Source organism: Hylemonella gracilis str. Niagara R, from assembly GCF_000600295.1.
Taxonomy (GTDB): domain Bacteria; phylum Pseudomonadota; class Gammaproteobacteria; order Burkholderiales; family Burkholderiaceae_C; genus Hylemonella; species Hylemonella gracilis_A.
Genome location: NZ_JEMG01000001.1, coordinates 2,735,278 through 2,792,948, shown reverse-complemented (window position 1 = coordinate 2,792,948; position 57,671 = coordinate 2,735,278). Strand labels below are relative to the sequence as shown.

Here is a 57,671-nt window from a genome sequence, read left to right as displayed (position 1 = left end):
ATTCGCGCAGCGCGGAGGGCGCGGCCCGCGAGGTACTGCGCGACAGCCGCAGCCGGGTCGGCGTGATCGCCATGACCCACCAGCTGCTGTACGAGGGCAGCAATTTTTCCGGGCTCGAATTCGGCCCGTACCTGGGCAAGCTGGTGCAACTGCTCAAGCAGACCTATGTGCGCGAGGCTACGTCGGTGGAGCTGCAACTGGACGTGCCCGCGCAGGGCATGCGCGTCGAAACGCACAAGACCGTGCCCAGCGGGCTGATCGTCAACGAGTTGGTGGTGAATTCGTACAAGCATGCCTTTGCGGGGCGGAATTCCGGGTGCATCCGCGTTTCCGCCCGGCGCGAGGGTTCGCAGGCGGTGCTGGAGGTCGGTGACGATGGGGTGGGGCTGCCGGTCGGTTTCGTGCCTATGAACTCACGGTCGATGGGTTACCAGCTGGTCTTCATGCTGGCGCAGCAGATCGGCGCCGAGGTGGAAGTTTTGCCAGGCCCAGGCACTGGACTGCGTTTCACCTTCCCGATCGACGATTGAGTCAGGACCCAAGGAGGAGCATGCATGATGAACACCGAAACGCTGCAGGAAACACCGCGACGCATCCGGGTCCAGATCGTCGAGGACGAACTGATCTTCGCCTACGACTTGCGGCAGAACCTGGAGGCCCTGGGCTACAGCGTCACAGGCATCGCGTCCAGTGAGCAGCAGGCGGTTGATCTGGCCACGCGCGAGCGCCCGGACCTGGTCCTGATGGACATCAACCTGGGGCGAGGCGGCGACGGCACGCGCGCGGCCAAGGAGGTGTCGCACAAGCTCCACCTGCCGGTGATCTACCTCACGGCCTATGCAGGCGAAGACATCCTGCAGCGCGCGATCGAGGCCGCGCCCTATGGCTACGTGCTCAAGCCCATCCAGATCGTCGAGCTCAACGCCACCATACGCGCGGCCCTGGCGCGGGTGGATGAGGAACGCAAGACCCGCCGCGCCGAGCGGCGCTTTCGGCTGGCGATGGAGGCGGGCCGTTTCGGGGTGATGGAGTTCGACGCGACGCGACAGCAGGTCGAACTCGATGGCTTCCTGGAAACCATCCTCGCTCAGTCCTCGCAGAGTTTCACCGTGAGCCGTGACGCCTTTCTGCGCCACATCGAGGAACTGGAGGTGCGCCAGGACCTGGACGGCCTCTTGCGGGCCGGGCGCATGGTCCAGGTCTGCGCGGCCTGGCGACGCGACGACGGTGCACGCATCTGGCTGGAAATCCACGCCAGCTACTTCGCCGAGGAAGACCGCGTGGTCGGCATCTTGCGTGACGTGAGCGAGCGCGTGCAAGCCGAGGAGCATCTGCGCCAGGCCGCCGTGGTCTTTGAAACCACGGGCGACGGCATCCTGATCCTGGACCGCGAGCAGCGCGTGTGCATGGCCAACCGAGCCTTCGAGCGCATCACCGGCTACCGGGTGCAAGAGGTTCTGGGCCAGCGGCCCGACGACTTCCTGCATGCCGCGCGCAGCGGTGACCGGCGCCGCATCGCGGGTGCGGACGACCAGGACTCGGTCCAAGTCGAGACCACCTGCCGCCGGCGCGACCAGTCCCTGTTCCCGGCCTGGGAAAGTCTGTCGCCCGTGATCGACCGGGTGGGCAAGCTCACGCACTACGTGCTGACTTTCTGTGACGTCTCCGCCCTGCGCAGCGTCGAGAGTCGCCTGACCCATATCGCCTTGCACGACGCGCTGACGGGCCTGGGCAATCGCCATCAGCTCGACATCTGCTTGCGCCACAACATTGCACGCGCGGCCAGCCGGACCGAGGAAGGGGGGTTCGGCCTGCTTTTCATCGACATTGACGGTTTCAAGAACGTCAACGACTCCCTGGGCCACACGGTGGGCGACGAGATGTTGGTGGAGATCGCCCGCCGCTTTCGCACCACGCTGCGCCAGAACGATGTGGCCATCCGCATGGGCGGCGACGAGTTCTTGATCCTGCTGGACAAGCTGCGCAGCACCGAGGACGCGATGGCGCTGAGCCGCAAACTGCTGGCGCTGATCAGCGAACCCATACGCACCAGCGTGGGCCAGACGGTCAGCACGACGGCCAGCATCGGCATCGCCCTGTTTCCCGAGCATGCCGACAGCGCGGACGAGCTGGTCAAGGCCGCCGACACCGCCATGTACGCGGCCAAGGCGGCCGGTCGCAACCGCAGCGCGGTCTTTTCGCAAGGGTTGGCCCGTCGCGCCTTGGAGCGCCTGCAGCTGGAGCAGGGCCTGCGCCAGGCCATTGTGCGCGGCGAGCTGGAGCTTCAGTGGCAGCCCGTGATCGACCTGCGCGACGGCCGCATCACCGGCGCCGAGGCACTGCTGCGCTGGAACCACGGGACGTCGGGCCGCATCAGCCCCGAGCGCTTCATCCCCTTGGCCGAGGAGACCGGCCTCATCCTGCCGATCGGCGATTGGGTGCTGGAACAAGCCTGCCGCAACGCAGCCGACTGGAAGGCACGGGGTCTGGACGCAGGCCGGCTGGCCATCAATGTATCGGCCCTGCAACTGCAGCAGGACGGTTATGCCGAGCGCGTGGGTGAGACCTTGGCGCGCCACGGCTTGTCGCCCACGATGCTGGAAGTCGAGCTCACCGAATCGTCGCTGCAGCACGGCGAGGCGGTGCAACAGGCCTTGCACAAGTTGCGCGCCCAGGGTGTGCACCTGGCGCTGGACGACTTTGGCACCGGTTTCTCGTCCCTGTCCATGCTCAAGTTCCTGCCGCTGACGCGGCTGAAGATCGACCGCAGCTTCATCCGTGACCTCGCCACCGATCCGAATGACATGGCGATCGCGCGCACCATCGCGGTGATGGCGATGACGATGGGGCTGGAGGTCACGGCCGAAGGCGTGGAGACCGAGATCCAGCGCACCATCCTGCTCGGCCTCAACGTGCGCGAGGTTCAGGGCTGGCTCTACCACCCGGCCTTGCCGGTGGCGAAGTTCACCGAGTTGTTGCAGGGCCGGGGTGGCGGCACCCATACCCAGGAAGGCTGAGCCGCCGCTCAAGGGCAAGCGGGTTGCGTCGCTTCAGGTCAGTGCCATCCGGGGTGCACGCCCAGCGTCGTAACCGAGGGCCTGGGGTGTACCGACCGCCTCGTCCGCCGCGAGCTTGAAGCGTTGCACCACCTGAGCCAGTGTGCTGGCCTGGTCTGCCAGCAAGGCGGCAGTGGCCGTGCATTGCTCGACCAGGGCGGCGTTCTGCTGTGACATGCCGTCCAGGCGCGTCACGGCCTGGTTGACCTGGCCGATGCCTTCGTTCTGCTGCAGGGCGGAGGCGCTGATCTCGCTGATCATCCGCGTGACCCGCTGCACCGAGTCCACGATGTCGCCCATGGTCGAGCCGGCCTCGCGCACCAGTTGCGCACCGGTGCTCACCTTTTGGTTGGATGCGCCGATCAGGCCCTTGATTTCCTTCGCAGCCTCGGCGCTGCGCTGCGCGAGGTTGCGCACCTCGCTTGCCACCACGGCGAAGCCGCGCCCTTGCTCTCCGGCGCGCGCGGCTTCCACGGCGGCGTTCAAGGCCAGGATGTTGGTCTGGAAGGCGATGGCATCGATCATGCCCACGATGTCCGCGATGCGTCCGGCATCGCCCGCAATGCTTTCCATGGTCGAGACCACCTGGGCCATGACGGCGCCGCCTCGGCCGGCCACGTCGGAGGCCGACACGGCGAGCTGGCTGGCCTGCTGCGCCACGTCCGCGGCATCGCGCACGCGCCCGGTCAGCTCGCCCATGAAATGCGCGGTCTGCTCCAGGCTGCTGGTGGTTTCCTCGGTGCGGTGCGACAGGTCCATGCTACCGCGAGCGATTTCCGAAGCCGCGATGCCGATGCCGTCCGTGGTGGCCTTGACCTCGGAGGCCAGCATGTGCAGCTGGCCGCGCATCGATTCCAGCGCCATCAGCAACTGACCGATTTCGTCGCGTCGTTGGGTGTGCTGCGGCAGGGAGAGGTCACCCTGGGCGATGCGGTCCGCCAGCACCACCGAAGAGGCCAGGGGGCGCGTGATGGACCGCGCGATCAGCAGCGAGGCCACGATGCCGGCCAGCAGCGCCGCGCCTGCCACCGCCAGCACGATGGCCTGGATGTGGCCGGAAGTGCTCTGCAGCTCAGAGGAGTAATGCTGGCCGAGCTCAGTCTCCAGACGGGCCAGGTTCTCGATGTCCCGGCTCCAGGCGCCTTGCAACGTGTCCCATTTCTCCATGTTGCGTCGCAAGTCGAAGCGCAGCAGAAAAGCGTTCTTCTCCGGGTCGTCGCTGCCGGCCTGCTGGCGCGCATCGAGCAGGATTTGCCGCGCCGCTTGCTCGGAGGTTTCAAGCTGCTTGAACAGCGCTTTTTCTTCCTCGCCCTCGAGCGCGGTGGCGAGTCGCGCCTTCACCGCGTCATAGCGCTGCAGCGCCTCTCGCAACTGCGCCATCTGCCGCAGCTCGTTCTCCGGCGTTTCCCCCAGCGCCAGGTTGCGCATGGCGATCAGGGCGTGGTTGAGGGCCTGGTCCATCTGCCGAGACTGGTCGGCCTTGTCGGCGTAGACCTCGGCGATGAAGCGCAGACCGCCATTGATGCGCGTCAGCCCCCAGTAGGAGGTGGCGGTGATCACGGCCAGCAGCGTCAGGACGACTCCGAAGCCGAGCGCCAGGCGGTGGGAAAGGAGCAGCTTGTTCATGGGGCACTTGGTGCTCTACATATGGCCTGGCAGCCAGGTCGCGATGGCCGGGAAGAGCCAGAGCAGCAACACAGCCACCACCATCAGGGCGAACATGGGCAGGGTCACGCGGGCGATCCAGCCCAGGGACTTGCCCGTCATGCCTTGCAGCACGAAAAGGTTGAAGCCCACGGGTGGCGTGATCTGCGCCATCTCGACCACCAGCACCACGAAGATGCCGAACCAGATCGGGTCGATGCCGGCTTTCTGCACCGTAGGCATGAGCACGCCCATGGTCAGCACCACCATCGAGATGCCATCCAGGAAGCAGCCCAGCAGGATGAAGAAGAAGGTGAGGGCGACCAACAACTGGAATTCGCTCAGGCCCAAGGTGCCGATCCATTCGGCCAGGTGGCGCGGCAGACCGATGTAGCCCATGGACAGGGTCAGGAAAGCCGCGCCCGCGAGGATCAGTGCAATCATGCAGTACAGCCGGGTTGCGCCCATCAAGGCGTCGCGGAAGGTGGTCCAGTTCAGTGAGCCCTGGGCTGCCGACAGCAGCAGCGCGCCCACCACACCCACGGCGGCGGCCTCGGTCGCGGTGGCGATGCCGCTGTAGATGGAGCCCAGCACGGCCGTGATGAGTAATGCCACGGGAATCAGACTGCGCGAGGCAGCCAGCTTCTGCACGAAGCCCAACCGGGTGTCGGCGGGCGGCACGCGGTCTGGATGGCGCCAGGCCCACACCGCGATGTAGCCCGAGAACAGCACGCCCAGCAATATGCCGGGCAGCACGCCCGCGACGAAGAGCTTGGCGATCGAGACCTCGGCCATCACGCCATAGACGATCATGATGATGGAGGGAGGGATCAGCAGGCCCAGCGTGCCCGCGCCCGCGAGCGTGCCGATCACGATGTCGTCGGGGTAGCCGCGTTGCTTCAGCTCCGGCAAGGTCATCTTGCCCACGGTGGCGCAGGTGGCCGCGCTGGAGCCCGAGACGGCGGCGAACAGGGTGCAACCCGCGACATTGGTGTGCAGCAGGCGGCCGGGCAGTGCCTGCATCCAAGGCGCCAGGCCCTTGAACATGTCCTGCGACAGCCGGGTGCGGAACAGGATTTCACCCATCCAGACGAACAAGGGCAGGGCGGTCAAGGTCCAACTGGTGGCGGAGCCCCAGATGGTGACGGCCATGGCGTCCCCGGCCGGGCGGGACGAAAAGAGCTGCATGCCGATCCAGGCCACGCCCGAAAGCGTGAGCCCGACCCAGACGCCGCTGCCCAGGATCAGGAACAGCGTGAGCACCAGCAAGGCAGTGATGGCGAGGTCGTTCATGCGGACTTACTCATTGCGCAGGGCCTCGCCGTCGGTGACGACGCGGCGGCCCAGGATTTCAAGAACCAGCTCGTCGAGCATGGCGATGGCGAGGATCAACGCGCCCGCGGCCATGCCGATCTGCGGAATCCACAAGGGCGTGGCGTCGTTGGAGGTGGAGATGTCGTGGTAGACGTGAGACAGCCAGGCCAGGCGCACGCAGTACCAGGCGTACAGCCCAGCCAGCAAGGTGCCCAGGCTCAGGGCCCAGAGTTCGAGGGCGCGTTTCCAGCGACCCTTCAAGGCGTTCAGGAACAGCGTGACGCGGATGTGTTCGCCGCGCTTGAGCGTGTGTGCCAGTGCCAACGAGGCCACGCCAGCCATCAGGTAGCCGGCGTAGGCGTCGATGCCGGAGATATGGAAGTGGAACTGCCGCCCGAGTATGGACAGCAGTACCGCGATCAGCAGGCCGACCATGAAAAGCGCCGCCACGGCGGCGGCGCTGTCATAGAGGGCGTTGAGTGTACGGCGCATCATGGTTCAGCCCTCTTGCTCGCGAGATCGGCTTACTTCTTGTAGGCCGACACCAGCGCCTGGCCGTCGGCGCCGGATTTCTCCAGCCATTCCTTCAGCATGGTTTCGCCGATCTTTTGCAGGTCAGCCTTGAGCGCGGGCGATGGCTGCAGCACCTGCATGCCCTCGGCCTTGAGCTTGGCCAGGGTCTCGGTGTTCACCTTGCGGCTGGCGTCCCAGCCGCGTTTCTCGGCGGTGGCGGCGGCCTTGAGCAGGGCGTCTTGCGTGGGCTTGTCCAGGGCGGTGAAGGCAGCCTTGTTCACGATGACCGCGTTCTTGGGCAGCCAGGCCTGGGTGTCGTAGTAGTACTTCAGGTGCTCGTAGAGTTTGCTGTCCACGCCGGTCGCGCCGGAGGTCATGGTGCTCTCGACCACGCCGGTGGCCAGGGCCTGGGCGAACTCGGCGGCCTGCACGGTCACCGGTTGCGCGCCCACCAGCTCGGCGATCCGCGCGGTGGCCGGGCTGTAAGCACGCCACTTCACGCCCTTGAGGTCGGCCGCGCTGTTGATGGGCTTCTTGGCATAGATGCCTTGCGGCGGCCAGGCCACGGTGTAGAGCAGCACCATGCCTTGCTCGTCCAGCTTCTTCTGCAGCAAGGGCTTCTGGGCCTGGTAGAGCTTGAAGGCGCTGTCATAACCATCGGCCAGGAAGGGAAGGCCATCGGCGCCGAAGAGCGCCCATTCATTGGTGAAGTTCACCAGCAGGATTTCGCCGATCTGGGCCTGTCCGCCTTGCACGGCGCGCTTGATCTCGGGTGCCTTGAAGAGCGAGGCATTGGCATGCACGGTGATCTTGAGCTTGCCGCCCGTGGCCTTGTCCACGTCGGCCGCGAGTTGCGTCAGGTTCTCGGTGTGAAAGTTGGTGGCCGGGTAGGCCGCCGGCAGGTCCCACTTGGTCTGAGCCAGGGCGCTGCCGCCCGTGATGGCGAGGGCTGCGGCGAGGGTGAACAGGCGACGTTTCATGTGATCTCCAGTGAAATGGGTTGAAAACGGTTTGCAAACTGTAGTGAAGGCGGCACGGATACTGCTTGGTGTTTTCCCGCAATGTCGACATTTTGTTGGTAAATTGTTTTTTATCTCCCTACAATTCGTCGCATGCAATATCGATGCCAGACAGGAGCCCCCTGATGCCGCGCAAAGCCGCCGTTTCATCCGCCACCGCCAAGAAGTCCGCCGGTTCCCCCATCGTGTCCTCGGCGCATCTGGTCTCTCCGCGCAGCGCCGAGATGAGCGAATTCGAGTTCGGACTCATCGTCGCGGGCAATGCCTTCCATCGCTGGATCGCGCATTGCATGAGCGCGGCCGGGCTGAAGGACCTCACACCGCTGGACGTTCTGGTGCTGCACCATGTCACGCACCGTGCTCGTGACAAGCGCTTGGCCGACATCTGCTTCATCATGAATGTGGAGGACACCCACCTCATCAACTATTCGCTCAAGAAGCTGCAAGGCTTGGGCGTGGTGGCTTCCAGCAAGAACGGCAAGGAGGTGACCTATGCCTCCACCGAGCAGGGCCAGGCCTATGTGCAGCGCTACCGCGAGATCCGCGAAACCTGCTTGATTGACGCGCTCAAGGCCGACGATGCCTTGAATCGCGACATCGGCGAACTCGCGCGGCTGCTGCGTGTCCTCTCGGGCGTGTACGACCAGGCGGCACGCGCTGCAGCCTCGTTGTGAACGCTGTGATGCCAGCCCTGACGCGCTTTGCAGCGCATGCCATGTGCAGATCCAGGTCCATGACCACGCCCGTGCCCACACTTGGCATGCACGCCTTGGTGCTTGGATGCACCAATCTGGCCTTCTTTGTCCGGCCGCCGCGGCTTCCCATGCTGCGGCTCATCTTCTCTTGAACTTTCACAGGCGCGAGCCTCTAGACCATGTCCCACCACCCACTTCCTTCCCGCTGGCAGTTCTGGATCGATCGCGGCGGCACCTTCACCGACATCGTGGCCAAGCGCCCGGACGGTTCCCTCACCACGCACAAGCTGCTGTCCGAGAACCCGGAGCAATACAAGGACGCGGCGGTGGCCGGCATCCGCCATCTGCTGGGCTTGAAGCCAGGTGAACCTGTCACGCCCGCGCTGGTGGAATGCGTGAAGATGGGCACCACGGTGGCGACCAATGCCTTGCTGGAGCGCAAGGGCGAGCCGACGCTGCTGGTCACGACCCGGGGCTTTCGCGACGCGCTGCGCATCGCCTACCAGAATCGGCCGCGCCTCTTTGATCGGCGCATCCTGCTGCCGGAACTGCTCTACACCGCCGTGGTCGAGGCCGAGGAGCGCATGGGCGCGCACGGCGAGGTGGTGGCGCCGCTGGACGAAGTGGCTGCATTGAAATTGAAGCGGGACTTGCAGACCCAGTTCGACGCCGGCTTGCGCAGCGTGGCCATCGTGTTCATGCATGGTTACCGCTACAGCGCACACGAGGCGCGTGCGGCCGCGATCGCGCGCGAGGTCGGCTACACCCAGATCAGCACCTCGCACGGGACCAGTCCGCTGATGAAGTTCGTGAGCCGCGGCGACACCACGGTGGTGGATGCCTATCTCTCGCCCATCCTGCGCCGTTACGTCGAGCAGGTGGCCGGTGAGATGCCGGGTGTGCCCCTGTACTTCATGCAGTCGTCGGGTGGGCTGACGGACGCCCATGCCTTCCAGGGCAAGGACGCCATCCTCTCCGGTCCGGCCGGCGGCATCGTGGGCATGGCACGCACGGCCGAACTGGCCTTTACCGACGCGGCTTCCGCGCCCGCGGAGGGCGGCGTCAAGGTCATCGGCTTCGACATGGGGGGCACCAGCACCGACGTGAGCCACTACGCGGGCGCCTTCGAGCGCGAGTTCGAGACCCAGGTGGCCGGTGTGCGCATGCGCGCGCCCATGATGAGCATCCACACGGTGGCGGCGGGAGGTGGTTCCATCCTCAGCTTCGACGGCGCGCGCTTCCGCGTCGGGCCCGAGAGCGCGGGCGCCAACCCGGGGCCGGCCAGTTACCGTCGTGGCGGCCCGCTGGCCGTGACGGACGCCAACGTCCTGCTCGGGAAAATTCAGCCGACCTGGTTCCCCAAGGTGTTCGGTCCGAAGGCCAACGAAACGCTGGATGCCGAGGCCGTGCGCGCGAAGTTCGGTGAACTCGCGGCCCGCACCGGGCGCAGCGCCGAGGAGGTGGCCGAGGGATTCATCAACATCGCCGTGCAGCAGATGGCCAATGCCATCAAGAAGATCTCGGTGGCGCGCGGGTATGACGTGACGCGCTACACCTTGCAATGTTTTGGCGGCGCGGGCGGACAGCACGCTTGCCTGGTGGCCGATGCCCTGGGCATGACGCGCGTGCTGGTGCACCCGCTCGCGGGCGTGCTGTCGGCCTATGGCATGGGCCTGGCCGACCAGAGCCTGATCCGCGAGCAGGCGGTGGAAAAAACGCTCAGCGCGGCCGCCTTGCCGGAACTCGCGGCCCGGCTCGATGCGCTGGCGCGCAGTGCGACCCAGGCCTTGGCGGGGCAGCAGGTCAGTCAGGGCGCGATCACCGTGCAGCGGCGTGTGCATGTGCGGTACGAGGGCAGCGACGCGGCCCTGGTGGTGTCCTACCCGGAAGCGCCCAGTCCTGAAGCCACCCACGCCGGCATCGTCTCCGGTTTCGAATCCGCCTACCGCCAGCGCTACGCCTTCCTGATGCCGGGCAAGGGCCTGATCGTCGAGGCGGTCTCGGTCGAGGCTGTCATCGCGGGCGACGCGCCGACCGAGCGGCGGCATGCGCTCAGCCTGCCGCGCGAGACACCACGTCGTGACACGGTGCGGCTCTATTCCGGGGGTGCCTGGCACTCCGCCGCCCTGGTCGTGCGCGAGGACTTGCGCCCCGGTGACCTGATCACCGGCCCGGCCATCATCGCCGAGAAGAACGCGACCACCGTGGTCGAGCCGGGTTGGGAAGCCAAGCTGACCGCCCTGGACCACCTGGTGCTGGAGCGCCGTGTCGCGCGCGAGCAGCGTTACGCGGTCGGCACCCAGGCCGACCCGGTGCTGCTGGAGGTGTTCAACAACCTGTTCATGAACATCGCCGAGCAGATGGGACTGCAACTGCAGAACACCGCGCACTCGGTCAACATCAAGGAGCGGCTGGATTTCTCCTGCGCGCTGTTCGACGCCGAGGGCAATCTGATCGCCAACGCGCCGCACATGCCGGTCCATCTGGGCTCCATGGGCGAGAGCATCAAGACCGTGATCCGAGAGAACAAGGGCCGCATGCAGCCTGGCGACGTGTACATGCTCAACGACCCTTACCACGGTGGCACCCACCTGCCTGACGTGACAGTGATCACGCCGGTCTACATCCAGGGCAGCGGGGAGCCGACTTTCTACGTCGGTTCGCGCGGGCACCACGCGGACATAGGCGGCACGACCCCAGGCTCCATGCCGCCGTTCTCGACGCGCATCGAGGAAGAGGGTGTGCAGATCAACAATGTGAAACTGGTGGACCGCGGCGCGCTGCGCGAAGCCGAGGTGCTGGCTCTGCTGGCGAGCGGCGAGTATCCCTCGCGCAACCCGCAGCAGAACCTCGCCGACCTGAAGGCGCAGATCGCCGCCAATGAAAAAGGCGTGCAGGAGTTGCGCAAGATGGTCGCGCAGTTCGGCCTGGACGTGGTGCAGGCCTATATGCGCCATGTGCAGGACAACGCCGAGGAATCGGTGCGCCGCGTGATCACCCGGCTCAAGGACGGCAGCTACACCCTGCCACTGGACAACGGCGCACAGATCAGCGTCGCGGTGCGCGTGGACACCGCCAACCGAGGCGCCGAGATCGACTTCACCGGAACCAGTCCGCAGCAGATCAACAACTTCAACGCGCCCACGGCCGTGTGCATGGCAGCGGTGCTCTACGTCTTCCGCACCCTGGTCGACGACGACATCCCGCTCAACGCGGGCTGCCTCAAGCCGCTCAAGGTCATCATCCCGCCGGGCTCGATGCTGAACCCGAATCCACCGGCCTCGGTGGTCGCGGGCAATGTCGAAACCTCGTCGTGCATCACCAACGCGCTTTACGGCGCGCTGGGCATGATGGCGGCCAGCCAGTGCACGATGAACAACTTCACCTTCGGCAACGCGCAGTACCAGTACTACGAGACCATCTCCGGGGGCTCAGGCGCGGGAGCGCTCATCGATGAAACCGGGCGTGTGGTCAGTGGCTTCGACGGCACGAGCGTGGTGCAGACCCACATGACCAATTCACGCCTCACCGACCCCGAGGTGCTGGAGTTCCGCTTCCCGGTGCGCCTGCTGGCCTACGAGATCCGCCGCGGTTCGGGCGGCCCGGGTCGCTGGCGCGGCGGCGACGGTGGTGTGCGGCGCGTGCAGTTCCTGGAAGCCATGACCGCCGGCATCCTGTCCAACGGTCGCGTGCATGGCGCGTTCGGCATGGCCGGTGGTGCGCCGGGCCAGCCGGGCATCAACCGGGTCGTGCGCGCGCGCAAGGGCGCCGGGCCCGCTGCGGTGGAGGTGCTGGGGCACATCGGAACGGCGGACATGGCGCCCGGTGACGTGTTCGAAATCCACACGCCGGGTGGTGGAGGTTATGGCGAGCCCGCCTGAGCCTTGGCTACACTGATGGGCTCGCACCACAACGACCCCACAGAATCCACATTCGCATGGAGTTATTTCTCGCCTTTTTGCTTGCCCCCGCCCTGGGTTTTCAGTTCCTCAAGATGCAGGATCAGCGTCGCCGCATCCTGCTGCTGGCCCAGCATCTGAACCAGCACCAGATCGAGAAGCTCATGCAGACCGTGACGGAAGGTTATCTGCGCGCGCTGGATGCCAAGGAGCAGGTCCGGCGCGAGCAGATCTGGGCCAGCCTGCAAGGCGCAGAGCAGGACCTGAGCCGGCAGTTCAGCCGCTTTGCCGAGGACTTCGCCAAAGTCTGGAACGATCAGACCCAGGTCAGCACCCTGGGCTGGGCCTTGCCCTACGCCGACAAGCTTTTTCCCAGGCAAACCTTCGACATGCGCTCGTTGCTGGCGGTCCATGCCGAAGGCATCGTCACGGTGGTGGAAAACCGCGACCAGCGCTCGCCCCGTGACAAGGCTTACACCTTGATGGCGGAACTGCTGCTGATGCAGCACAGCTGCCACTGGTTCTGCCGCTCGCGTGCGGTGGCCGATGCACGCATGGTCACCCGCCACCAGACCCGGCATGCCCAGTTGCTGGACGCCGTGTCGCCTGTCACACGCACCGGTTACCTGCAGGTGACCGGCGTCAAGCCATCGCAAGGAGCTAAGCCATGAAACACCTGTTCATCCCCGAGTCAGGACGCGGCATGCGCCTGCGGGTTCCGGCTGGCGTGCAAATTGGCGCGCTGATCCTGCTGGCCTGGGGTGTGTCGGCCTGCAGCGCCCTGAATCCGCGTGAGCACCAGGACATCCGGCTGGCCAAGGATGTTGAGGTCTTCAGTTGCCAGCACCTGGGCAGCACGTCCGTGACGGTATGGGCCGGCGTCGGCCCGGTGACCCGGACGTCCGATGCGGTGGAAGAGAACCTGTTGATCGAAGCCCGCCGCCAAGCCTTCCGCATGGGCGGCAACGCGCTGGTCAGGGGCGCCTCGGCCGAACTTGGCCAGCGCGCCTTCGAGGTCTACCGCTGCCCCTGAGCGCGACCGCGCCAGGCTACGCGGACCCTCGCCTCGGGCTGCGGGGCGCTGGTTCCCGCTCGCGCTTCAGGCCGCCGTGAGGCGCGTGCCCCCATGCAATCAGGTGCCGAAAAGTTCAGCGTGGCTCACGGTGGCGGTGCCGAATTTGCCGACCACGATGCCACCAGCCTGGTTTGCCAGCGGCATGGCGGCGCGCAGGGACAGGCCCGCGCCGACCAGGGCGGCCAGCGTGGCGATCACGGTGTCGCCCGCGCCCGTCACGTCGAACACCTCGCGCGCCTGGGTCGCCACGTGGGTCTCGCCCTTGGCGTCATACAGCGTCATGCCTTCCTCGCTGCGTGTGAGCAGCAGGGTGTTGAAGTGCAGGCGCTCGCGCAGCGCCTGGGCCTTGGCGCGTAATTCGTCGTCGTCGCGCCAAGTTCCGATGACCTGCCTCAATTCGTCCCGATTGGGAGTGATGGCGGTGGCGCCGGCATAGTACGCATAGTCCAGGCCCTTGGGGTCGACCAACACTGGCTTGCCCGCCGCACGCGCCTGCGTGATCATGCGTCGCACATGGTCCAGCCCGCCTTTTCCGTAGTCGGAGATCAGCACCACGTCATGCTCCGCCAGCAGATGCGTGTAGCGTTCCATCCGCGAGGCGAGCACTTCACTCTGCGGCTGGTTCTCGAAATCCAGTCGGATCAACTGTTGTTGGCGGCCGATGACCCGCAGCTTGACCGTGGTCTGCAGCAGGGGGTCGCGCCCCAGTTGGGCCTGGATACCGCTGTGCGCAAGCAGCTTTTCCAGGGCCTGTCCAGCTTCATCTAGGCCCACCACGGTGAGCAGCGTGGCCTGTGCGCCCAGCGCGACCACATTGGCCGCCACGTTGGCGGCGCCGCCCAGACGCAGTTCCTCGCGTGTCACGCGCACCACCGGCACGGGGGCTTCGGGGCTGATGCGGTCCACCGCGCCATGCCAGTAACGGTCCACCATCGCATCGCCGACCACGAGGATGCGGGCGCGAGCGAGCTGTTCCTGCGTGACGAGCATGGGGCTGTTCCGTGGTCTCGTGGCTGACCAGGGTCAGGGCGTGGGCCACTGCGCAACTGGCGGGTGTTTCACAACTCTTCGACGCGCCGCGCCGGGTAGCTGTCCCAAGACTGGCAGCCCGGGCATTGCCAGAAATGCTGCTTGGCTTCGAAGCCGCAGGCGGCACAACGGTAGCGCAGCAGGGGCTGGGTGGCGCGATCCAGCGCGCGCTGGACCAGGGGATGGTGTTCCTCGTGTTCCAGCTTCTCGCCGGCCAGCCATTTGCTCGCGGCGGCCAGCGAGGACTCGTGTCCCAGGTGGTGCAGGTACCAGCCACGCAGGTCCTCGGCGGAGGACTCACCCGCCGGGGGCGGCAGGGGCGCGCGCAGCGCGATGAGGGCTTCCAGCAGGTCGAGCGAGGGAGCTTGTGCGTACAGCGCTTGCAGACGCGTCCTGACGGGTGCTTCCTGTCCGCAGGCTTGGGCGGCCTTGACCAGGGGCGCGGCGATCAAGGGGGCGGCGGCGGGGCTGGCGTCCAGCGCGGCGATCAAGGTGTCGCAGGCCAAGCGCGCGGCCTCGGCGCGCGCGCTGTCCTGCTCCGCGGCCTGACCCCGCTGCATCTGCAGCCGGGCCAGTTCGATGCGCGGTCGCGGTGCCTGAGGGGCGGTTTCGATGGCACGGCGCAGGAGTTCCTGCGCGCCGTCCGCATCCCTGGAGGCCAGGCGCTCCGCAGCCTGCTCACACAGGTAATGCGCCAACCGGGGTGCGAAGCTGCCCGCGAGCTGTGCGCCCGAGCCGGCACCCACGCCCAAGTCCTGGGCACCATCCAGGGTGCGCGCGATGGCGGCGGCCTGCGACCAGTCGCGCGCGCGTTCGTGGTTGGCGAGCCGCGCGAGACGGGCTTGGGTCTGGAAAGGCGTGCCCTCGAGCTTGAGCAGCGCGGCCTCGGCATGGTCGAGCAGGCCGGCCTTGAGGTAGTCGAGCGCCAGTGCGTGCTGGGCACGCTGGTGTTCCGCCTGGCTCAGGTCGCCGCGCGACAGCAGGTGCTGGTGCACGCGCACCGCGCGTTCATAGTCGCCCCGACGCCGGAACAGGTTGCCGAGCGCGAAATGCAACTCGGAGGTGTCGGGATCGTTCTGCACGGCCTCGATGAAAGCGTCGATCGCCTGGTCCTGCTGTTCGTTGAGCAGGAAGTTCAGTCCTCGGAAATAGGCACGTGGGTTGCGGCGGTCTTCCAGGCGCAACTGGCGCCAATCCAGTCGGGAGGCCAGCCAGCCCAGGGCGAAGGCTACCGGCAGGGCCAGCAGGACAAAGGGCAACCAGCCGGGCAGCCAGCTCAGTTCAGGATTCATGGGGCAGGGGTTTGCGACGAAGTGTGGACGTGCGTCATCCGACGGAATGATCGTGCGGGAACGACCTGGATGGCGTGAATTGCGTGCTCATGCCGAGCTTGGTGTCGTTGTCGGCTTCGAGCTGGCGGCGCGCCTTGCGAGCCGCATGACGTTGGCCCAGCCAGCGCGGCAGCATGACCAGGATGCCCAGCGCCAAGCCCAAGGCGAAGGCGGCCAGTACCACGAACACCAGGGGGGCGTTCCATTGATGGTCCAGGAAGAAATTCAGCGTGACCCGCGTCTGGTTGTTGAGCGCGAACACCAGCAGGGCGAAAAAAATGGCTGCCCTAAGCATCCACTTGAGCAGCCAGACCAGTTTGTTCATCGTGCGACCTCTGTTGTCCACCCTCGTTTGTGCTGGTGGGAGGCCCCGATTTTAAGCGCGTGGTGTTCAGTCCGGACGATCGTCCTCGCTGTGTCCCTCGTTTTCGCGCGCCGCGCTGGCGTCCACCGCCTCGCGCAGGGCCTTGCCCGGCTTGAAGTGCGGTACCCGCTTTTCGGGGATGGCGACGCTTTCGCCACTGCGCGGGTTGCGACCCATGCGGGGCGGCCGGCGGTTGATGGAGAAACTGCCGAAACCGCGGATCTCGATGCGGCGCCCGCGCACCAGCGCGTCATTCATCGCGTCCAGGATGGCCTTGACGGCGAACTCGGCGTCGCGGTGCGTGAGCTGCCCAAAACGGGCAGCCAAGGCTTCAACCAGATCGGAGCGGGTCATGACGTGAGGTGCGCGTGGCAGGCGCCGCGTAACCCTGCCACCACGACCTCGCCGACGTGGCGGACCGCGTGGGTCCGGCGTCAGCGGGGCCGCGTGGGCGGCAAGGTCAATGCGCCATCATCAGCCGTTGTTGCCGTCGAGCTTGGCCTTCAGCAGCGCGCCCAGATTGGTCGTGCCAGCGGTGCCCGAGTTCTGGTTCAGGTTGGCCATGGCGCCTTGTTCGTCGGCCAGGTCCTTGGCGCGGATCGACAGCTGGATGTTGCGGGTCTTGCGGTCCACGTTGGTGACCACGGCCGTGACTTCGTCGCCTTCCTTCAGCACGTTGCGCGCGTCTTCCACGCGGTCGCGGCTGATTTCGGAGGCACGCAGGTAACCGATCACGTCTTCGCCCAGGTCGATCTCGGCGCCGCGAGCATCCACCGTCTTGACCTTGCCGGTCACGGTTGCGCCCTTGTCGTTGATCGAGGTGAAGGTGGCGAACGGGTCACCGTCCAGCTGCTTGATGCCCAGGCTGATGCGCTCGCGGTCCACGTCGATGGCCAGCACGATGGCTTCCACGTCCTGACCCTTCTTGTAGTTGCGCACGGCGGCTTCGCCGGGCTCGTTCCAGGACAGATCGGACAGGTGCACCAGGCCGTCGATGCCAGCGGCCAGGCCAACGAACACGCCGAAGTCGGTGATGGACTTGACGGGGCCCTTGACGCGGTCGCCGCGCTTGGTGTTTTGCGCGAACTCTTGCCAGGGATTCGCCTTGCACTGCTTCATACCCAGGGAGATGCGGCGCTTGTCTTCGTCGATCTCCAGCACCATGACTTCCACTTCGTCACCCAGGGAGACGAGCTTGGACGGGGCCACGTTCTTGTTGGTCCAATCCATTTCGGACACGTGCACCAGGCCTTCGATGCCCGGCTCCAGTTCCACGAACGCGCCGTAGTCGGCGATGTTCGTGACCTTGCCGAACAGGCGCGTGCTTTGCGGGTAACGGCGCGAGACGCCCAGCCAGGGATCGTCGCCCATCTGCTTCAGACCCAGGGAGACGCGGTTTTTCTCGGTGTCGAACTTGAGGATCTTGGCCGTGATTTCCTGGCCAGCCTGCACCACCTCGCTGGGGTGGCGCACGCGGCGCCAGGCCATGTCGGTGATGTGCAGCAGGCCGTCGATGCCACCGAGGTCCACGAAGGCACCGTACTCGGTGATGTTCTTGACCACGCCCTGCACGATGGCGCCTTCCTTGAGGTTCTGCATCAGCTTGGCGCGCTCTTCGCCCATGGAGGCTTCCACCACGGCGCGGCGGCTCAGCACCACGTTGTTGCGCTTGCGATCCAGCTTGATGACCTTGAATTCCAGGGTCTTGTTCTCGTAGGGCGTCAGGTCCTTGGTCGGACGGGTGTCCACCAGGGAGCCGGGCAGGAAGGCGCGGATGCCGTTGACCAGCACGGTCAGGCCACCCTTGACCTTGCCGCTGGTGGTGCCGGTGACGAATTCGCCGGACTCCAGGGCCTTTTCCAGGCTCATCCACGAGGCGAGGCGCTTGGCCTTGTCGCGCGACAGGATGGTGTCGCCGTAGCCGTTTTCGATGGCGTCGACGGCGACGGACACGAAGTCACCCACTTGGACTTCGAGCTCACCCTGGTCGTTCTTGAATTCCTCGACGGGCACGAAGGCCTCGGACTTGAGGCCGGCATTCACCACGACATGGTTGTGGTCGATGCGCACGACCTCGGCCGTGATGACCTCGCCCGCCTTCATTTCGGAGCGCTTGAGGGATTCTTCGAACAGGGCGGCAAAAGATTCAGACATTGAAGTTCCTTGTCCGTCTGGGCGTCCACGGCATGCTTGCGTCATGACCCGTGGCGTTACATCGGCACCAGTGCCGATGGGGGCTAGCTTTCGACGGTGGTTGTGTGCGGATATCCCGCGGCAAGAGTGAATGAACCCATCGATCGGTGCGCTGCTGCGCGAGAAGGACCGACGGGACCGGTCAATCGTTCAAGGTGTTCGACACTTGTATGCGTGTCAGTCAGCCTTGAACGGCTGTTTGCCTTGCCACCAGGCCAACACCTGATCCACCGAGGCTTCGATGGAAAGGCTGGAGTTGTCCAGCAGCAAGGCATCTTCGGCGGGCTTCAAAGGCGCGACGCTGCGGTTCATGTCCCGTGCGTCACGCGCCTCAAGGTCAGCGCGAAGGACGTCGATTCTAGCCGGAATTCCCTTGGAAATCAATTGCTTATACCGGCGCTCGGCGCGCTGCGCTGCGCTGGCCGTGAGGAAGACCTTGAGCGGCGCGGCCGGGAAGATGACGGTGCCCATGTCGCGTCCGTCGGCCACCAGGCCGGGCAGGCGGGCAAAGCTGTGCTGCAAGGCAATCAGGGCGGTGCGCACGGCGGGCAGGGCGGAGACCTTGGAGGCGTTCATGCCACCTTCCTCGCTGCGGATGGCGTCACTCACGTCCTGGCCGTCCAGGAGTACGCGGTCGCCCTCGAAGCGCACGGGCAGGTGCCGCGCCAGTTGGGCGATCGCCGCTTCGTTGGCCGGCTCCAGGCTCAGTCCGGCCTGCAAGGCGGCCAGGGCGGTCACACGGTAAAGCGCCCCGGAGTCGAGCAGGTGGTAGCCCAGGCGCTCCGCCAGTTGCGCGGCCAGCGTGCCCTTGCCCGAGGCCGTGGGGCCGTCCACGCAGAGCACGGGCACGTTCCCGGCCACCGGCGAGGTCACCGAGAACAGGGCCTCGAAATAGTCCGGGAAGGTCTTGGCCACGCATTTCGGGTCGAGGATGCGTACCGGCAGGTGGGAAGGGTTGAAGGCCGCCAGCGAGAAGCACATGGCCACGCGATGGTCGTCGTAGGTGTGGATCGTGGCCGCCTTCCAACCCTGCGCGCGCGGCGGTGTGACGCGGATGTAGTCCGGGCCTTCCTCCACCATGGCCCCCAGCTTGCGCAGTTCGGTCGCCATGGCGGCGATGCGATCGGTTTCCTTGACGCGCCAGCTGGCGATGTTGCGCAGGGTGGTCGGGCCATCGGCCGGGTCGGTGAACAGGGCCATCACCGCCAGCGTCATGGCGGCGTCGGGGATGTGGTTGCAGTCCAGGTCGATGGCCTTCAGGGGACCGTGGCCCCGCGACACTTCGAGCCAGTTGGGGCCGCTCCAGATCTGCGCACCCATGCGGCGCGCGGCCTCGACGAAACGGATGTCACCCTGGATCGAGTTCTCGCCCACGCCCTCGATGCGCATGGGCGTGGCCGTGTCGGCCGCCAGGGCGCCCAGGGCGATGAAATAGCTGGCCGAGGAGGCGTCGGCTTCCACGTGCAGCGTTCCAGGGGACTGGTAGCGGCTGCCGGCCGGGATGGTGAAACGTTGCCAACCATCGCGTTCGACCTCGATGCCGTAGCGGGCCAGCAGCTTGAGCGTGATCTCGATGTAGGGCTTGGATATCAGTTCGCCCGTCACCTCAATCGACACGTCGCGTCCCGTCGCCGGGCCGCCCCAAGACGGGACAGCCCCCTCGGGGGGCAGCGAGGACACGTCAGTGCCGAGCGTGGGGGCCCGATTCATGGTCACGAGAGGCAGGGCCATCAGCAGGGCGGTGAGGAACTGGCTCGATACGTCGCCGCGTACTTGGATCGGGGCAGCGAGCTTCAATGTTGGCCGGCCCACGCGCAGCGGGGGGTAACCCTCCTTGCCCAGGTAGTCGATCGCGCAGCCCAGCGGGCGCAGCGCGTCCACCAGGTCGCCGATGGGGCGCTCGTGCATGCGGGCCACGCCCGAGAGTTCGAACTCACCACCCGCGATGGCCAGCACCGCGGTCAGGGGCCGCATGGCCGTGCCCGCGTTGCCCATGAAGAACTTCAGCGGTTCCTGGGGCAACTGGCCCGCGATGCCATCGACGATCACGGTGCTGCCGTTTTGCGTCACTCCGCAGCCAAGCTGTCGCAGGGCGGTCAGCATCACGCGCGTGTCGTCGGAGTCCAGCACATCGTGCAGCGTGGTCCGTCCCTCGCACAGGGCCGACAGCAGCAGCACCCGGTTGGAGATGCTTTTGGAGCCGGGCAGGCGCACCGTGCCCTGGGCTTGGCTCAGGGGGGGAAGGTCGAGGAAGGGGGTGGTGTACATCTCAGTGGGAATTCTGCGGGCTGTCCATGCGCGCGCGCTCGGCGCTGGCGCGGGCAATGCGCGCTTCCAGGGCGGCGGCCTGTTGTTGCTCGATCAACGTGTCGAAGGCGCGCAGGGCCTGTTGCAACTGCCGTGATTGGGCCAGGACCTGCGTGCGATTGGCCAGCAGGATGTCGCGCCAGACCTTGGGGTCGCTGGCCGCGATGCGCGTGCTGTCGCGAAAGCCGCTGCCCGCCAGTTCCAGCCATTCGGGGCCCAGGGTCTGCCCGGACACACTGTCCATCAGGGCAAAAGCCAGCAGATGTGGCAGGTGGCTGACGGCGGCGAAGGCCGCGTCATGGGCGTCCGCGCTCATGTGCCGCACCTCGCACCCCAGGGCCCGCCACAGTCGGGCTGCCTGGGCCAACTGGCCGGTCTGGGTTTCCTGTATGGGGGTCAGGATGACTTGCCGTCCCTGGAACAGCGTGGCGTCCGAATGCGCAACGCCAGCCTTTTCCTTGCCCGCGATGGGATGGGCCGGCACGAAGTTGCCGATGCGCTCGCCCAAGGCAGGCCGTGCCGCCGCGATCACATCACTCTTGGTGGAGCCCGCGTCCATCAGCAGGGCGCGGGGCTGGATGTAGGGCGCGACGCTGCGCAGCACTTCTTCCGTGGCGGACACGGGCACGGCCAGGAACACCAGGTCGGCCCCGGCCACGTCCTGGCCGGTGGTGTCGTCACGCCAGGTTCCCACCGTGTGGGCGGCCGTGGGTGCGGCGCGGTCGATGACCCCGCGCGCCAGCGCTTCCTGCAGCGATGCCGGGTTGGCGTCGTAACCCACCACATGGCGCACCAGGCCCGCCTGCTTGAGCGCCAGCGCGAAACAACCACCAATCAGGCCGCAGCCGATCAGACCGAGCTGGTCGAAATAGGGCGCGGGTTGCGGCATGGTGCGGCTGTGGTCCGGCCAGGCGTGAGGGTCCATGCCGTCCCTCACTCCGAAACCGGGTAAGCGCCGAGCACCTTGTAGAAGGCGCAGAGACTCTGCAGCTCCCTCAGGGCCGCGGCCACATGGGGCTCGGACGGATGGCCTTGCAGGTCGATGTAGAAGTGATACTCCCAGGCCGACACAGGGCTGCCGGAGCGCGCCGGGCGCGACTCAAAGCGCGTCATCGACACACCATGTTTCTTCAGCGGCGTCAGAAGATCATGCACGGCTCCCGGGCGGTTGGGCACCGACAGCACCAGGCTCACGCAGTCACGTCCTCCTTGGGGGGCGCTGGGCGCGGGCATGGCCAAGGTGGAGGGCAGGCAGAGGACGGCGAAACGGGTGCGGTTGCCCGCTTCGTCCTGGATCGCGGGCGCGACGACGTGCAGGCCGAACTCACTGGCCGCGCGCTCGCTGGCAATGCCGGCCCAGGCCGGATTCGTCGTCGCCAAGCGCGCGCCTTCGGCATTGCTGCTGGCCGCGTGGCGCTCGGCATTCGGCAGATGGGTGTTGAGCCACTGCTGGCATTGGGCCAGGGCCTGGGGATGGGCGTAGACGGCGGTGATGCCCTCCAGCGAGGGCGTGCTGCGCAGCAGGTTGTGGCGCACCAGCAGGCTGGTCTCGCCGACCACATGCAGGGGCGACGTCAGCAGCAGGTCCAGCGAGCGCGACACCACGCCTTCGGTGGAGTTCTCCATGGGCGCGACGCCGTAGTCGGCGCGTCCCGCAGCGGTGGCCTGGAACACCTCGTCGATGCTGGCGCAAGGCACGCGTTCGATGCTCGCGCCGAAGAACTGCAGCGCGGCCTGCTCGCTGAAGGTGCCGGCCGGGCCCAGGTAGGCCACGCGCAGGCGCGCTTCCAGCGCGCGGCAGGCCGACATGATCTCGCGCCAGACATGGGCGATGCCTTCGGGTTTGAGCGGGCCGGGATTGGCTTGTTGCAGGCCAGCGATCACCTGGGCTTCGCGCTCGGGACGGAAGACCGGCGAACCGTCGATCTTCTTGACTTCGCCGACCTCATGCGCGAGCTCGGCGCGGCGGTTCAGCAGGGCCAGCAGTTCCTGGTCCACCGCGTCGATCGCGGTGCGGAGTTCGGCGAGGGAGCGAGCCATGTCCTTGTCCAGCTGCCGTCAGGCTTGGGTTTTCTCGAAATCGCGCATGTAATCGACCAGCGCCTGCACGCCCGCCATCGGCATCGCGTTGTAGATGGATGCGCGCATGCCGCCCACCGACTTGTGGCCCTTGAGCTGCAGCAACCCAGCGGCCTTGGCGCCTTCCAGGAAGGCGGCGTTGCGCGTTTCATCGCGCAGGAAGAAGGGCACGTTCATGCGTGAGCGGTTGTCCTTGGCGACCTTGTTGACGTAGAGCTGCGAGTGGTCGATGTAGTCGTACAGCAGCTGGGCCTTGGCGATGTTGCGCGCCTCGATCGCTGCAATGCCGCCTTGCTTCTTGAGCCACTGGAACACCAGGCCCGCGATGTAGATGGCGTAGGTCGGCGGCGTGTTGAACATGGAGTTGTTGTCTGCCACCGTTTGGTAGTTGAAAGCGCTCGGGCAGACAGGCAGGGCGTGGCCCAACAGATCCTCGCGCACGATGACCAGGGTCAGACCAGCGGGGCCCAGGTTCTTCTGCGCGCCGCCAAAGGCCAGGCCCACGCGCGACCAGTCCACCGGGCGCGAGGCCGCGTGCGAGGAAAAATCGATCACCAGGGGTGCATCCGAGCCCAGGGCCTGGAGGTCCGGCAGCTGGTGGTATTCCACGCCGTGGATGGTCTCGTTCGAGCAGATGTGGACGTAACTCGCGTTCGCGCTGAGCTGCCAGCTGGCCGGGTCGGGAATGCGGGTAAAGCCTTCGGCTTCCCCGCTTCCCGCGACGCGGGCGTCGCCGTAGCGTCGGGCCTCCTTGGCGGATTTTTGACTCCAACTGCCGGTGACCACGTAGTCCATGACACCGCCGCTGTGCCCCGCGCCGGGTTTGCGCCCCGCGAGGTTCAGCGGCACGATGGCATTCTCCGCCAGCCCGCCGCCTTGCATGAAGAGGATGCGGAAATTCGAGGGCACGGCCAGCAGCTCGCGCAGATCGGCCAGCGCCTGGTTGTGGATGCTGTCGAACTCCTTGCCGCGGTGGCTCATCTCCATCACGCTCATGCCGCTGCCGTTCCAGTCCAGCATCTCGGCGGCGGCCTGGGTCAGTACCTCCTCGGGGATGGCCGCCGGTCCGGCGGAAAAGTTGTGGGGGCGGACGGACTGGGCGCGTGCGTTCATGCCTCGCCGCCTTCCTCGTTCCCGCTGCCGTTCGCGTCCCCGCTGATCTCACCATTGGCGTCGTTCTCGACGATGCGCTGCAGGCCGCTGAGCTGGGTGCCGTCGTCCAGCGCGATCAGGGTCACGCCTTGCGTGGCGCGACCCATTTCGCGGATTTCGCTCACGCGGGTGCGCACCAGCACACCCTTGTCGGTGATCAACATGATCTCGTCATCCGCATGCACCAGCGTGGCCGCCACGACCTTGCCATTGCGTTCGCTCTGCTGGATGGCGATCATGCCCTTGGTGCCGCGTCCGTGGCGGGTGTATTCGCTGATGGGCGTGCGCTTGCCATAGCCGTTCTCCGTGGCGGTCAGCACGCTGGTGCGCGCTGCTTCGCCAGTCTCGCCTGCCTGCGTTTCGCTCTGCGCCACCAGCATGGCAATGACGCTCTGGCCGTCGTCCAGCAGCATGCCGCGCACGCCGCGCGCGTTGCGGCCCATCGGGCGCACGTCGTTCTCGTCGAAGCGCACGGCCTTGCCGCCGTCGGAGAACAGCATCACGTCATGCTGGCCGTCGGTGAGCGCTGCCCCGATCAGGTAGTCGCCCGGGTCCAGGTCCACGGCGATGATGCCGGCCTTGCGCGGGTTGTTGAATTCGTCCAGCGTGGTCTTTTTCACCGTGCCCATGCTGGTGGCCATGAAGACGTAGTGGTCGGACGGAAAGCGGCTGAATTCACCGGTCAGCGGCAGCACGACGGTGATCTTTTCGCCTTCAGCCAGCGGGAACATATTGACGATGGGTCGGCCGCGCGAGGTGCGCGAGCCTTCCGGCACTTCCCAGACCTTGAGCCAGTAGAGGCGGCCGCGGTTGGAGAAGCACAGGATGTAGTCGTGCGTGTTGGCGATGAAGAGCTGGTCGATCCAGTCGTCTTCCTTGGTCTGAGTCGCCTGCTTGCCGCGCCCGCCGCGCTTTTGAGCGCGGTATTCGCTCAAGGGCTGGCTCTTGATATAGCCCGCGTGCGAGAGCGTGACCACCCGGTCTTCGGGCGCGATCAGGTCCTCGGTGGCCAGGTCCTGGGCGTTGTGCTCGACCACGCTGCGGCGCGCGCCCAGCTTGGTTTGGCCGAATTCCTGCTTGATGGCGGTGAGTTCTTCGCTCACGATGACCGCGACGCGCTGGGGCCGGGCCAGGATGTCGAGCAGGTTCTCGATCTCGGCCATGACGTCCTTGTACTCGGCGACGATCTTATCCTGCTCCAGGCCCGTCAGTCGCTGCAGGCGCATCTGCAGGATTTCCTGGGCCTGGGTCTCGGACAGCTTGTACAGGCCGTCACCCTGCATGCCGAATTCGCGTTCCAAGCCTTCGGGACGGTAGTCGTCGGCGTTGACCACGCCGCCATCGGAACGGCTGCGGGTCAGCATCTCGCGCACCAGCTTGCTGTCCCAGGCGCGGGTCATCAGCTCGGCCTTGGCCACGGGAGGCGTCGGCGATTCGCGGATGATGCGGATGAATTCGTCGATGTTGGCCAGGGCCACGGCCAGGCCTTCGAGCACGTGGCCGCGCTCGCGTGCCTTGCGCAGCTCGAACACGGTGCGGCGCGTCACCACTTCGCGGCGGTGGTCCAGGAAGACCTCGATCAGGTCCTTCAGGTTGCACAGCTTGGGCTGGCCGCCCACCAGGGCCACCATGTTCATGCCGAAGGTGTCTTGCAGCTGCGTCTGCTTGTAGAGGTTGTTCAGCACCACCTCGGGCAGCTCGCCGCGCTTGAGCTCGATCACCACGCGCATACCGGACTTGTCGCTCTCGTCCTGGATGTGGCTGATGCCCTCGATCTTCTTCTCGTGCACCAGCTCGGCGATGCGCTCCAGCAGGGTCTTCTTGTTGACCTGGTAGGGCAGCTCATCAACGATGATGGCCTGGCGCTGGCCTTTGTCAATGTCCTCGAAATGGCACTTGGCGCGCATCACGACCCGGCCCCGGCCCGTGCGATAGCCGTCCTTCACGCCTTGCATGCCGTAGATGATGCCGGCGGTGGGGAAATCCGGCGCGGGAATGATCTCCATCAATTCGTCGATGGACGCGCCCGGGTTCTTCAGCACGTGCAGGCAGGCGTCCACCACCTCGTTGAGGTTGTGCGGCGGGATGTTGGTCGCCATGCCGACGGCAATGCCACCCGAGCCGTTGACCAGCAGGTTGGGCACGCGCGTGGGCAGCACCAGGGGTTCTTTTTCCGAGCCGTCGTAGTTGGGCCCGAAGTCCACCGTTTCCTTGTCGATGTCGGCCAGGGCTTCATGGGCGATTTTCGCCAGGCGGATTTCGGTGTAGCGCATGGCGGCGGCCGGGTCTCCGTCCACCGAGCCGAAGTTGCCTTGGCCGTCCACCAGCATGTGGCGCATCGAGAAGTCTTGCGCCATGCGCACGATGGTGTCGTACACCGACTGGTCACCGTGCGGGTGGTACTTGCCGATCACGTCGCCGACGATGCGCGCCGATTTCTTGTAGGGGCGGTTCCAGTCGTTGTTCAGCTCGTGCATGGCGAACAGCACGCGGCGGTGCACGGGCTTGAAGCCATCGCGCGCATCCGGCAGGGCCCGGCCGATGATGACACTCATGGCGTAGTCGAGGTAGCTGCGGCGCATCTCCTCTTCCAGGCTGATGGGCAGGGTTTCCTTGGCGAATTCGGTCATGGGCTGGACAAAGGTGCTCTGGAGATGCGTGGGGACTGCGCGGGTACTGAAAAGCACGGGCCTCGCGCAGGCAATCCGCCATTTTAGTTCGGCCCCGGTGGGGCCCCCGCGCCCGAGCAACGTGGCCTTGCCCGTCTTCGTTTTGCCCCGGCGGGTTGGCTCGGTCAGGTGCTGGGTTTACACCGCGCAACAGTTTGGTGCGAGCCGGTGGGGTTGTCGCGTCGGTGCTCTGGCAAAATCGCCCGGTTCCATCCCCCGGCATCAGTTGCTCATCTTGTTCATCCGTCGGGGCAGCCCTAAGCGAGGATTCCATGAACTCAATCAATGAGGCCCGCGTGCCCGGTCGTTTTTCCCGTGTCTCCCATCTGTTCGCGCTGATCGCCGCGGGCGCCGTGCTCGCGGGTTGCGCGGCTTCGGTCCAGATGCCGGCGCCCCAGCCTGAACCAGAGCCGACACCTGCGCCCGCGCCCGCCGCACCGGTTGCGCCCGCGCCGGCTGCTGTCGAGCCGCCCGCACCCGCGCCCCAGCCAGAGGTCCTGCTGACGTCCCCCGTGGGTGCCAAGCAAGTGCAGACGGTGACCGTGTTCTTTGACTTCGACAAGTCGGAACTCAAGCCCGCCAGCATCGCCACGCTGGATGCACTGGCCGCCAAGGCCCAGGGCAAGACCGTGGAGGCGACCATCGTGGTGGGCCACACGGATTCCATCGGCACGCCTGAGTACAACCAGAAGCTCTCCGTGCGCCGTGCCGAAGCGGTCAAGGCGCACCTGACGTCCAAGGGCATCAATCCGGCCAGCATCTTCACCGAGGGCAAGGGTTTGAGCGCGCCCGCGCGCCCGAACGACACGGCCGAGGGACGAGCCATGAACCGCCGCGCGGACATCGAACTGGTCATCATCCAGTGAATTCGGCCTGCTCCTTGCAGGCCTCGATGACGCTGACAGGGCTGTCCAGGACAGCCCTTTTTTATGCCTGGGTGGGGGCAGGGGTGTCCACCTGGCACGATAATCTCGGCCCATGAGCACGACACAAGTCAATGCCGATCCCGCCGAGCTGGCGAAGTTTTCCGATCTGGCCCACCGCTGGTGGGACCCGCTAAGCGAGTTCCGCCCCCTGCATGAAATCAATCCCTTGCGCCTGAATTGGTTGTCCGGTCTGGTAGGCGAGGGTTCGGCCCGAGCCCTCAGCGGCAAGGTCGTGCTGGACGTGGGGTGCGGTGGCGGCATCCTTTCCGATAGCATGGCGCGGGCCGGCGCGCAGGTCACGGGCATCGACCTCTCGACCAAGGCGCTCAAAGTCGCGCAGTTGCATGCGCTGGAGCATCCGGTCCAGGGCAGCGGCAGCCTGAATTACCGCGAGATCAGCGCCGAGGCTCTGGCTGCGGAGGCGCCCGCCAGCTTCGACGTGGTCACCTGCATGGAGATGCTGGAGCATGTGCCCGACCCTGCCTCGGTCGTGCGCGCCTGCGCCACCCTGGTCAAGCCGGGAGGCTGGGTGTTTTTCTCCACCATCAATCGCAATCCCAAGTCTTTTCTGTTTGCCATCGTCGGCGCCGAGTACGTGCTCAATCTGCTGCCGCGCGGCACCCATGAATACGCCAAGTTCATCCGTCCCAGCGAGCTGGCGCGGGACGTGCGCCAAGCCGGCTTGGAACTGCGGGCCTCGCGCGGCATGGGCTACAACCCGCTGACGCGGCGTTACGCGCTCAACGACGACACCAGCGTCAACTATCTGCTCGCCACCCGCAAGGTGATGTCGGCATGAGGGGTTTTGGCGCGGGCGGTGGGGCTGTCCAGGCGGTGCTGTTCGACCTGGACGGCACCTTGATCGACAGTGCACCCGACCTGGGCCATGCCGCGAACCTGATGCGCGCGGCACGGGGCCTGCCCGAGCTGCCGCTGGCGCTATACCGGCCCATGGCCGGCGCAGGCGCGCGCGGCATGATCGGCGTAGCCTTCGCGGACCGTGGTTACACGCCCGAGCACCCTGAATTTCCTGCTTTGCGCGCGGAATTCCTCGACAACTACGAGCGTTGCATGCGCGAGCGCACCGTGATCTTCGACGGCGTACCCGATCTCGTGGCGTCGCTGCAGGGGCTGAGTTTGGCCTGGGGCGTGGTCACCAACAAGATCGAGCGCTTCACGCTGCCCCTGACGGCCGGCATGCCGCTGTTCATCGGCGCGCAAGCCATCGTCAGCGGCGACACCACGCCGCACTCCAAGCCGCACCCCGCGCCCTTGCTGGAAGCGGCGCGCCGCCTGGGCCTGGCGCCGGAGTGCTGTGTCTACGTCGGGGACGACGAACGCGACATCGTCGCCGGCAAGGCCGCCGGCATGCGCACAGTGGCGGCCACTTACGGCTACCTCGGGTCGAAAACGGACGCTGCTGCCTGGGGCGCAGACGCCGCCATCGAACATCCGCAAGAACTTCTGGCCCTGCTCGCTTGAAATCGCCCGAACCGGCCTAAAATGCGAGCCTCAGGGGCTGCACTGGTTTCGACGTGGGTTCGGACGCGTGGCAGGGCATGTCGAGCTGAATGTGCTCGTAAAACAGATTCAAACAAACTAACTGCAAACGACGAACGTTTCGCACTCGCTGCTTAATTGCACGTGAGCCTCACAACAGCAAGCCGATAGGCTGGGCAAGGGTGGCGCAAGCTGTCCAGGCTGTGGGGTAACTTCATTCGGCTGGGCCTGCCTTGGGTAACTTAGGGCAGGTCGAGAAAATAGGTTGCTGGCGTCTTGCATAGCGTGCCACTGCGCGGTGCAGGAAGCGAGACTTAAATCAGATGGCTACACATGTAGAACTGTACGAAGAAGGCTTGCGGACGGGGGTTCAAATCCCCCCAGCTCCACCAATCACCCCAAGGGCTCGGATGTGAAAACATTCGGGCCCTTTTTATTTTCAGCGCCACGCCGCTTGCTCAGACCTGCTCGCTCTTCCAGATCGTCAGGATCTTGCCGAACACTTGGAAGTCCATCTTGGCAGTGATGTCGAAGGGTTCGTAATCCGGGTTGTAGGACTTGGCGCGGTAAATCGTGCCGCGCTCGCTGGGGATGCGCTGCAGTTGCTTGATGTAGCCGCTGTCGCCGATGCGAAAGAAATAGACACCATCGACGTCCATGGAGGTGATGCCTTTGTCCATGAGCAGGGGGTCACCCGGGTTGAAGCGGGGGCGCATGGAGGGCCCGAAACCCGTGACGATGCACAGGTTCTGCACACTCGTGTAATGCCGCACGTTCATGCGCAGCCACGCCAGATCGACGCGCCAACTTTTGATCATGCCGGGTTGCTTGCCTTCGAGTACCAAGTTGCCTTCGCTGATCCGGCTGCCGGTTTCGTACTGAGGGATGGACAGTTCGTCCGAGGTGTCGCGAGCCGCCGCGCCACCGTCTCGCGCGACGGTCAAGTGTCCAAATTCACCGTCCGCCTTGTACTCCGCAAAGGACGGACGTTGCGGTCCTGCGATTTCAATGGGTGAAATCTTTGCCAATTGCGCCGCGAGCCTGGGGCTGAAGTCGGCGATCTGGCATCCCAGTTCCTTCGCGAACGCGGCAGCTGCCGTGAAATTGAGGCGGCTGCGGCCGTTGAGGTAGTGACCGACGTTCGATTGGTTTCCCAGTCCGTATGCGTCCCCGAACTCGGCCTGGGTCCTGTGCGGTCGGCTGTTCCAGATGGCTTTGAGGCGCTCGGCCTCGGCCTTCAGTTCTGGGGGCATGCTGGCACGTTTCGGATCGTTCATCGCCGCTGATTATTAGTGTCGCTGCGGCTTAAACAAACTATCAATGCTATTTGCTATTGACCTTACTAAGTAGTGCAACTACTATCTAGGTGTGCAAATTTTCAAAACCATCCAACCAAAGTCAAGGATGGCTTAGCAAGGCATGCTTAACGACTCAAGCCCGCCCATGGCCGTGGTGAGACTCGCTGCTGCTGGAGGTGTGCGAATTGCCGAGATGAGCTGCCTTGGACGAAGCCCGGTCTTCCCCAGCTCGTTACAACAAATGGTGCGGCGGCGTCATGAACTTGGTGACGCGACAAGCATGTGTACCGAGCTGAGGGAGAGAGAAATTGGGCAGTTGGCTTTCACGCAATCGGCACATGTATGCCTCGCCAGCATTGATCGCCGTTGCGGCCGCCATGGTTCTGTATTTTTCCGCACTGAGCGTGGCGGGATGGGTTTGCTCCCTGCTCTTGCTCGGACTAGCGGCATGGAGTCTCGGTCGGCAGCGTCGGCATGCCAGGGCGCTTGAGCGTTCCATCCATGAACATTTGGAGAGCCTGAGCCAATTGGGGGCGCAGGTCATGCCTGTCTGGAGCGGTCAAATCGAAACCTCGCGTGGCCAGATGGAGACGGCCATCGCAGGTCTTTCGATGCGGTTCGCGGGTATTGTCGATCGTCTGAACCGGGCGACCGAGATGTCGGAGATGTCTGGGGATGCCAACGCCGGCCTGATGGGTGTCTTCGCCAGCAGCCAGCAGGAGTTGGACAGGGTGGTGGTGACGCTCAAGTCTGCCATGGACAGCAAGTCCGCGATGCTGGCGCGCATCAAGCAATTGGAGCAGTTCACTGACGAGCTGGATGCCATGGCGGCGGATGTGGCGCGCATCGCGCAGCAGACCAATCTGCTGGCCTTGAACGCGGCGATCGAAGCCGCCCGCGCAGGAGAGCATGGGCGCAGCTTCTCGGTGGTGGCGCAGGAGGTGCGCACGCTCTCCAAGCTGTCGGGCGATACCGGCAAGAGCATGGCGGTGAAGGTGGGGGTGATCGGCGAAACCATTCGCAGCGTGTGCACTTCGGTCGAGCAGTCACTGGCTGGTGAGACGCAGTCCACCCAGGATTGCGAGGCCACCATCACCGCCGTGCTGGACAAGTTCCGCGAGGCCACGGATGCCTTGCTGGAAGCTTCGAACGTGAACCGAGAGCATCGCAGCTACCTGCAGGGTGAGATCGGAGAGGCCCTGGTACATCTGCAGTTTCAGGACCGCATCAGCCAGATCATGAGCCATGTGCGCGGCAACATCGACCGCATGCCCGTGCTTTTGAGCACGCAGCGCGAAATCTTCGAGCGCGACCAGAACCTGACGCCCATCGATGCCGCAGGCTTGCTGGCCGAGCTCGAAAGCACGTATGCCATGGCGGAGGAACGTGCCATCCACGCGGGGACGAGCCAGGCGCGCCTGCCTAACGAGGCTGGCGGTGGCATTCCCAAGCCGCAGGCGAGCACCGACATTACTTTCTTTTGATCGTTGGAAGGGTATTGAGCATGAGCAAAACCATCATGGTGGTGGATGACTCCGCCTCCTTGCGCCAAGTCGTCGGCATCGCGCTGCGTGGGGCGGGGTACGAGGTGATTGAAGGCTCCGATGGCAAGGACGCGCTGTCCAAGCTCACCGGACAGAAGGTTCACCTGATCATCAGCGACGTGAACATGCCCAACATGGATGGCATCAGTTTCGTCAAGGCGCTGAAGCAGTTGCCTGCCTACAAGTTCACCCCAGTGATCATGCTGACCACGGAGTCGCAGGAGGCCAAGAAGGCCGAGGGACAGGCCGCCGGCGCCAAGGCTTGGGTCGTCAAGCCCTTCAGCCCCGAGGTGATGCTCAACGCAGTTCAGAAACTGATCCTGCCTTGATTCGGGCGGATCCTAGAACCTGGCCACCATGACCATGCTGCACATCACGGGTGAAATGACGATCTACCGGGCTGCGGAACTCCGGGAACTGCTGCTCCAGGCTTTACCGCAGTCGTCCGGCCAACTGGACATCGACCTATCGGGCGTGACGGAGCTGGACGTGGCGGGTCTGCAGGTGCTGATGGCGGTCAAGCGAGAGGCGCAAGCACGGCAAGGTGATTTGCACCTGATGAACCACAGCCCCGCGGTGGTGGATGTGTTTGAAATTCTCAATGTCGCGGCTTTTTTCGGTGATCCCCTGGTCATCGGCGAAAGCCTGGCCTGATCCCCGGACCCGGAAGTAAAAAGCCATGAATCTGGATGCCGCGCTGAAAACTTTCATTGTCGAGAGCCGTGAAATGCTCGTCGACATGGAAAACGCCCTGCTGTCCATCGAGCAGAATCCCGAGCGCGAAGAAGCCGTGAATGCGATCTTCCGCGCCGCGCACACCATCAAGGGTTCTGCAGGCCTGTTCGGACTGGACCATGTCGTGGCCTTCACCCATGTGGTCGAGAGCGTGCTGGACCATGTACGTGACGGTCATCTGGCGATTGACGACGATCTGGTCGTGCTGCTGTTGTCCTGCTGCGATCATCTTGGGACTCTGATCACCACGATCGACGCTGGCAACATGGGGCCCAGCGAGGAACTGGACGAGGTGGCGGCGCCCTTGCTGGCCCAGTTGCGCGGCCACTTGGCGCGCGCGGGTGGAGGGCAGGCACCGGTGGGCACGGGTGCCGTGCCAGGTACCGCTGTCGTGACGGCCAAGGAAAGCGAGGCGCAGGTCGAGCGCATCGCGCGCGACGGCAGCGATCCGCGCAGTCTTTGGCACATCTCGCTGCGTTTTGGCCCGAACGTGCTGCGCAATGGGATGGACCCGTTGTCTTTCATTCGCTATCTCGGCCGCATCGGCAAGATCATCGGCATCGCAACCTTGCCCGATGCCTTGCCGTCAGCGACCCAGATGGACCCGGAGTCCTGCTACCTCGGCTTTGAAATCGCCTTCTCCAGCAGCGCCAGCAAGTCGACCATCGAAGGTGTTTTCGAATTCGTGCGTGACGACGCCCGCATACGCATCATTCCACCCGAGGCACGACTGCAGGAATACGCGGACCTGATTCACGAGTTGCCCGAGCAGGACATCCGACTGGGCGAGATTCTGGTGCGTTGCGGCAGCATCACGCCGCATGAGTTGCAGGAGGCTTTGTCCATCCAGCAGAGCGCCCTGGCCGATGCGCAGATGTCTGGGCAGATCGAGGCCGAGGTCCCCATGCTGGGCAAGATCCTGATCGAGCAGCAGGTGGTGGAGCCTCAACTGGTCGATGCTGCGCTGGAGAAACAAAAGCGCATGATCGACAAAAAATCCAGCGAAGCCAAGTCGCAGGAGAGCAAGACCATCCGCGTCGATGCCGAGAAGCTGGACCAGCTGATCAACCTGGTGGGCGAGCTGATCATCGAAGGCGCCACTTCTAGTTTGCTCGCACGGCAATCCGGCAGTCCGCAGCTTGAAGAGAGCACATCCAGGCTCGTGGGCCTGGTTCAGGAGGTCCGCGACAGCGCGCTGCAGTTGCGCATGGTCAAGATCGGTGCAACGTTCACTCGCTTCAATCGCGTGGTGCATGACGTCGCTCGCGAGTTGGGCAAGGACATCGTGTTGCGCTTGTCTGGCGAGGACACTGAGCTGGACAAGACCGTGGTCGAGCGCATCGGAGACCCCCTCACGCATCTGGTGCGAAATGCGATGGACCACGGGATCGAGCCGGTCGAACGGCGTCTGGCACTTGGCAAGCCAGCGCGAGGTACCGTCAGTCTGAACGCCTTCCATGATTCGGGCAGCATCGTCATCGAGGTGGGGGACGATGGCGGCGGCCTGCGCCGCGACAAGATATTCGCCAAGGCGGTGGAGCGTGGCCTCATCGACCCGACTCGTGTTCTGACGGACAACGAGGTCTACGCCCTGATTTTCGAACCCGGGTTTTCCACCGCCGAGACGGTGACCAATCTTTCCGGTCGGGGCGTGGGCATGGACGTCGTGAAGCGCAACATCACTGCCTTGCGCGGCAGCGTGGACATCCAGAGCGTGGAGAACGTAGGCACCACCGTGACCGTACGGCTGCCGCTGACCCTGGCCATCATCAATGGTTTTCAGGTGTCGGCAGGAGGGTCGGTTTTTGTCATTCCTCTCGAAATGGTCGAGGAATGCGTGGCTTATAGCGACGACGGTGAATCGCACTACACGAACCTGCGTGGCGAGGTATTGCCTTTTGTCCGGCTGCGCGACATCTTCGATCTGCAGGAGCCGCTGCCCAACCGTCAGAACATCGTGGTCGTGCGTCATGGTCGACAGAAGGCGGGCATCGTCGTGGATGCCCTGAATGGCGAATTGCAGACGGTCATCAAGCCGCTGGGCAAGATGTTTCAAAGGGTACGAGCCATCAGTGGCTCCACCATTCTGGGTAGCGGCGAAGTGGCGCTGATCCTGGACGTGCCGGCGCTGCTGCAGGAGGCGTCACAAGAAAAGGTGCCCAGCATTCCGGATCCGTGAGTGACGACGCTTGTCGCCCAACCGAGCAGTCTTCCGCGGGGCCGCGCATGACCGCCCCATTCCGTTCAACAAGCAAGGAAAGAGCAGTCCCATGTTTTCACATTTCACGATCGGTGCCCGGCTGATCGCAGGTTTCATTCTCACGGCTTTGATCGCCGCCGTGGTGGGTGTTGTCGCGCTGAATAGCTCGGCGTCCATGAATGACCTGGCCGAGGCGATGTACCAGAAGGAACTGATGGGCTTGTCGCATATCAAGGAAGCCAACGTGTCCTTGATCGCGGTCGGACGGGCTCGTTCGAACTACCTGCTCGCCACCAGCGAAGAGGAGCGCGCGCGGCACCTGGAATCGGTGAAGAAGAACTCTGCCGCCGTGAAGGAGCGCATCGACTTGGCGCGCCCGCTGTTCGTCTCGGACAGAGCCAAGATCTTGTTCGCGCAAGTCGAGCAGATCTGGGTGACCTACCAACGTGATCTGCAGGACTCCCTTGATATCGCACGTCGCAAGCCACTGGCCGATCGTGATGCTGAGCTTACCAACGCCCTGGCGAAGGTGCGTGAATCGGCCGACAACCTGGACAACATTTTCTCCGAACTGAATCACCAAAAGGAGGAGCGGGCCAAACACGCCAACGACGAGATCGAGGAGCTGTACCAAGGCAGCCGCAACATGATGATTGCGCTGATCGGTTTGGGGGTGTTGCTCGGCGTCGTGCTGGGTTTTGCCATCAGCCGCAGCGTGACCCGCCCGCTCGCAAGGGCGGTAACGATCGCTGACGCCTTGTCCGAGGGTGACCTGAGCATGGAAATTCAGGTGAAAGGGCGCGATGAAACGGCTCAGTTGCTGACGGCGATGAAAAACATGGTGGGTAAGTTGTCGCAGGTGGTGACCGACGTCAACAACGGCGCCGAATCCTTGGCGAGCGCCTCTGAGGAGGTGAGCGCCACGGCGCAGGCCCTGAGCCAGGCCGCCAGCGAACAGGCTGCCGGTGTCGAGGAAACGAGTGCCTCGATCGAGCAGATGACGGCTTCCATTTCCCAGAACACCGAGAACGCGCGCGTGACCGATGGCATGGCGACCCAGGCCGCCACGCAGGCCGCCGAGGGCGGTGAGGCCGTCAAAGCGACCGTTTCCGCGATGAAGCAGATTGCGCAGAAAATCGGCATCATCGACGACATCGCGTACCAGACCAATCTGCTGGCGCTGAACGCAGCCATCGAGGCGGCGCGAGCCGGCGAGCATGGCAAGGGCTTCGCAGTCGTGGCGGCCGAGGTACGCAAGCTGGCCGAGCGCAGCCAGGTCGCCGCCCAGGAAATCTCCACCGTCGCATCCAGCAGCGTGGAGCTGGCCGAGAAGGCTGGACACCTGCTCGATCAGATGGTGCCGAGCATCAAGAAGACCTCGGATCTGGTGCAGGAGATCACGGCCGCGTCCGAGGAACAGTCCTCGGGTGTTTCGCAGATCAACGCTGCTGTAGGCCAACTGAGCCAGACCACGCAGCAAAACGCTTCCAGCTCGGAGGAACTGGCCGCGACCAGCGAGGAGATGAGCAGCCAGGCCGAGCAGCTCCAGCGCACCATGGCCTTCTTCAAGGTGGTGGAAGGTCGTGCGGCATCGGCGTCCGGCGCTGCGGCGACATCCGCCGCACCGCGCAAGCCGGCGGTCCCGGGTCGAGGCGGTCGCGCGCTGGCGGTCCGCGGTGAATCCAAGGCCAAGCCTTCCGCGCCTGTCTCTTTTCACGAGCGGGAGCCTGATGAAGCCAACTTCGTCAAGTTTTGACCGCGCGGATGGAGTTCACCCATGACAGCACTCGTTCCCAGCGGATCTTCGAATCCGAATTCGAATGCGATGGTGGCCGCCGCGCATGACCAGGAGCCCACCCAGTACCTGACCTTCATGCTCGGTGGCGAGGTCTACGCCATCGGCATCCTGTCCATCAAGGAGATCATCGAATACGGCGGCCTGACCACCGTCCCCATGATGCCGGTCGCGATTCGGGGCGTCATCAACCTGCGGGGGGCCGTGGTTCCCGTCATGGACCTGTCGGCGCGTTTTGGCCGCGCCTCTAGCGAGGTCACCAAGCGCACCTGCATAGTGATCGTCGAGACCGAGGTCCAGGGCGAGCATCTTGTGATCGGCGTGATCGTCGACGCCGTCAACGCGGTCCAGGAGATCGCGCCCGCGGAGATCGAACCCCCGCCCACCTTTGGCATGAAGATCGCTTCGGACTTCATTGCGGGCATGGGCAAGGTCAATGGCAAGTTCGTGATCCTGCTGAACATCCATCGTGTGCTGCAGGTGGACGAGCTGGAGCAGCTGCAAGGCATCGCGCAGCTCTCCGCGCCTGATACCCCTCACGCTTGACTTGAGTCGCACATCGCAGATTCAAGATATCGATGACGGAGATTCAGGAGCACGAGTTCGCGAAGTTCCAGGGCTTCATCTTTGACCAGGCGGGCATCACGCTCTCCGATGCCAAGAAGTCTCTGGTCAGCGGGCGCCTGGCCAAGAGGCTGGCGCACTACAGGCTGAGCAGTTACTCAGACTATCTGAAGCTGCTTCAGGGCGGCTCAGAGCCGGGAGAGGTGCAGATTGCCATCGATTTGCTCACCACGAACGAAACCTACTTCTTCCGGGAGCCCAAACATTTTGAGCTGCTGCTCAAGATTGCCCGCCAAGCCACCCAGGAGAACCGTGGCCTGCGTGTCTGGAGCGCGGCCAGCTCGACCGGGGAGGAGCCCTACAGCATCGCGATGGTGCTGGCCGATGCCCAGGCTGGCCTGCCTTGGACGGTGCTCGGCACGGATGTGAGCAGCAGGGTATTGCGTCACGCCCGCATCGGGCACTACCAGATGGAGAGGGCGAGCAATATTCCCGCCGATTTCCTCAAGAAATACTGCTTGCGCGGGATTGGTGTGGAAGCAGGAACCATCCTGCTGCAACGGGAGTTGCGGGAACGCGTGCAATTTTCACAAGTCAATCTCAACAAACCATTGCCTGCGCTCGGGCAATTTGACATCATCTTCCTTCGCAATGTGCTGATTTATTTCAGCAATGACACCAAGCGGCAGGTCGTGCAGCGCCTGCTGGGACACCTGCGTTCCGGCGGCCATCTGCTGATCGGCCATTCCGAGTCCCTGAACGACATCACCTCCGCAGTTCGAGCGGTCGCGCCATCGATCTACCTGAAGCCCTGAATTCGTCATGAGTTCGTCCACGCACAAGGTGTTTCTGCTGCCAGGGGATTTCCATGTCGGCGATGAGCACTTCCATATCCGGACCCTGCTCGGCTCCTGTGTCTCGATCACGCTCTGGCACCCGCGCACGCGGATTGGCGCAATGTCGCATTTCATGCTGAGCGGCAGATCGGGCGAGAAGCGCCTGAATGGTCGTTATGGAGAAGATTCCTTGGAGCTCCTGATGGCCGGGCTGGAACTGAAGGGGGTGCATGCTCAGGAATGCGAGGCCAAGGTCTTTGGCGGTGGCGCCATGTTCACCACCGATGGGTCCATCAAGCTCAAGGACATTGGCCGCTGCAATGGCCTCGCTGCCCGCGCCATGTTGCAGGCCAGGCACATACCGGTGGTCAGCGAGAGTCTGTTTGGAACGGGCTACCGCAAGATCATGTTCGATATCAAGACTGGGGATGTCTGGATGCGCCATGTGGGTCTGAGCGATTCGATCATGCTGGCACCCCGTGGCGCGCAGGAGGAGGCGAAGTCACCCGAGCCGGACCGGCGCTTGGCGAAAACACCTTCATGAGCATCTCGGTTCTGATCGTCGACGACTCGGCAGTGGTGCGACAGGTGCTCGCGGCCGTGCTGCGCAGCGATCCAGCGCTGGAGGTGATGAACGCCGCCTCTGACCCCATCCTGGCCATGGAGCGCATGAAGAACAACTGGCCCGACGTCATCGTCCTCGACGTCGAGATGCCGCGCATGGATGGCCTGACCTTCCTGCGCAAGATCATGGCCGAGCGGCCCACGCCGGTGGTGATCTGTTCCACCCTGACGGAAAAGGGCGCCAAGACCACGATCGAGGCGCTGTCTGCGGGCGCGGTCGCGACTATCGCCAAGCCCAAGCTCGACCTCAAGAATTTCCTCAATGCCAGCGCGCGAGAGTTGATCGCCGTGGTCAAGGACGCTGCGGGGGCGAACGTAGCTCGTTTGGGGCGGCAAGGGTCCAAGGCGCCCGACGCGCCGCGTGACAAGCACACGGCCGATGTCATCCTGCCGCCTGCCGCCGAAACCCGCGCCTTGAGCCAGACCACCGAGCAGGTCATCGCGATCGGCACGTCCACAGGAGGCACGCAGGCGCTCGAGGAGGTGTTGGTTGAGTTGCCGCGCGTGAGTCCGGGCATCGTCATCGTCCAGCACATGCCGGAGAAGTTCACCGCCGCTTTTGCCGCGCGTCTCGATGGCCTGTGCCAGATCGAAGTGCGTGAGGCGGTGAACAACGACCGCGTGGTGCCGGGGCGCGCCCTGATCGCTCCGGGTGGCAAGCACATGCTGCTGCGCCGCGCCGGCGCCCAGTATTTTGTCGAGGTGGTGGATGGCCCCCTGGTGAACCGGCACCGTCCCTCAGTCGACGTGCTGTTTCGCTCGGTCGCCAAATGTGCAGGCGCCAATGCCCTGGGCGTGATCATGACCGGCATGGGAGACGACGGCGCGGCCGGCCTGCTGGAGATGCGCAATGCCGGCGCGCGCACGGTGGCGCAGGACGAGGCCAGCTGCGTGGTTTACGGCATGCCCAAGGAAGCCGTGAAGCGCGGAGGGGTCGAGAAGATCATTCCGCTGCAGGCGATCCCCAGGGAGATCCTTCAGCAAGCGGGGCGCTGAAGAGCGACCGTGGACGGGCAGCCCCCTTGAGGGTGCTGGGTACTGCTGGCGTTTGCCAAGTCCTGAAGCTCAGTGAAGGTTTGCGTTCGAGGCAGGCAATCTTCAATGATGGAATGGGTGACGGACCTCGACCCCGGCACTGGCTCCGTGGTTAGGGCTGCTTGGTTCCCCACCTGACCCGGTTGGCCGCTTCACCATGCGGGAAGGCCCGTCGAGGTTCATTGTAGCGCCTGCCTGAGTCGTCGGGCCGATTTGTCATTCCGCCGGGCCGGTATCAGAAGGTTTCCCAATCGTCGCCCGAGGTGGGCGTGCTCCCCTGTTGCCCGGTCAATGCGGCTGGCGTGGCTGCGGGCGTGTGCAGGCGCTGGGTGAGCCGAGGCGCGGCCGCACGGCTGGCTTGAGCCCGCCCCCTAGGCGGGGTGATCTGCGCGGACTTTGCTGCGGCGGTGGTTGGGACCTTGGCGCGGGGCTGCGTCGGGGGCGCAATCGCTGTTTCCTTGCGGGCGTAAGGGGAGGGTGTGGAGAAGGGCGCTGCTGCATTGACCCGAAACACACCGATGGTGCGTGCCAGCTGGCTGGCCTGGGTTTCCAGCGATTGGGTCGCGGCGGTGGATTCTTCCACCAGCGCGGCGTTCTGCTGCGTCACCAGGTCCATCTGAGTCATGGCCTGGTTGACCAGCTCCAAGCCTGCGGTTTGCTCCTGTGTGGCTGCGCTGATCTCGGCCACGATGTCGCGCACGCGCTGCACGCTGGTGACGACGTCGCGGATGGAGGCGCCGGCCTGCTCCACGAGCTGCGTGCCCGCGTCCACCTTGTTCACCGTGTCGCCGATCAGGCCCTTGATTTCCTTGGCGGCTTCGGCCGAGCGCTGGGCCAGGCTGCGCACCTCGCTGGCGACCACGGCGAAGCCGCGGCCCTGTTCCCCCGCGCGCGCGGCTTCGACGGCGGCGTTCAAGGCCAGGATGTTGGTCTGGAAGGCGATGCCATCGATCACGCCGATGATGTCCACGATGCGGCGCGAGGCTTCATGGATGCCGCCCATGGTTGCGACCACCTGATCGGCCACCTGGCCACTGCGCGTGGCTTGATTGGCTGTTTCTTGGGCCAACTGGTTTGCTTGGCGCGCGTTGTCCGCGTTGTGGCGCACGGTGGAGGTGATTTCCTCCATGGAAGCGGCCGTTTCCTGCAGTGAGTTGGCTTGTTCCTCGGTGCGGCTGGACAGGTCCAGGTTGCCGGCCGCGATCTGCGTGGCCGAACTGGCGATGGCCTGCGAGCCTTGCAGCACGTCGCCGACGATGCCGCGCAGGCGTTGGGTCATGTCCTGTAGCGCGCGCAGCAGTTGCGCGGCTTCGTCCCGTCCCTCGGCACGGGGCTCGCGCGTGAGATCGCCGCTGGCCACCGCTTGCGCTGCCTCCACCGACTTGGTCAGCGGTTGCACGATGCTGCGCGTCAGCGTCCAGGCGATCAATGCGCCGGCCGCCGCGATCGTCAGACCGATGGCGCCCAGGAGCATGTACCCTCGCGCCGCGCTGCGGTCGATGTCCATGCCCATGCGGTCGATGCTGGCGCGTTGGTGGTCGCGCAGACCCTGCAGGCTGCCCAGATAGTCGCGCGAGGCCGGCAGGAAGGTTTGCTCGAACAGGCGCTTGGCTTCCTCCAGCTGGCCGCCTGCCTTGGCGGCGATGATGGCGTCGCGCGCCTTGATGTAGGCCTGACGATGCTCAGTCAGCTTGTCGAACATCGCCTGTTCTTGTGGCGTGGAAATCAGCTTGGCGAACTGGGCTTGGCGCTCACTGATTTCCTTGCTGGAGGCCGCGTTGGCCGCCGCGAACAGCTCGGTCAGGGCGTTGTCGCTGCTGCGAGCCACGGCCGTGGCGCGTTGCACGCTGGCGCTGATGCCGGTGTACCAGTCGGAAACCAGGCGTTCCTTTTGCAGTGGCTCCTGCATCATCTGGCGCGTGGCGTCGGCGCTGTGTCGGAGTTGGTAAATCCCGCTGACCAGCATGATCAGGGAGAAAACGATGAGCAGGCCGAAGCCCGCGGCCAGACGTGTGCCGATGCGGAGGTTGTTCATGGAAGGTGACGGCTCGTGCGGTGGTTTCAGGAGCGATGGGCCAGGCGGGGTGCTGCAAGGCCGCAAAAACTGATCAAACCTGTGGTTCAGGTTTGATTCAAGGGTTTTATCGGATTGACGGATTCTAATTGTTTTGAAACTGATGGGCGAAATGATGACGCCAAACGCATCGACGGGCACCACATAGAATCCGTGCCCATGTCTTACCTCGTGCTCGCCCGCAAATACCGTCCCCGGAGTTTTTCCGAAATGGTGGGCCAGGAGCATGTGGTGCAGGCGCTTGCCAACGCGCTGACGCAGCAGCGTTTGCACCACGCCTACCTTTTCACCGGCACGCGCGGCGTGGGCAAGACCACGGTTTCGCGGGTGTTGGCCAAGTCGCTGAACTGCATCGGCCCGGACGGGCAGGGCGGCATCACCGCCCAGCCTTGCGGTGTCTGCCCGGCCTGCCTGGACATCGATGCCGGCCGCTTCGTCGATTACACCGAGTTGGATGCAGCCTCCAATCGGGGGGTGGACGAGGTGCAGGCCCTGCTGGAGCAGGCGGTCTACAAGCCCGTGCAGGGGCGTTTCAAGGTCTTCATGATCGATGAAGTGCACATGCTGACCAACACGGCCTTCAATGCCATGTTGAAGACCCTGGAAGAGCCGCCCGAGTATCTGAAGTTCGTGCTGGCGACCACCGACCCGCAGAAGGTGCCGGTCACGGTGCTGTCGCGCTGCCTGCAGTTCAACCTGCGTCCCATGGCGCCGGAAACGGTGCTGGAGCACCTGACCCGCGTGCTGGCCGCCGAGAACGTTCACGCCGAGGTGGGCGCCCTGCGCCTGCTGGCGCGTGCCGCGCGCGGTTCCATGCGCGACGCCCTGAGCCTGACCGACCAGGCCATCGCCTTCGGTGCGGGGCAGTTGGAAGAGGCTGCGGTCCGCCAGATGCTGGGCAGCGCCGACCGCGGTCATGTGCTGCGCTTGATCGATGCATTGGCCCGAGGCGATGGGCAGGCTGTGGTCGAGATTTCCGATGCCTTGCGCATGCATGGCCTCTCCGCAGCCGCGACCCTGGAGGAAATGAGCGCCGTGCTGCAGCGCATGGCTGTCAACCAGGCCACGGGTGGCGCGCATGCGGCGGATGCCGCAGACCTCGTCGACCCAGACGCTGCGGACATCGCCCGCCTGGCTGCGGCCTTGCCGCCCGACGAGACGCAATTGCTCTACAGCATCTGCCTGCATGGCCGTGCCGAGCTGGGCCTGGCGCCGGATGAATACGCCGGCCTGACCATGGTCTTGCTGCGCCTCTTGGCCTTCAAGCCTGGCGCCATCCCAGGCGCGACGCAGGAAAAAAAAACTCTAGCGTCGGCTGAAGCCGCAACGCCTGCGCCAGTCGGGGCTGTGCCCACACCGGCTTCCATGCCGCTATCCCGACCTGCGTCGACCTCCGCTCCGTCCAGCCCGATGCCGCTGCCTGCGGCGCGTGCATCCGCGCCTGAGGCGAGCAGGCTGGGCCGGTCGATGACCTCCGATGCCGCACCAGCGCCGAATTCAGCGCCTGTAACGGTTGCGAACACGCCAGTGGTGGCGTCCGCTGCAACCCTCTCGGCCGTGCCGCGTCCCGGCCAGCGCCTGCCCGTGGTGGATGCGGTGCGCCCCCCCGCCGCCCCGTTGGCGGTTCGCCCGTTGGTGGCCACCCCCCCGCCCGAACCCGTCCCCCTGCCTGTGCGTACCGCACCCGAGGCCCGTGTGGACACCCCCGCCCCCGGCGCTGCAGGCACGCCGCTGGTGCTGACCGAGGAGGGGGATTTCTGGCATGGCCTGGTGCGAGAGTTGGTCGCCGCCGAGGCCGTGACCGCGCTGGTGCGCGAGCTTGCTTTGCAGTCCCAGTTGGTTGCGCGCGACACCAGCGCAAGCAGCCAGCATTGGTTGCTGCGCGTGGAGCGTGAATCGCTCAATTCGGGCAGCAGCCGTGAACGTCTGCAGACCGCCTTGCAAGCCGCTGGTCATGCGGTGACGTTGACCGTGGAAATCGGACGCGTCAGCGACAGCCCTGCCAAACGCAACGCAGCCGCAGCCGCTGAGCGGCAGCAGGCGGCCGAGCAATTGATCCACGAAAACCCCTTCGTGCAGGCGATGATGCGCGACTTTGGCGCGAAAATCGTGCCCGGCAGCATCAAGGCGGTGGATGCCTGAGCCCGCGCCACGGCTGCGACGCGGGTGCGATCCTCGCCACGACCCATTCATCAAATAAAGGAAAAGCATGTTCAACAAAGGACAACTCGCTGGTCTCATGAAGCAGGCCCAGGCCATGCAGGACAACCTCAAGAAGGCGCAGGAAGAAATCGCCCTGATGGAAGTCACGGGCGAGTCCGGTGCGGGCCTGGTCAAGGTCACGATGACGGGCAAGCACGATGTCAAGCGCGTGGTCATCGACCCCAGCCTGCTGACCGAGGACAAGGACATGCTGGAGGACCTGGTCGCCGCCGCCTTCAATGCGGCCGTGCGCAAGGTTGAGGAAACCTCGCAGGAAAAGATGGGCAAGCTGACTGCCGGCATGCCCGGGTTGCCCGGCGGCATGAAGTTCCCGTTCTGACATTCTTGCCCGCTGGCGTGTCCGACCCCCATTCCCTGGAGGCGCTGATTCAGGCCTTGCGGCGCCTGCCCGGCGTGGGACAGCGCTCGGCCCAGCGCATGGCCTTCCATCTGCTGCAGCATGACCGCGAGGGCGCGCAGCTGCTGGCGGGTGCCTTGCAGCAGGCGGTGGTGCAGGTGCGGCACTGCGCGCGTTGCCACACCTTCAGCGAAACCGAGATCTGTGCTCTGTGCAGTGATCCGACGCGCGATACCAGTCGTCTCTGCGTGGTCGAGACACCCGCAGATCAGATGGCGCTGGAACGCACCGGCGCCTACAAGGGCCTCTACCATGTGCTGATGGGCCGCATCAGTCCGCTGGACGGCATCGGCCCGAAGGACATCGGCCTGCCGGCCCTGCTGATGCGCGCGGGCGATGGCAGCGTGCGCGAAGTCATCATTGCCACCAACTTCACCGGGGAAGGGGAGGCCACGGCACATGTGATTTCCGAGGCGCTGAAGAGCCGGGGCGTCGCCGTCACCCGGTTGGCGCGGGGTGTGCCCATCGGCAGCGAATTGGAATATGTCGATTTGGGCACCATCGCCCATGCCCTGGCGGATCGGCGCTGAAGGCGCGGTCGGGGCTGGCGGGGTGGATACGCGCGCACGGTGTTTCAGGACGGGTACGAATATTGCTGGTTTCGGCTGCGTTGCCGGCGCGGCCCGGATGGAGTCTACGGCTCAGGTGAGCCGGTTGCCTCCACGCGCGGCACAAGCTGCGTCGAACCGGTCAAGGTGCTCGCAAACCAAGCGACAATCACGGTTCCGGTTTCTTTTTTGTTTCTCACCCCTACAAGGACTTTTATGCAAACCGCACAATCCAAGCGTTCCTCTCTCAAATTGGCAGCCCTGGTGCTGGCGGGCTTGGCCGTCGCCGGCCTCGCCGCCTGCGGCAAGAAGGAAGAAGTCGCTGCTACCAAGGCTTTGGTGGTGGGCACCGATGCCGCCTATGCGCCTTTCGAATCGCAAGATGCCCAGGGCAACATCGTTGGTTTCGACATCGACGTGGTGAAGGCCATCGCCGCCAACCAGGGTCTGGAAGTCAAGTTCGTGAATACGCCTTGGGAAGGCATCTTCAACACCCTGGCCCAGGGTGACCGCGACCTGCTGGTGTCGGCCATCACCATCACCGACGAGCGCAAGCAGACGATGGATTTCTCCAACCCCTATTTCGACGCCAAGCAACTGATCGCCGTGGCCGAAAAGTCCAATGTCGCCAAGTTCGCCGACCTCAAGACCTTGAAGGTGGGTGTGCAGACCGGCACCACGGGTGACGACGTCGTGCAAGGCCTGCTGGGCAAGGACAGCGCCAACATCAAGCGCTTCGAGTCCACGCCCCTGGCCCTGAAGGAACTGGAAGCCGGCGGCGTGCAAGCCGTGGTGGCCGACAACGGCGTGGTCGAGAACTACGTCAGCAACAATGCCAACTTCAAGTTCAAGACTGTGAGCGACGACAGCTTCACCCCCGAGCAGTACGGTATCGCCGTGCGCAAGGGCAACACCGAGCTGCTGGAAAAGATCAACAAGGGCCTGGCCGCCATCAAGGCCGACGGCACCTACGACAAGATCCACGCCCAATGGTTCGGCGGCAAGAAGTAAGCCGCATCTGAGCATCAGATCCATCGGCCTGACCTGATCTGATCTGCATCCGGACGTGGCGGCCTGCGTGACCGAATCGGTGTCACGCAGGCCGCCCGCGTTTCAGGCAGGTCGCTGGCGCCGATGGGTCCGCAGCGATTGATTCAACAAGAAAGCAGCAGACGACCATGGATTTGCGCTGGAACATCCTTGTCGGGTACGCGCCCCTATTCATCTCCGGTCTGAAGACGACCATCCTGGTGACATTGGTCGCCATCGTGGTGGGCCTGGTATTGGGGCTCTTGACCGGACTTATCACCAGTTCCCGCAAGGCTCCCCCGCCGCGTTCCGCACTGGCGCGCTGGGCGATCAAGCCCGTGCAATGGCTGGCTGTGGCCTATGTCACCTTTTTCCGCGGAACGCCGTTGTTCGTGCAGATCCTGCTGGTGCATTTCGCGCTCATGCCCACGCTGGTGCATCCCGAACACGGCCTGCTGCTGGCCGGCCCGCTGGCCAGTGAATTCCGCCAGAACTACGGTGCCTTCTTCTCAGGCGCCGTGGCGCTCTCGCTGAACGCCGGGGCCTACATCTCCGAGATCTTCCGCGCTGGCATTCAATCGATCCATCAAGGACAGACGCAGGCGGCCTACAGTCTGGGGTTCACGCACGCGCAATCGATGCGCTACGTGGTCGTGCCCCAGGCGGCGCGCCGCATGGTGCCGCCCCTGGTGAATGAAGCCATCATGTTGCTGAAGGACTCGTCCCTGGTCTCGGCCATCGGCCTGGCGGACCTGGCCTTGGCGGCGCGTACCGTGGCGGGTGCGTATTCGCGTTACTGGGAACCCTACCTCGCGATTTCCGCGTTGTACTTGGTGATGACGCTCTTGCTGTCCCTGGCAGCCAAGCGGCTGGAAGTGCCGGAGCACCAACGGGGCAAGTAGCGCCTCAGCTGTCCTTGCGCACTGGCGTGCCCAGGGTGGATGTGACGGGCATCCAGCGGTACAGCACGATGTTCTGCCCCGGTTGGAAGCTGTCGCCCACCTTCAATTGGTTCCACTCGGCCACCTTGGCCGGGGCAATGCCGTAGCGGCGCGCGATGAGGCTCACCGTGTCGCGCTTGCCGGCTTTGTAGACCACGCGGCGCAGTTCGGTCTCGGGGAAGAAATTGAGTTGGCCGTGATCGGCGATGCGCTCCGCCACATCGTGTTCGTGATCGCTGGCGCGCGGCACCAGCAGGGTGGAACCGGCGCGAATGATCATGTGGCTGGGAATGGCATTGGCCAGTCGCAATTCCTTCTCGTCAATCTTGAGCCGCTTGGCCACGTCCGTGGTCTTCATGGTGCGGGGCGCGGTCCAGACCGTCCAGCTGGCCAGCTGGCCTTTGTCCTCGGCGACATAGCTTGCAAGGTTGCGTTCGAAGGTGATGGCGTTGTCCCAGGGCAGCAGAATTTGCGGCGTGCCCGCCGCCAGGATCACCGGACGGTGCAGGGAAGGATTCAGCGCCTTGAAGTCTTCCAGTCGAACCTCGGCGAGTTCAGCGGCGAGTTCCACGTCAATGTCGCGCGTGATCGCGACGCTGTCGAAAAAGGGGTGGTTCTCGAAATTGGGCAGTGTGATGGCGAAGCGTGCCGGGTCGGCGATCAGATTCTTCATCGCTTGCAGCTTGGGCACGTAATAGCGCGTTTCCCTGGGCATCAGGGGGTAGAGCGATACGTAGTCGGTCGGCTTCTTCAGACGCTTGTTCTTCGCGATGGCGCGGCCCACAGCCCCTTCGCCCCAGTTGTAGGCCGCCAGCGCGAGGTGCCAGTCGCCAAACATGCCGTGCAGTTTTTCCAGGTAATCCAGCGCAGCGCGGGTCGAGGCCAGCACGTCGCGACGGTCATCGCGGAAGGCGTTCTGCCGCAGTTGATACACCCGTCCGGTGCTGGGAATGAACTGCCACATGCCTGCGGCGCGCGCATGCGAGTAAGCCTGGGGGTTGTAGGCGCTCTCCACGAAGGGCAGCAGGGCTAGTTCGGTGGGCAGGCCGCGGCGCTCAATCTCCTCAATGATGTGGAAGAGGTACATGCGCGAGCGCTCGATCATCGCAACGAATTCCTCGGGCCGCGCCGCATACCACTGCTCGCGCCCAAGCACCAGGGGGCTCTCGAGGTCCTTCATGGTGAAACCCTGGCGGATGCGATGCCAGAGGTCGGTGGGCGGGGCCAGTGTGATCACCGCGTGCGTCGCCGGGGAGTACGGCGCTGGCAGGGGCTGCAGGTCCTCCGCAGGCACAGGCAGTGACGGCAGCACGGCTTCTGTGGCGGTCACTGCCTGAGGCGTCTCAGCCGAGGCCGGTGGCGTGTTTTGCGCCGTCGAGTAGCTTGCCTCGCCCTGTGTGGTCGGTGCTGGTTCTGGCACCGCATCACGCCGTGCCAGCTCGTCGGTCAAGGCGCAACCACTCAGCCCCAGGCCCAGTGCAAGTCCCCAAGCCAATGCCAGGGTGCGAGGTCTGGAAAGCGTGGTCAGTGCCAAGTTCAGATGACGCGGCGCGCAGAAAGAGGGGGTGGCGGGAGACAAGGATTTCATCGGAACTCGTTTTTCCACTGGCGCAGGGCGGCGAAGGTGTCGACTTCGGCAGGCCCCAGACCGGTCAAGGCATGCGCGGCCGTGCGCGCGACAGCTTGAACGACATCGGGATGGCGGCTGCGCAGAAAGGGGTTGATGGCGCGCTCTTGCGCGAGGGTCGAAGGCAGCGTAGGTTGGCCCTGGGCGCGCAGGGCCTCGCAACGTTGGTTGTGTTCGCGCAGGGCCTCGTTGTCGGGCTCCACGGCGCGTGCGAAACGCAGATTGCTCAGGGTGTATTCGTGCGCGCAGCATACGCGAGTGGCGTCGGGCAGGCGGCCGAGCTTGTCCAGCGAGGCCAGCATTTGCGCGGGCGTCCCCTCGAAGATGCGGCCGCAGCCTCCGGAAAACAGCGTGTCGCCGCAGAATAGCAGGGGCGACGGCGGTTCCAGCGCGGCGCCATCGGCGCAATACCAGGCGATGTGGCCCGCGGTGTGGCCGGGCACGTCCAGCACCTCGAAACGCAGCCCTAGCAACTCCACATGATCTCCTTCGCTCACGCGGGTGATGGGGTCGGGCATGGCCTCGCCCGCCGGGCCGTAGACCGCTGCACCAGTTGCCGAGCACAGCTCAGGCACGCCACCCACATGATCCGTATGGTGATGCGTGACTAGAATGGCCCGCAGCGTCAGGTGCCTGGTTTGCAGTGCGTCCAGCACGGGTTGGGCCTCGGCCGGATCGACGACGATGGCCTGCTGCTGGTCATGCAGCAGCCAGATGTAGTTGTCGGTCAGCGCGGGCAGAGGAAGCAGCGTCACAGTGCAAGGTTATTCAGAGGAGGCATGGCGGCGGGTCATGAGCAGCGAAATTATAGATTTGCGGTCCTGGTGCGAGACCCCTGCGGGCGGCTATCTCTTGGCTTGGGAACGGGCACAGTATGAGCGCGCCGTGGCCGACATCTTTGGCTACCACGCCCTACAGCTGGGTCTGCCCGCGCTGGACACTCTGGTCGCCAATCGCATGCCGCACCGCTGGCTCGCGGGCTACGGGCCAGCGGTGCCGGACGAAAGCAGTGCCACGCTCCGGACGATCTCGCTGCACACCGACTACGCCGCCCTGCCTTTTCCCGAAGGCAGCCTGGATCTGGTGACATTGCCTCACACGCTGGATTGCCATCCCGATCCCCATGCCGTGTTGCGTGAGGTGGCGCGCGCGCTCGCGCCCAGTGGGCGGGTACTCATCAGTGGCTTCAACCCCATGAGCCTGTGGGGTTGGCGGCAGCGGCGCGAGGCCTGGTGGGCGCGCACCGCGCACGAGGCCGGCTGGCACTGGTGGGCCGAACACGGCAAGCCCGTGCTGCCCGCGGGGCTGGGACTCATCAGCCCCTGGCGCCTGCGGGACTGGCTGCAGTTGCTCAATCTGGAAGTGGAGGACGCAGAACCTGGCACCGGATATGGCCTGTGGCGGCCCTTGCTGCGCAGCGCGCCCTGGCTGCACCGATGGCGTTGGCTGGACCAGGCCGGAGCGCGCTGGTGGCCGGTGCTGGGCGCGGTGTATTTCGTCGTGGCCGTCAAGCGGGTGCACGGCGTGCGCCTGCTCGAGCCGCGCTGGCGCCGTGCCGCGAGTGCGGCTCCACAGGCCGCACCGGCTTCCTTGGTGCGGCACCAGCGAGAATCGGCGGCTTCGGATACCGCCATCGCGAGGCCTGAAGGCTTGGACGAGGTCGTCACCCGCCCGTCACGGCGATGATGGAAAACATAAGTCAGCACAAGAAAGGACGGCAGTTTGAGCCTAGTTCAATCACAAACAAGCAAGGACGTGAAAGTCGATGCGAATCCGGTCGAGATCTACACCGATGGGGCCTGCAAGGGCAATCCCGGTCCCGGTGGTTGGGGCGTACTGCTGCGCGCCGGCGGTGTGGAGAAGGAGCTGTTTGGTGGTGAGCCGGCGACCACGAACAACCGCATGGAGTTGATGGCGGTGATCCAGGCGTTGGAGGCGCTCAAGCGGCCCTGCCACGTCGTCCTGCACGCTGACAGCCAGTACGTGCTCAAGGGCATCACCGAATGGCTGGCCGGCTGGAAGGCCAAGGGTTGGAAGACCGCGAGCAAACAGCCGGTCAAGAATGTCGATCTCTGGCAGCGCCTGGACGCGCTGGTCCACGGTGCTGCGGGGCAGGGTGCGACGCACCGCATCGAATGGTGCTGGGTCAAGGGGCATGACGGCGACCCGGGCAACGAGCGCGCGGATGCGCTTGCGAACCGGGGTGTGGAACAGGTGTCGGGCCGTCGTTGAGGGCCGATCTCCTCATGCCGCATGCCGTCATCCGGAGGCTTGACCAACGGTTTACACGGTTCTGGCATGCTTCCTGCCGCTGCAACAGTCGGTGCCGCGACGGGCACTACGCTCCCTCGTCCCTGCGCTGAGAGCGCAGACACCCCAGACAATTTCTGATTGATTTGCATGGCTTCCAGACTTCTTTATCCCGTGATCGCGGCCCTGGGCATCGGCGCGGCGTCCGTCGCGGCCTGGTGGTTTCAGCATCGCCCGCCGGCGACCAGCATGAACGTGGTGCCGGCCTCGTCGACTGGCCCGAGTGGTGCCTCGTCGGCGGTACCCCGCGCCGCGACTCCCGGTGGCGGCATGCCCAGCGTGGAGGCTGCGGCGGTCGTGCTGGCGCGGGTGCAGGATGACGCCCAGGCGGTAGGCACCTTGCGTTCGCGTCAAAGCGTGGTGCTGCGCCCCGAGGTGGCCGGGCGGATCGCCGAAATTGCGTTTCGCGACGGTGCACGCGTCAAGCGTGGCCAGTTGCTGGCTCGCCTGGACGATGAGTTGCCACGCGCCGAACTGAGTCAGGCCGAGGCGCAGTTGTCCATCGCGCGCGCCAATCTGCGACGCAACGAGGAGTTGGTGGCCCAGAGCTTCGTTGCGCGCAGTGTGCTCGATGAAAGCCGCGCCAATCTGCAGGTGGCCGAGGCCCAGGCTGCCCTGGCCCGCGCGCGGCTGGCGCGCATGCGCATCATGGCGCCTTTCGACGGCATCGTGGGCATGACCAAGGTGGACCTGGGGGAGTACGTGCGTGATGGCGCCGACATCGTCAACCTGGAGGACATTGAAGCCCTCTATGTCGACTTCCGCCTGCCCGAGCGGCTGCAATCCAAGGTGAGGCCCGGACAAAGCGCACAGGTCTACGTGGACGCGCTACCGGGGCAGGCGATCGAGGCCAAGGTTCAGGCCATCGACCCGCTGGTCGATGCCGACGGTCGTTCGCTGGCGGTGCGGGCCTGCATCGACAACCGCAGGCAGCTTCTGCGGCCCGGCATGTTCGCGCGGGTCACCACGGTGTTTGGCGCGCGCGACAATGCGCTGGTCGTGCCCGAAGAGGCCATCGTGCCCCAGGGCAGCAAGCAGTATGTGTACCGGCTGGAGGCCGCCGGGCCGGGCGCGGCATCGGGAGGCCAGGACGGTGACCCTGCCCTGCGCGTGGCACGTCGACTCGAGGTGACCACCGGTTTGCGACAGCCCGGTCGGGTCGAGGTGGTGCAGGGGTTGGCGGCGGGCGACGTGGTCGTGACCGCTGGTCACCAACGCATTCGTAACGATGGTGCACAGGTGCGGGTCTCGCTGATGGCACCTGGCGTCTCCTCAGCGGGCGGTGAACCGCAAACGGTAGGCGGTATGCAGCCCAGGCCTCGCGCCACCGGCGCTGCGGGCGCCCAACCGGGCAATCCCTGCGCCTGACCTGAGCCCCGCCGTCGCGGCGGGTTGGCGCGCATCGGGGACTTCGTGTTCCTGAGGGATGCAGGGTTTATGTCGCACCCGAGGCATCCAGTTTGTAACTGGAATTTTGTAACAGAGCCCGGTTCTCGCGCGGGAAAACCCGTCCATCTCCTCCCGGGCGTGTGAAATATGTTGCAAGCTCGCGCCGCAAGATCGAGATACAACGATTTGTATCGTGTTACCTCTATAGAACGAAAGCTAACTCTTTTACACTTCGAGGGTATTTGCCTGAGTAAATAAACACTTGCATCGCTTCTCTTGTCGTGTCGGCGCTCATCACAGAATATCCCCGCTTGAGTCATCGGGAAAGTGTCATCGCGCCTCACGCCAGCACCTGCGGCATGCGCAGGATGCATCGCCTCGGCTTGCGTGTTTTGCGGAAGGCTTTGCTGGTGTCGAGCATGGGGTTGATCGTGGCTGCTGAAGCCTTCGCGCAGCAGACCCCGCTGCCCGACGCTCTGCAACCGGGTGGGGCCCGACCGGACACGTCGACTCGCATGCCGCCCACGCCCGAGTCAGGGGGCTTGTTGGAGATCCCCCCCCTGGTGGAGCGTTCACTGGCGCCGGGCGAGGGGCCGCGCATCCTGGTCGTCCGTTTTGAGTTGCAAGACGCACGCGACATCCCGCTTTTCGCCATCCAGCTCGACGAGGTGCGTCAGTTGCTCGACCAGGCCGTGCGCGAACAACAGGCTGAGGGCTTCACCATCGGTGAAATGGAGGCCGTGGCCAACCGCGTGACCAACTACTACCGTCAACGCGGCCTCATCTTGGCCAAGACCGTTCTGCCGGTGCAGACGGTCAGTGAAGGGCTCGTGACCTTGCAGGTCATCGAAGGCCGACTGGGTCAGGTTCTGGCCGAAGGCAATGCCTTGTATTCCCCGCGCGCGCTCGCACGGCCGTTTCATGACTTGATCGGTGAGCCGGTCAGTCAGCAGCAGGCGGAATCGGCACTGCTGACGCTTACCGATTACCCCGGCCTAGCGGTGTTCGGAACCTTCCAGCCGGGCAAGCGGGTAGGCGAGGCGGACTTGCTGCTGCGTGTGCCCAACGAGGAGCAGTTCAACGGCAGTCTGCGCCTCGACAACCAGGGCAGTGAAACCACGGGTCTTTACCGTGCCCGTGCCCAGCTGCATTGGAACAACCCGACCGACCATGCCGATCGCCTGTCGCTCACCGTGCAGCAGAGCGTACAACCTGCCAACAACTTGTACGGCGCACTGGAGTATCAGCTGATCCATGATGGCTTCTGGCAGGGCGGCGGTTTTGCCCGTAGCAACCAGTTCACCGTGGGCGGGGAGTTCGCGGACCAGGACATCAGTGGTACATCGGATCAATACGGCCTGTTCCTGAAGCAGGTCTGGTGGCGCAGTCGCGAAGGCAATTTTTCCACCCAGCAGGAACTGGCGTCCAAGACGTCTGCCACTGACCGGTTTGGTGAGCCGGCCAACGAAGACAAGCTCACCGTGCTCAAGCTGAGTTTCAACTATGACTCGGTGGACACACGGCTCAGCGGCCTGAACTACGCCGGGTTGGAGTTCAGCCAGGGTTTCAACGACCTGTTGGGCGCCATGGGCGACAGCGACAGCGCCCGTGCCTTGCCCAGCGGGCGACGCCCGAGTCGCCTCAGCGGCGAGCGAACCGCCTCCAATCAAAATATCTACGCTGAAGGTGCGTTCAGCAAGGTGCTGGCCTTCTATTCGCGCTTGCAGAACATCACCAGCAGTTCGTCCCTGCTGCTGAGAACCGAGGTGCAGTTTTCCGAGGATCTGCTGGTGCCGATGGAACAGTACGCCGTCGGTGGCGCGGATCACTTGCGCGGATATGACGGCTCCTATACGCTCTATGACACAGGCGGCCTGCTCTCGCTGGAGTACATCCTGCAGGCCCCGGGGCTGGGTGATGCCCAGGCACCTTTCGGCGGTTTTGGCGGTGGGTGGCGTTGGCGCGATCTGCTGCAGGTTTCCTTGTTCTACGATCATGCGCTGGGTCGCAAGAACCAACCTCTGCCCAATGAACCGCGAGGCACTTACCAACTCTCCGACGTCGGCGTCGGCGCGCGTTTCAATATTCCGAACAAGCTGAACTCGCGAATTCAGCTTGCCTATCCACTGACCGATGAAAGCGGCAATGAGCAAGATGCAGCGGCGAAATCGGAGCCTCGACTCTGGTTCGACCTCGCCTGGCTTTTCTGATCGGGTCTCCCTGACCCGGATCACGCCCATCGCCCTGGCCGCCGCCTTGGCCCTGGGCGGCGTAGCCCTGCCCCTGCCGCTCTACGCCGGGCCCAAGGGTGGCACGGTGGTGGGCGGCAGCGGCAGCGTCAGCCGCCCGGATGGCACCACCACCAACGTACAGCAAAACAGCCAACGGCTGGCCTTGGAGTGGGACAGCTTCAACGTCGGGGCGGATGAGCGAGTCAATTTCTACCAGCCCTCGTCCAGCGCCTGGGTGCTCAACCAGATTCTGGACGGCAACGCCAGCGTCATCCGTGGCCAGATCAATGCCAATGGCAACGTCATCCTGGTCAACGGCAACGGGGTGTATTTCGGGTCGACCGCGCAGCTGAGCGTGGGCTCGCTCGTGGCCTCGGGGCTCGGCTTGTCCACAGAAGGCTTCATGGCGGGGCAGCTCAAGTTCGAGCGGCACACTGGCACCAGTGGCCGCGTCGTGAACCGTGGCGTGATCCAGGCCGCCACCGGTGGCAGCGTGAGCCTGCTGGGTGCCAGCGTCGAGAACTCCGGCACCATCATCGCCAAGGCCGGGCGCATCCACCTGGGCGTGGGCGAACGTATCACCCTCGATTTCGACGGCGATGGGCTGATGCGTTTTGCCGTCGACGAAGCCCTTCAAGAGCAGATCGATGGCCTGGACACGGCCATCCTCAATAGTGGTGAGCTGCGGGCCGAAGGCGGCCAAGTCGTGCTGGAAGGTCGCGTGGCGCGCGACGTGTTCGCCCATGTGGTCAACAACGAAGGCGTCATCAAGGCTGGGCGCATCGACAACACGGGGGGCGTGATTCGCCTGGTTGGTTTTGGCGGTAGTGCAAGCTCGGTCCTCAACAGCGGCACGCTGGACGCGGCGGGCCGCGACGCGACTAGTACCGGCGGCCAGGTGCATGTGCTGGGCGAACGCATCGCCCTGACAGGCAACGCCCTGGTGGACGCCAGCGGTGCCAAGGGCGGCGGCGAAATCCTGATCGGTGGTGACTACCAGGGCAAGAACCCGGAGATTCCCAATGCGGACAAGGTGGTTGTCACGTCTGGTGTGCAGATCAAGGCGGATGCGACCGAGCAAGGGGATGGGGGCAAGGTCATCTTTTGGGCGGATGACTGGACGCGTTTTTACGGAAGCGTGAGCGCGCGTGGTGGCCAAAACGGCGGCGATGGTGGTTTTGCGGAAGTGTCCGGCAAGAACCAGCTGGCCTATTCGGGCACGGCCGATTTGAGCGCGTCCCAGGGGCAGACGGGTACATTGCTGCTGGACCCGGAGGACATCAACATTGTCGCTGGCACCGGGGCGGACGATGCCGCGTTGGGGGACCAGCAGGCCTTGTTCGCTGATGGCGCGAGTGGCGATTTCGTGATCGGTGCCGACACCATCAACAGCCAGACCGCGAATGTCATCCTGCAAGCGACCCAGGACATCACGCAGGCTGCGGGCGCGGACATCAACATCGCCGCCAGTGGCGTCGGCATCACCCTGCAGGCAGGTCGACATATCGACCTGCAGGCGGGCGTCACCACCAACGGTGGCCACATCCATTTGGAAGCCGACTCGCAGCATTCCAGCGACGGACCCGCCGATGGCACGGGGACGCTCACCATCGGTGGCACGGGTCTGACCAGCGGTGGCGGCCAGATCACCCTGATCGGCGCGGACTTCGACATCACCCAGGCGGTGAATGCCGGATCGGGCAACATTGACATCGCCTTCAGCACGAATGCCGCCATCACCCTCGATGTCAGCAGCAGCCTGTCCATTGCAGAAATCGACCAGTTCGCGACCACGGGCTTGGTGCGGGTGGGGGCTGCGACGACTGCGGGTGCCAATGGTGCAGGCGGGGGCGTCGACCTGAGGGCCAACAGCATCACCCTGGCTGGTGACCTGACGATCACCGGCGCGAATGGTTACCAGCTCAGCGCCACCGATGGCATCGACTTGGGCGGCAATGCGATTGATGTCGGTAACAGCGACCTGACCCTGGAAACGACCAACAGCGCTGCCGGCGACATCACGGGTTCGGGCGACATCACGGGCGGCGCCGTCAGGCTCAACGCGGCGGGTGACATCACCGTCACCGGCACCGTGAACGGTGACAGCGTGCTGTTGCAGGCAGATGGCGACATCGGCACGGGAACATCCGATCGCGTCACGACCAACACCAATGATCTGGGCATCGTCGCTGGCGGCTCCGCCTGGGTCGCCAACACGGGCTCCAGTGCGGCCACCCTGGCTGGGTCTGCGGTTGGTGTGTTCGACGTTACCCACGGTGGCAGTAACCTCACCATCGAATCCACAACGGATGCCGACGGTGCTCCTGTCGATGGCATGAGTGCGGGTTCGATCAGCGTCTCGGTCACAGGTGGTGGTGACCTGCGGGTCAACGAGACGATCGGCGCGGACAACGGCAATGTGTCACTGTCGGCGAATGCCATCACGCTGGCCGCCGACGTGAATAGCACCGGTAGCCAGACCTACACGGGCGCGGTGACGCTGGCGGCGGACGTGACGCTGACGGCGAAGAATGGCAGCAATGTCCGGCAACTGATTACCTTCGAGAGTACGGTTGACTCAGAGGCGTCGAATGCCCACGACTTGACGCTGGACGGTAATGGCGTGTTCGAAGGGGTGGTGGGCAGTGCGACCAACGGTGAACTGGGTGCGCTGGACATCCTGGGCACGCTGAACCTGCAAGGCGACCTGTCAGTTGCATCTTTGGGCGTGGCGGGCGCGAGCAGCCTGGGTGGTGATGTGACGACAACCGGCGCGCAGACCTACGAGGGTGCGGTGACTCTGGTCACGAGCACTCGCACGCTGACGGCTGGCAGCGGTCTGCTCATCGACATGCAGGGTGGTCTGACCGGGAACGGTTTCGATCTACACATTGCGACGGGCAACTGGAAGCTGACCGGCAATGCGACGGGTCTGGGCAGCCTGAGCGTGGATGGTGCGAGCAGCCTGGGCGGCAACGTGATGACATCGGGTGCGCAGAACTACTCGGGCGTCGTGACCCTGACCGGTGGCATGGTTCTGCGCACGCTGACGGGGACGATCATTGACTTTGGCGACAGCGTCAATGCGTCGACGGCAGGGCAGGAGAGACTGAGGGTAGTGGGCGCGGCGAGCTTTTCCGGAGCGGTAGGAACAGGAACTGCGTTGGGTTCGTTGGAGGTGACGAGCACGAGCAGCCTGGGCGGCAACGTCACGACGACGGGAACGCAGACCTACACGGGAGCGGTGACGTTGACGAGCGACGTGGCGCTCAATACGACCCACAGTGCTGTGACCTTCAGCAGCACGGTGAACAGTCAGAGCAGTGCAACGAATGATCTGACAGTCAATACCGGATCGCAGACGGTCAGCTTTGGGGATGCTGTTGGCGGAGGGACGAACGGTGCTTTAGGCACATTGACAATCAGCAATACCTCCGCTTCCGGGGTGGCCTTGCCTGCGGTGACAGCCTCCGCACTCAGCATCTCAACAAACGGCAGCATCACGC

General features: G+C 64.8%; 46 protein-coding genes and 2 other RNA genes (1 of these 48 running past the window's edge). 29 read left to right on the top strand and 19 right to left on the bottom strand.

The genetic code is table 11. The features are described from left to right. A protein-coding gene (locus AZ34_RS12810) for a sensor histidine kinase (protein ID WP_051509799.1) crosses the window boundary here: on the top strand, window positions 1-530 show its 3' end. The gene continues 877 nt to the left of window position 1, outside the view; 530 of the gene's 1,407 nt are visible here — the last part of the coding sequence; its start codon lies off the left edge, out of view; it ends in the stop codon at window positions 528-530. Window positions 531-554: 24 nt separating this feature from the next. After that, complete coding sequence (locus AZ34_RS12805) at window positions 555-3,017, top strand: EAL domain-containing protein (protein ID WP_051509797.1); 2,463 nt, start codon at window positions 555-557, stop codon at window positions 3,015-3,017. Between the two features lie 33 nt (window positions 3,018-3,050). On the opposite strand, the gene AZ34_RS18930 is transcribed toward AZ34_RS12805, so the two are convergent. The 4 genes from AZ34_RS18930 to AZ34_RS12785 are packed head-to-tail and all read right to left on the bottom strand — an operon-like array spanning window position 3,051 to window position 7,507. Next, window positions 3,051-4,682: a methyl-accepting chemotaxis protein gene (locus AZ34_RS18930; RefSeq protein WP_035608648.1), complete on the bottom strand. Its 1,632-nt coding sequence runs from the start codon at window positions 4,680-4,682 to the stop codon at window positions 3,051-3,053. 15 nt (window positions 4,683-4,697) lie between these two features. Further along, window positions 4,698-5,993, bottom strand: a complete 1,296-nt coding sequence (locus AZ34_RS12795; protein ID WP_035608645.1) for a TRAP transporter large permease — start codon at window positions 5,991-5,993, stop codon at window positions 4,698-4,700. Between the two features lie 6 nt (window positions 5,994-5,999). Further along, entirely contained in the window at window positions 6,000-6,506 is a 507-nt protein-coding gene (locus AZ34_RS12790) for a TRAP transporter small permease (protein WP_035611686.1), read from the bottom strand. Between the two features lie 32 nt (window positions 6,507-6,538). Next, the gene (locus AZ34_RS12785; RefSeq protein ID WP_035608642.1) at window positions 6,539-7,507 is read right to left on the bottom strand and encodes a TRAP transporter substrate-binding protein; all 969 of its coding nucleotides are present in this window, start codon (window positions 7,505-7,507) and stop codon (window positions 6,539-6,541) included. 164 nt (window positions 7,508-7,671) lie between these two features. On the opposite strand from AZ34_RS12785, the gene AZ34_RS12780 reads away from it, so the two are divergent. The 4 genes from AZ34_RS12780 to AZ34_RS17665 all read left to right on the top strand — a co-directional run bounded on the left by AZ34_RS12780 (window position 7,672) and on the right by AZ34_RS17665 (window position 13,173). Next, complete coding sequence (locus AZ34_RS12780) at window positions 7,672-8,220, top strand: winged helix DNA-binding protein (RefSeq protein ID WP_035608640.1); 549 nt, start codon at window positions 7,672-7,674, stop codon at window positions 8,218-8,220. 200 nt (window positions 8,221-8,420) lie between these two features. Next, a complete protein-coding gene (locus AZ34_RS12775) occupies window positions 8,421-12,122 on the top strand; it encodes a hydantoinase B/oxoprolinase family protein (protein WP_035608638.1) in 3,702 nt (1,233 codons plus the stop codon). Window positions 12,123-12,178: 56 nt separating this feature from the next. Then, window positions 12,179-12,811: a hypothetical protein gene (locus AZ34_RS12770; RefSeq protein ID WP_035608636.1), complete on the top strand. Its 633-nt coding sequence runs from the start codon at window positions 12,179-12,181 to the stop codon at window positions 12,809-12,811. Continuing rightward, window positions 12,808-13,173 (top strand): hypothetical protein, encoded by a 366-nt coding sequence (locus AZ34_RS17665; RefSeq protein WP_051509795.1) that lies wholly within the window; start codon window positions 12,808-12,810, stop codon window positions 13,171-13,173. The genes AZ34_RS12770 and AZ34_RS17665 overlap by 4 nt, the downstream gene beginning before the upstream one ends. Before the next feature lie 99 nt (window positions 13,174-13,272). Here AZ34_RS17665 and rfaE1 read toward each other — a convergent pair whose 3' ends face one another. The 10 genes from rfaE1 to gyrA form a co-directional block, all read right to left on the bottom strand. Then, a complete protein-coding gene (rfaE1, locus tag AZ34_RS12760) occupies window positions 13,273-14,205 on the bottom strand; it encodes a D-glycero-beta-D-manno-heptose-7-phosphate kinase (RefSeq protein ID WP_051509793.1) in 933 nt (310 codons plus the stop codon). Between the two features lie 68 nt (window positions 14,206-14,273). Beyond that, entirely contained in the window at window positions 14,274-15,536 is a 1,263-nt protein-coding gene (locus AZ34_RS12755) for a lipopolysaccharide assembly protein LapB (RefSeq protein ID WP_035608633.1), read from the bottom strand. Window positions 15,537-15,570: 34 nt separating this feature from the next. Further along, window positions 15,571-15,900 (bottom strand): LapA family protein, encoded by a 330-nt coding sequence (locus tag AZ34_RS12750; protein ID WP_035608631.1) that lies wholly within the window; start codon window positions 15,898-15,900, stop codon window positions 15,571-15,573. Between the two features lie 66 nt (window positions 15,901-15,966). Beyond that, window positions 15,967-16,293, bottom strand: coding sequence for an integration host factor subunit beta (locus tag AZ34_RS12745; protein ID WP_035608627.1), 327 nt, complete (start codon window positions 16,291-16,293; stop codon window positions 15,967-15,969). A gap of 120 nt (window positions 16,294-16,413) precedes the next feature. Further along, window positions 16,414-18,093, bottom strand: a complete 1,680-nt coding sequence (gene rpsA / locus AZ34_RS12740; RefSeq protein WP_035608625.1) for a 30S ribosomal protein S1 — start codon at window positions 18,091-18,093, stop codon at window positions 16,414-16,416. 216 nt (window positions 18,094-18,309) lie between these two features. Next, window positions 18,310-20,400 (bottom strand): bifunctional 3-phosphoshikimate 1-carboxyvinyltransferase/cytidylate kinase, encoded by a 2,091-nt coding sequence (locus AZ34_RS12735; protein ID WP_035608622.1) that lies wholly within the window; start codon window positions 20,398-20,400, stop codon window positions 18,310-18,312. Between the two features lies 1 nt (window position 20,401). Next, on the bottom strand, window positions 20,402-21,364 hold the full coding sequence (locus tag AZ34_RS12730) for a prephenate dehydrogenase (RefSeq protein ID WP_081767208.1): 963 nt from the start codon (window positions 21,362-21,364) through the stop codon (window positions 20,402-20,404). 8 nt (window positions 21,365-21,372) lie between these two features. Further along, window positions 21,373-22,479: a prephenate dehydratase gene (pheA, locus tag AZ34_RS12725; protein WP_035608620.1), complete on the bottom strand. Its 1,107-nt coding sequence runs from the start codon at window positions 22,477-22,479 to the stop codon at window positions 21,373-21,375. Window positions 22,480-22,497: 18 nt separating this feature from the next. After that, window positions 22,498-23,631 carry a 3-phosphoserine/phosphohydroxythreonine transaminase gene (gene serC, locus AZ34_RS12720; RefSeq protein WP_035608618.1) on the bottom strand — a complete coding sequence of 378 codons (1,134 nt, stop codon included), beginning with the start codon at window positions 23,629-23,631 and terminating at the stop codon, window positions 22,498-22,500. Continuing rightward, window positions 23,628-26,300, bottom strand: coding sequence for a DNA gyrase subunit A (gene gyrA, locus AZ34_RS12715; protein ID WP_035608615.1), 2,673 nt, complete (start codon window positions 26,298-26,300; stop codon window positions 23,628-23,630). The genes serC and gyrA overlap by 4 nt, the downstream gene beginning before the upstream one ends. A 311-nt stretch (window positions 26,301-26,611) precedes the next feature. Between gyrA and AZ34_RS12710 the strand changes: the two genes are divergently transcribed. From AZ34_RS12710 to ssrA, 4 genes are all read left to right on the top strand, one after another. Further along, window positions 26,612-27,205, top strand: a complete 594-nt coding sequence (locus AZ34_RS12710; protein ID WP_051509791.1) for an OmpA family protein — start codon at window positions 26,612-26,614, stop codon at window positions 27,203-27,205. Between the two features lie 112 nt (window positions 27,206-27,317). Then, window positions 27,318-28,064 carry a bifunctional 2-polyprenyl-6-hydroxyphenol methylase/3-demethylubiquinol 3-O-methyltransferase UbiG gene (ubiG, locus tag AZ34_RS12705; RefSeq protein WP_035608612.1) on the top strand — a complete coding sequence of 249 codons (747 nt, stop codon included), beginning with the start codon at window positions 27,318-27,320 and terminating at the stop codon, window positions 28,062-28,064. Next, window positions 28,061-28,747, top strand: coding sequence for an HAD-IA family hydrolase (locus AZ34_RS12700; RefSeq protein WP_035608608.1), 687 nt, complete (start codon window positions 28,061-28,063; stop codon window positions 28,745-28,747). The genes ubiG and AZ34_RS12700 overlap by 4 nt, the downstream gene beginning before the upstream one ends. A 33-nt stretch (window positions 28,748-28,780) precedes the next feature. Then, window positions 28,781-29,157, top strand: a transfer-messenger RNA (tmRNA) gene (gene ssrA / locus AZ34_RS18010). Between the two features lie 66 nt (window positions 29,158-29,223). Here ssrA and AZ34_RS12695 read toward each other — a convergent pair. Further along, window positions 29,224-30,042 carry a LexA family transcriptional regulator gene (locus AZ34_RS12695; RefSeq protein ID WP_051509790.1) on the bottom strand — a complete coding sequence of 273 codons (819 nt, stop codon included), beginning with the start codon at window positions 30,040-30,042 and terminating at the stop codon, window positions 29,224-29,226. Between the two features lie 563 nt (window positions 30,043-30,605). On the opposite strand from AZ34_RS12695, the gene AZ34_RS18740 reads away from it, so the two are divergent. The 9 genes from AZ34_RS18740 to AZ34_RS12650 all read left to right on the top strand — a co-directional run bounded on the left by AZ34_RS18740 (window position 30,606) and on the right by AZ34_RS12650 (window position 39,357). Then, complete coding sequence (locus tag AZ34_RS18740; protein ID WP_269320446.1) at window positions 30,606-31,547, top strand: methyl-accepting chemotaxis protein; 942 nt, start codon at window positions 30,606-30,608, stop codon at window positions 31,545-31,547. A gap of 20 nt (window positions 31,548-31,567) precedes the next feature. Continuing rightward, on the top strand, window positions 31,568-31,936 hold the full coding sequence (locus AZ34_RS12685) for a response regulator (RefSeq protein WP_035608606.1): 369 nt from the start codon (window positions 31,568-31,570) through the stop codon (window positions 31,934-31,936). 28 nt (window positions 31,937-31,964) lie between these two features. Beyond that, window positions 31,965-32,261, top strand: coding sequence for an STAS domain-containing protein (locus tag AZ34_RS12680; protein WP_035608604.1), 297 nt, complete (start codon window positions 31,965-31,967; stop codon window positions 32,259-32,261). Between the two features lie 25 nt (window positions 32,262-32,286). Further along, window positions 32,287-34,521, top strand: coding sequence for a chemotaxis protein CheA (locus AZ34_RS12675; RefSeq protein WP_035608601.1), 2,235 nt, complete (start codon window positions 32,287-32,289; stop codon window positions 34,519-34,521). A gap of 91 nt (window positions 34,522-34,612) precedes the next feature. Beyond that, window positions 34,613-36,298 carry a methyl-accepting chemotaxis protein gene (locus AZ34_RS18925; RefSeq protein WP_035608599.1) on the top strand — a complete coding sequence of 562 codons (1,686 nt, stop codon included), beginning with the start codon at window positions 34,613-34,615 and terminating at the stop codon, window positions 36,296-36,298. Between the two features lie 21 nt (window positions 36,299-36,319). Beyond that, window positions 36,320-36,883 carry a chemotaxis protein CheW gene (locus tag AZ34_RS12665; RefSeq protein ID WP_081767206.1) on the top strand — a complete coding sequence of 188 codons (564 nt, stop codon included), beginning with the start codon at window positions 36,320-36,322 and terminating at the stop codon, window positions 36,881-36,883. Window positions 36,884-36,915: 32 nt separating this feature from the next. Beyond that, window positions 36,916-37,716: a CheR family methyltransferase gene (locus AZ34_RS12660; RefSeq protein WP_035608595.1), complete on the top strand. Its 801-nt coding sequence runs from the start codon at window positions 36,916-36,918 to the stop codon at window positions 37,714-37,716. 7 nt (window positions 37,717-37,723) lie between these two features. Next, window positions 37,724-38,281, top strand: a complete 558-nt coding sequence (locus AZ34_RS12655; protein ID WP_081767205.1) for a chemotaxis protein CheD — start codon at window positions 37,724-37,726, stop codon at window positions 38,279-38,281. Continuing rightward, complete coding sequence (locus AZ34_RS12650; protein WP_035608592.1) at window positions 38,278-39,357, top strand: protein-glutamate methylesterase/protein-glutamine glutaminase; 1,080 nt, start codon at window positions 38,278-38,280, stop codon at window positions 39,355-39,357. Before AZ34_RS12655 ends, AZ34_RS12650 begins: the two co-directional genes overlap by 4 nt. Before the next feature lie 116 nt (window positions 39,358-39,473). Here the strand turns inward: AZ34_RS12650 and ffs are convergent. Together ffs and AZ34_RS12645 are read right to left on the bottom strand one after the other, a co-directional pair. Continuing rightward, window positions 39,474-39,570: signal recognition particle sRNA small type (gene ffs, locus AZ34_RS18005), an RNA gene on the bottom strand. 61 nt (window positions 39,571-39,631) lie between these two features. Then, a complete protein-coding gene (locus tag AZ34_RS12645; RefSeq protein ID WP_035608590.1) occupies window positions 39,632-41,431 on the bottom strand; it encodes a methyl-accepting chemotaxis protein in 1,800 nt (599 codons plus the stop codon). A gap of 198 nt (window positions 41,432-41,629) precedes the next feature. Between AZ34_RS12645 and dnaX the strand changes: the two genes are divergently transcribed. The 5 genes from dnaX to AZ34_RS12620 all read left to right on the top strand — a co-directional run bounded on the left by dnaX (window position 41,630) and on the right by AZ34_RS12620 (window position 46,569). Beyond that, on the top strand, window positions 41,630-43,612 hold the full coding sequence (dnaX, locus tag AZ34_RS12640) for a DNA polymerase III subunit gamma/tau (RefSeq protein ID WP_035608589.1): 1,983 nt from the start codon (window positions 41,630-41,632) through the stop codon (window positions 43,610-43,612). 67 nt (window positions 43,613-43,679) lie between these two features. After that, on the top strand, window positions 43,680-44,012 hold the full coding sequence (locus AZ34_RS12635) for a YbaB/EbfC family nucleoid-associated protein (RefSeq protein WP_035608587.1): 333 nt from the start codon (window positions 43,680-43,682) through the stop codon (window positions 44,010-44,012). A gap of 17 nt (window positions 44,013-44,029) precedes the next feature. Then, complete coding sequence (gene recR / locus AZ34_RS12630; protein WP_035611670.1) at window positions 44,030-44,620, top strand: recombination mediator RecR; 591 nt, start codon at window positions 44,030-44,032, stop codon at window positions 44,618-44,620. Between the two features lie 234 nt (window positions 44,621-44,854). Beyond that, on the top strand, window positions 44,855-45,649 hold the full coding sequence (locus tag AZ34_RS12625; RefSeq protein ID WP_035608584.1) for a basic amino acid ABC transporter substrate-binding protein: 795 nt from the start codon (window positions 44,855-44,857) through the stop codon (window positions 45,647-45,649). Between the two features lie 167 nt (window positions 45,650-45,816). Further along, complete coding sequence (locus AZ34_RS12620; protein WP_035608581.1) at window positions 45,817-46,569, top strand: amino acid ABC transporter permease; 753 nt, start codon at window positions 45,817-45,819, stop codon at window positions 46,567-46,569. A gap of 4 nt (window positions 46,570-46,573) precedes the next feature. Here AZ34_RS12620 and AZ34_RS12615 read toward each other — a convergent pair whose 3' ends face one another. Then, window positions 46,574-48,196 carry a transglycosylase SLT domain-containing protein gene (locus AZ34_RS12615; RefSeq protein WP_051509786.1) on the bottom strand — a complete coding sequence of 541 codons (1,623 nt, stop codon included), beginning with the start codon at window positions 48,194-48,196 and terminating at the stop codon, window positions 46,574-46,576. Next, window positions 48,193-48,990, bottom strand: a complete 798-nt coding sequence (gene gloB / locus AZ34_RS12610) for a hydroxyacylglutathione hydrolase (protein ID WP_035608579.1) — start codon at window positions 48,988-48,990, stop codon at window positions 48,193-48,195. Before gloB ends, AZ34_RS12615 begins: the two co-directional genes overlap by 4 nt. A 37-nt stretch (window positions 48,991-49,027) precedes the next feature. On the opposite strand from gloB, the gene AZ34_RS12605 reads away from it, so the two are divergent. From AZ34_RS12605 to AZ34_RS12585, 5 genes are all read left to right on the top strand, one after another. After that, window positions 49,028-49,921, top strand: a complete 894-nt coding sequence (locus AZ34_RS12605; RefSeq protein ID WP_197026549.1) for a class I SAM-dependent methyltransferase — start codon at window positions 49,028-49,030, stop codon at window positions 49,919-49,921. Window positions 49,922-49,990: 69 nt separating this feature from the next. Then, window positions 49,991-50,467, top strand: a complete 477-nt coding sequence (gene rnhA, locus AZ34_RS12600) for a ribonuclease HI (RefSeq protein WP_035608575.1) — start codon at window positions 49,991-49,993, stop codon at window positions 50,465-50,467. 168 nt (window positions 50,468-50,635) lie between these two features. Further along, a complete protein-coding gene (locus AZ34_RS12595; protein WP_035608574.1) occupies window positions 50,636-51,913 on the top strand; it encodes an efflux RND transporter periplasmic adaptor subunit in 1,278 nt (425 codons plus the stop codon). 440 nt (window positions 51,914-52,353) lie between these two features. Continuing rightward, on the top strand, window positions 52,354-54,144 hold the full coding sequence (locus AZ34_RS12590; RefSeq protein WP_197026548.1) for a ShlB/FhaC/HecB family hemolysin secretion/activation protein: 1,791 nt from the start codon (window positions 52,354-52,356) through the stop codon (window positions 54,142-54,144). Further along, window positions 54,080-57,671: beta strand repeat-containing protein (locus AZ34_RS12585; protein WP_035608568.1), on the top strand; the 3,592-nt coding region annotated here is incomplete at its 3' end. The genes AZ34_RS12590 and AZ34_RS12585, both read left to right, overlap by 65 nt.

What these genes read in the sequence shown, in the direction of transcription:
- AZ34_RS12805 (WP_051509797.1), top strand. Translation starts at nt 555, where the DNA reads ATGATGAACACCGAAACGCTGCAGGAAACACCGCGACGCATCCGGGTC.
- AZ34_RS18930 (WP_035608648.1), bottom strand. Translation starts at nt 4,682, where the DNA reads ATGAACAAGCTGCTCCTTTCCCACCGCCTGGCGCTCGGCTTCGGAGTC.
- AZ34_RS12795 (WP_035608645.1), bottom strand. Translation starts at nt 5,993, where the DNA reads ATGAACGACCTCGCCATCACTGCCTTGCTGGTGCTCACGCTGTTCCTG.
- AZ34_RS12790 (WP_035611686.1), bottom strand. Translation starts at nt 6,506, where the DNA reads ATGCGCCGTACACTCAACGCCCTCTATGACAGCGCCGCCGCCGTGGCG.
- AZ34_RS12785 (WP_035608642.1), bottom strand. Translation starts at nt 7,507, where the DNA reads ATGAAACGTCGCCTGTTCACCCTCGCCGCAGCCCTCGCCATCACGGGC.
- AZ34_RS12780 (WP_035608640.1), top strand. Translation starts at nt 7,672, where the DNA reads ATGCCGCGCAAAGCCGCCGTTTCATCCGCCACCGCCAAGAAGTCCGCC.
- AZ34_RS12775 (WP_035608638.1), top strand. Translation starts at nt 8,421, where the DNA reads ATGTCCCACCACCCACTTCCTTCCCGCTGGCAGTTCTGGATCGATCGC.
- AZ34_RS12770 (WP_035608636.1), top strand. Translation starts at nt 12,179, where the DNA reads ATGGAGTTATTTCTCGCCTTTTTGCTTGCCCCCGCCCTGGGTTTTCAG.
- AZ34_RS17665 (WP_051509795.1), top strand. Translation starts at nt 12,808, where the DNA reads ATGAAACACCTGTTCATCCCCGAGTCAGGACGCGGCATGCGCCTGCGG.
- rfaE1 (WP_051509793.1), bottom strand. Translation starts at nt 14,205, where the DNA reads ATGCTCGTCACGCAGGAACAGCTCGCTCGCGCCCGCATCCTCGTGGTC.
- AZ34_RS12755 (WP_035608633.1), bottom strand. Translation starts at nt 15,536, where the DNA reads ATGAATCCTGAACTGAGCTGGCTGCCCGGCTGGTTGCCCTTTGTCCTG.
- AZ34_RS12750 (WP_035608631.1), bottom strand. Translation starts at nt 15,900, where the DNA reads ATGAACAAACTGGTCTGGCTGCTCAAGTGGATGCTTAGGGCAGCCATT.
- AZ34_RS12745 (WP_035608627.1), bottom strand. Translation starts at nt 16,293, where the DNA reads ATGACCCGCTCCGATCTGGTTGAAGCCTTGGCTGCCCGTTTTGGGCAG.
- rpsA (WP_035608625.1), bottom strand. Translation starts at nt 18,093, where the DNA reads ATGTCTGAATCTTTTGCCGCCCTGTTCGAAGAATCCCTCAAGCGCTCC.
- AZ34_RS12735 (WP_035608622.1), bottom strand. Translation starts at nt 20,400, where the DNA reads ATGTACACCACCCCCTTCCTCGACCTTCCCCCCCTGAGCCAAGCCCAG.
- AZ34_RS12730 (WP_081767208.1), bottom strand. Translation starts at nt 21,364, where the DNA reads ATGGACCCTCACGCCTGGCCGGACCACAGCCGCACCATGCCGCAACCC.
- pheA (WP_035608620.1), bottom strand. Translation starts at nt 22,479, where the DNA reads ATGGCTCGCTCCCTCGCCGAACTCCGCACCGCGATCGACGCGGTGGAC.
- serC (WP_035608618.1), bottom strand. Translation starts at nt 23,631, where the DNA reads ATGAACGCACGCGCCCAGTCCGTCCGCCCCCACAACTTTTCCGCCGGA.
- gyrA (WP_035608615.1), bottom strand. Translation starts at nt 26,300, where the DNA reads ATGACCGAATTCGCCAAGGAAACCCTGCCCATCAGCCTGGAAGAGGAG.
- AZ34_RS12710 (WP_051509791.1), top strand. Translation starts at nt 26,612, where the DNA reads ATGAACTCAATCAATGAGGCCCGCGTGCCCGGTCGTTTTTCCCGTGTC.
- ubiG (WP_035608612.1), top strand. Translation starts at nt 27,318, where the DNA reads ATGAGCACGACACAAGTCAATGCCGATCCCGCCGAGCTGGCGAAGTTT.
- AZ34_RS12700 (WP_035608608.1), top strand. Translation starts at nt 28,061, where the DNA reads ATGAGGGGTTTTGGCGCGGGCGGTGGGGCTGTCCAGGCGGTGCTGTTC.
- AZ34_RS12695 (WP_051509790.1), bottom strand. Translation starts at nt 30,042, where the DNA reads ATGAACGATCCGAAACGTGCCAGCATGCCCCCAGAACTGAAGGCCGAG.
- AZ34_RS18740 (WP_269320446.1), top strand. Translation starts at nt 30,606, where the DNA reads ATGCCTGTCTGGAGCGGTCAAATCGAAACCTCGCGTGGCCAGATGGAG.
- AZ34_RS12685 (WP_035608606.1), top strand. Translation starts at nt 31,568, where the DNA reads ATGAGCAAAACCATCATGGTGGTGGATGACTCCGCCTCCTTGCGCCAA.
- AZ34_RS12680 (WP_035608604.1), top strand. Translation starts at nt 31,965, where the DNA reads ATGACCATGCTGCACATCACGGGTGAAATGACGATCTACCGGGCTGCG.
- AZ34_RS12675 (WP_035608601.1), top strand. Translation starts at nt 32,287, where the DNA reads ATGAATCTGGATGCCGCGCTGAAAACTTTCATTGTCGAGAGCCGTGAA.
- AZ34_RS18925 (WP_035608599.1), top strand. Translation starts at nt 34,613, where the DNA reads ATGTTTTCACATTTCACGATCGGTGCCCGGCTGATCGCAGGTTTCATT.
- AZ34_RS12665 (WP_081767206.1), top strand. Translation starts at nt 36,320, where the DNA reads ATGACAGCACTCGTTCCCAGCGGATCTTCGAATCCGAATTCGAATGCG.
- AZ34_RS12660 (WP_035608595.1), top strand. Translation starts at nt 36,916, where the DNA reads ATGACGGAGATTCAGGAGCACGAGTTCGCGAAGTTCCAGGGCTTCATC.
- AZ34_RS12655 (WP_081767205.1), top strand. Translation starts at nt 37,724, where the DNA reads ATGAGTTCGTCCACGCACAAGGTGTTTCTGCTGCCAGGGGATTTCCAT.
- AZ34_RS12650 (WP_035608592.1), top strand. Translation starts at nt 38,278, where the DNA reads ATGAGCATCTCGGTTCTGATCGTCGACGACTCGGCAGTGGTGCGACAG.
- AZ34_RS12645 (WP_035608590.1), bottom strand. Translation starts at nt 41,431, where the DNA reads ATGAACAACCTCCGCATCGGCACACGTCTGGCCGCGGGCTTCGGCCTG.
- dnaX (WP_035608589.1), top strand. Translation starts at nt 41,630, where the DNA reads ATGTCTTACCTCGTGCTCGCCCGCAAATACCGTCCCCGGAGTTTTTCC.
- AZ34_RS12635 (WP_035608587.1), top strand. Translation starts at nt 43,680, where the DNA reads ATGTTCAACAAAGGACAACTCGCTGGTCTCATGAAGCAGGCCCAGGCC.
- AZ34_RS12625 (WP_035608584.1), top strand. Translation starts at nt 44,855, where the DNA reads ATGCAAACCGCACAATCCAAGCGTTCCTCTCTCAAATTGGCAGCCCTG.
- AZ34_RS12620 (WP_035608581.1), top strand. Translation starts at nt 45,817, where the DNA reads ATGGATTTGCGCTGGAACATCCTTGTCGGGTACGCGCCCCTATTCATC.
- AZ34_RS12615 (WP_051509786.1), bottom strand. Translation starts at nt 48,196, where the DNA reads ATGAAATCCTTGTCTCCCGCCACCCCCTCTTTCTGCGCGCCGCGTCAT.
- AZ34_RS12605 (WP_197026549.1), top strand. Translation starts at nt 49,028, where the DNA reads ATGAGCAGCGAAATTATAGATTTGCGGTCCTGGTGCGAGACCCCTGCG.
- AZ34_RS12595 (WP_035608574.1), top strand. Translation starts at nt 50,636, where the DNA reads ATGGCTTCCAGACTTCTTTATCCCGTGATCGCGGCCCTGGGCATCGGC.
- AZ34_RS12590 (WP_197026548.1), top strand. Translation starts at nt 52,354, where the DNA reads ATGGGGTTGATCGTGGCTGCTGAAGCCTTCGCGCAGCAGACCCCGCTG.